This is a genomic window from Bifidobacterium moraviense (assembly GCF_012932365.1).
GTDB classification, from domain to species: domain Bacteria; phylum Actinomycetota; class Actinomycetes; order Actinomycetales; family Bifidobacteriaceae; genus Bifidobacterium; species Bifidobacterium moraviense.
Genome location: NZ_JAAIIH010000001.1, coordinates 459,256 through 516,234, shown reverse-complemented (window position 1 = coordinate 516,234; position 56,979 = coordinate 459,256). Strand labels below are relative to the sequence as shown.

52 protein-coding genes and 6 tRNA genes (2 of these 58 cut by a window edge) are annotated in these 56,979 nt (G+C 68.9%); 47 read left to right on the top strand and 11 right to left on the bottom strand.

Features of this window, described 5'->3' with window-relative positions:
• The 7 genes from G1C96_RS02355 to G1C96_RS02325 all read left to right on the top strand — a co-directional run.
• Positions 1-206: the 3' end of an HD domain-containing protein gene (locus G1C96_RS02355; RefSeq protein ID WP_169275234.1), read on the top strand. The gene continues 304 nt to the left of window position 1, outside the view; 206 of the gene's 510 nt are visible here — the last part of the coding sequence; the start codon falls outside the window, past its left edge; the stop codon is at positions 204-206.
• 50 nt (positions 207-256) lie between these two features.
• Entirely contained in the window at positions 257-1,171 is a 915-nt protein-coding gene (locus G1C96_RS02350) for a putative ABC transporter permease (RefSeq protein ID WP_169275233.1), read from the top strand.
• A 109-nt stretch (positions 1,172-1,280) separates the two neighbouring features.
• A complete protein-coding gene (gene tyrS / locus G1C96_RS02345) occupies positions 1,281-2,603 on the top strand; it encodes a tyrosine--tRNA ligase (RefSeq protein WP_169275015.1) in 1,323 nt (440 codons plus the stop codon).
• 149 nt (positions 2,604-2,752) lie between these two features.
• Positions 2,753-4,771 carry a helicase gene (locus tag G1C96_RS02340; protein WP_169275014.1) on the top strand — a complete coding sequence of 673 codons (2,019 nt, stop codon included), beginning with the start codon at positions 2,753-2,755 and terminating at the stop codon, positions 4,769-4,771.
• A gap of 4 nt (positions 4,772-4,775) precedes the next feature.
• Complete coding sequence (locus tag G1C96_RS02335; protein WP_169275013.1) at positions 4,776-5,843, top strand: HAD-IIA family hydrolase; 1,068 nt, start codon at positions 4,776-4,778, stop codon at positions 5,841-5,843.
• The gene (locus G1C96_RS02330) at positions 5,840-5,983 is read left to right on the top strand and encodes a hypothetical protein (RefSeq protein ID WP_169275012.1); all 144 of its coding nucleotides are present in this window, start codon (positions 5,840-5,842) and stop codon (positions 5,981-5,983) included. The genes G1C96_RS02335 and G1C96_RS02330 overlap by 4 nt, the downstream gene beginning before the upstream one ends.
• On the top strand, positions 5,980-6,732 hold the full coding sequence (locus G1C96_RS02325; RefSeq protein WP_169275011.1) for a TlyA family RNA methyltransferase: 753 nt from the start codon (positions 5,980-5,982) through the stop codon (positions 6,730-6,732). Before G1C96_RS02330 ends, G1C96_RS02325 begins: the two co-directional genes overlap by 4 nt.
• On the opposite strand, the gene G1C96_RS02320 is transcribed toward G1C96_RS02325, so the two are convergent.
• The 3 genes from G1C96_RS02320 to G1C96_RS02310 form a co-directional block, all read right to left on the bottom strand.
• Entirely contained in the window at positions 6,722-7,393 is a 672-nt protein-coding gene (locus G1C96_RS02320; protein ID WP_169275010.1) for a hypothetical protein, read from the bottom strand. The two genes, G1C96_RS02325 and G1C96_RS02320, sit on opposite strands and share 11 nt — an antisense overlap.
• A gap of 103 nt (positions 7,394-7,496) precedes the next feature.
• The gene (locus G1C96_RS02315; RefSeq protein ID WP_169275009.1) at positions 7,497-8,150 is read right to left on the bottom strand and encodes a potassium channel family protein; all 654 of its coding nucleotides are present in this window, start codon (positions 8,148-8,150) and stop codon (positions 7,497-7,499) included.
• 12 nt (positions 8,151-8,162) lie between these two features.
• Positions 8,163-9,599: a potassium transporter TrkG gene (locus tag G1C96_RS02310; RefSeq protein WP_169275232.1), complete on the bottom strand. Its 1,437-nt coding sequence runs from the start codon at positions 9,597-9,599 to the stop codon at positions 8,163-8,165.
• 320 nt (positions 9,600-9,919) lie between these two features.
• Between G1C96_RS02310 and G1C96_RS02305 the strand changes: the two genes are divergently transcribed.
• From G1C96_RS02305 to G1C96_RS02285, 5 genes are all read left to right on the top strand, one after another.
• Complete coding sequence (locus G1C96_RS02305; protein WP_169275008.1) at positions 9,920-10,846, top strand: NAD kinase; 927 nt, start codon at positions 9,920-9,922, stop codon at positions 10,844-10,846.
• Positions 10,846-12,636, top strand: a complete 1,791-nt coding sequence (gene recN, locus G1C96_RS02300; protein WP_169275007.1) for a DNA repair protein RecN — start codon at positions 10,846-10,848, stop codon at positions 12,634-12,636. The genes G1C96_RS02305 and recN overlap by 1 nt, the downstream gene beginning before the upstream one ends.
• Positions 12,637-12,765: 129 nt before the next feature.
• The gene (locus G1C96_RS02295) at positions 12,766-13,398 is read left to right on the top strand and encodes an HAD family hydrolase (protein ID WP_335341911.1); all 633 of its coding nucleotides are present in this window, start codon (positions 12,766-12,768) and stop codon (positions 13,396-13,398) included.
• Positions 13,399-13,899: 501 nt separating this feature from the next.
• Entirely contained in the window at positions 13,900-14,286 is a 387-nt protein-coding gene (locus G1C96_RS02290; protein WP_169275005.1) for a GntR family transcriptional regulator, read from the top strand.
• Positions 14,287-14,419: 133 nt separating this feature from the next.
• Positions 14,420-15,415, top strand: a complete 996-nt coding sequence (locus G1C96_RS02285; protein WP_169275004.1) for a D-isomer specific 2-hydroxyacid dehydrogenase family protein — start codon at positions 14,420-14,422, stop codon at positions 15,413-15,415.
• 15 nt (positions 15,416-15,430) lie between these two features.
• Here G1C96_RS02285 and G1C96_RS02280 read toward each other — a convergent pair whose 3' ends face one another.
• The 3 genes from G1C96_RS02280 to G1C96_RS02270 form a co-directional block, all read right to left on the bottom strand.
• Positions 15,431-16,051 (bottom strand): GNAT family N-acetyltransferase, encoded by a 621-nt coding sequence (locus tag G1C96_RS02280; RefSeq protein WP_240945048.1) that lies wholly within the window; start codon positions 16,049-16,051, stop codon positions 15,431-15,433.
• A gap of 184 nt (positions 16,052-16,235) precedes the next feature.
• Positions 16,236-17,723, bottom strand: coding sequence for a threonine synthase (gene thrC / locus G1C96_RS02275; RefSeq protein WP_169275002.1), 1,488 nt, complete (start codon positions 17,721-17,723; stop codon positions 16,236-16,238).
• 155 nt (positions 17,724-17,878) lie between these two features.
• Positions 17,879-18,754, bottom strand: coding sequence for a formate/nitrite transporter family protein (locus G1C96_RS02270; protein ID WP_205831995.1), 876 nt, complete (start codon positions 18,752-18,754; stop codon positions 17,879-17,881).
• 194 nt (positions 18,755-18,948) lie between these two features.
• On the opposite strand from G1C96_RS02270, the gene G1C96_RS02265 reads away from it, so the two are divergent.
• The 13 genes from G1C96_RS02265 to G1C96_RS02205 all read left to right on the top strand — a co-directional run bounded on the left by G1C96_RS02265 (position 18,949) and on the right by G1C96_RS02205 (position 29,116).
• Positions 18,949-20,253 carry a glutamate-5-semialdehyde dehydrogenase gene (locus G1C96_RS02265; protein ID WP_169275000.1) on the top strand — a complete coding sequence of 435 codons (1,305 nt, stop codon included), beginning with the start codon at positions 18,949-18,951 and terminating at the stop codon, positions 20,251-20,253.
• The gene (locus G1C96_RS02260; RefSeq protein ID WP_169274999.1) at positions 20,250-20,804 is read left to right on the top strand and encodes a phosphoribosylglycinamide synthetase; all 555 of its coding nucleotides are present in this window, start codon (positions 20,250-20,252) and stop codon (positions 20,802-20,804) included. The genes G1C96_RS02265 and G1C96_RS02260 overlap by 4 nt, the downstream gene beginning before the upstream one ends.
• Positions 20,805-20,818: 14 nt before the next feature.
• Positions 20,819-21,487, top strand: a complete 669-nt coding sequence (gene nadD / locus G1C96_RS02255) for a nicotinate-nucleotide adenylyltransferase (protein ID WP_169275231.1) — start codon at positions 20,819-20,821, stop codon at positions 21,485-21,487.
• 84 nt (positions 21,488-21,571) lie between these two features.
• Positions 21,572-22,594 (top strand): ribose-phosphate diphosphokinase, encoded by a 1,023-nt coding sequence (locus G1C96_RS02250; RefSeq protein ID WP_169275230.1) that lies wholly within the window; start codon positions 21,572-21,574, stop codon positions 22,592-22,594.
• Positions 22,595-22,645: 51 nt separating this feature from the next.
• A tRNA-Gln gene (locus G1C96_RS02245) sits at positions 22,646-22,716 on the top strand.
• A gap of 151 nt (positions 22,717-22,867) precedes the next feature.
• Complete coding sequence (glmU, locus tag G1C96_RS02240) at positions 22,868-24,247, top strand: bifunctional UDP-N-acetylglucosamine diphosphorylase/glucosamine-1-phosphate N-acetyltransferase GlmU (RefSeq protein ID WP_169274998.1); 1,380 nt, start codon at positions 22,868-22,870, stop codon at positions 24,245-24,247.
• A 4-nt stretch (positions 24,248-24,251) separates the two neighbouring features.
• Positions 24,252-24,680: a ribosome silencing factor gene (gene rsfS, locus G1C96_RS02235; protein ID WP_169274997.1), complete on the top strand. Its 429-nt coding sequence runs from the start codon at positions 24,252-24,254 to the stop codon at positions 24,678-24,680.
• Positions 24,677-25,423: a histidine phosphatase family protein gene (locus G1C96_RS02230; RefSeq protein WP_240945047.1), complete on the top strand. Its 747-nt coding sequence runs from the start codon at positions 24,677-24,679 to the stop codon at positions 25,421-25,423. Before rsfS ends, G1C96_RS02230 begins: the two co-directional genes overlap by 4 nt.
• 191 nt (positions 25,424-25,614) lie before the next feature.
• A complete protein-coding gene (locus G1C96_RS02225) occupies positions 25,615-26,787 on the top strand; it encodes a hypothetical protein (protein WP_169274996.1) in 1,173 nt (390 codons plus the stop codon).
• A 92-nt stretch (positions 26,788-26,879) separates the two neighbouring features.
• Complete coding sequence (locus tag G1C96_RS02220; protein WP_169274995.1) at positions 26,880-27,587, top strand: nitroreductase family protein; 708 nt, start codon at positions 26,880-26,882, stop codon at positions 27,585-27,587.
• 110 nt (positions 27,588-27,697) lie between these two features.
• Positions 27,698-27,770: transfer RNA gene (locus G1C96_RS02215), tRNA-Ala, on the top strand.
• A 58-nt stretch (positions 27,771-27,828) separates the two neighbouring features.
• A tRNA-Ala gene (locus G1C96_RS02210) sits at positions 27,829-27,901 on the top strand.
• A gap of 411 nt (positions 27,902-28,312) precedes the next feature.
• Entirely contained in the window at positions 28,313-29,116 is an 804-nt protein-coding gene (locus G1C96_RS02205) for a DUF1287 domain-containing protein (protein ID WP_205831994.1), read from the top strand.
• Between the two features lie 15 nt (positions 29,117-29,131).
• Here G1C96_RS02205 and G1C96_RS02200 read toward each other — a convergent pair whose 3' ends face one another.
• Positions 29,132-30,055 (bottom strand): DMT family transporter, encoded by a 924-nt coding sequence (locus G1C96_RS02200; RefSeq protein WP_240945046.1) that lies wholly within the window; start codon positions 30,053-30,055, stop codon positions 29,132-29,134.
• 229 nt (positions 30,056-30,284) lie between these two features.
• On the opposite strand from G1C96_RS02200, the gene G1C96_RS02195 reads away from it, so the two are divergent.
• Positions 30,285-30,689 (top strand): pyridoxamine 5'-phosphate oxidase family protein, encoded by a 405-nt coding sequence (locus G1C96_RS02195; RefSeq protein WP_169274993.1) that lies wholly within the window; start codon positions 30,285-30,287, stop codon positions 30,687-30,689.
• Between the two features lies 1 nt (position 30,690).
• Here G1C96_RS02195 and G1C96_RS02190 read toward each other — a convergent pair whose 3' ends face one another.
• The gene (locus G1C96_RS02190; RefSeq protein WP_169274992.1) at positions 30,691-31,410 is read right to left on the bottom strand and encodes a response regulator transcription factor; all 720 of its coding nucleotides are present in this window, start codon (positions 31,408-31,410) and stop codon (positions 30,691-30,693) included.
• Between the two features lie 110 nt (positions 31,411-31,520).
• Between G1C96_RS02190 and G1C96_RS02185 the strand changes: the two genes are divergently transcribed.
• The gene (locus tag G1C96_RS02185) at positions 31,521-33,113 is read left to right on the top strand and encodes a S10 family peptidase (protein WP_169274991.1); all 1,593 of its coding nucleotides are present in this window, start codon (positions 31,521-31,523) and stop codon (positions 33,111-33,113) included.
• Between the two features lie 61 nt (positions 33,114-33,174).
• Here the strand turns inward: G1C96_RS02185 and G1C96_RS02180 are convergent, their stop codons facing one another.
• Positions 33,175-34,437, bottom strand: a complete 1,263-nt coding sequence (locus tag G1C96_RS02180) for a class I SAM-dependent methyltransferase (RefSeq protein ID WP_205831993.1) — start codon at positions 34,435-34,437, stop codon at positions 33,175-33,177.
• Positions 34,438-34,522: 85 nt separating this feature from the next.
• On the opposite strand from G1C96_RS02180, the gene G1C96_RS02175 reads away from it, so the two are divergent.
• From G1C96_RS02175 to G1C96_RS02085, 19 genes are all read left to right on the top strand, one after another.
• Entirely contained in the window at positions 34,523-35,368 is an 846-nt protein-coding gene (locus tag G1C96_RS02175; protein WP_169274989.1) for a histidine phosphatase family protein, read from the top strand.
• An 84-nt stretch (positions 35,369-35,452) separates the two neighbouring features.
• Positions 35,453-36,403: a magnesium transporter CorA family protein gene (locus G1C96_RS02170; RefSeq protein ID WP_169274988.1), complete on the top strand. Its 951-nt coding sequence runs from the start codon at positions 35,453-35,455 to the stop codon at positions 36,401-36,403.
• A 153-nt stretch (positions 36,404-36,556) separates the two neighbouring features.
• Positions 36,557-37,336, top strand: a complete 780-nt coding sequence (locus tag G1C96_RS02165) for an amino acid ABC transporter ATP-binding protein (RefSeq protein WP_169274987.1) — start codon at positions 36,557-36,559, stop codon at positions 37,334-37,336.
• Between the two features lie 153 nt (positions 37,337-37,489).
• Positions 37,490-38,335, top strand: coding sequence for a glutamate ABC transporter substrate-binding protein (locus G1C96_RS02160; RefSeq protein ID WP_169274986.1), 846 nt, complete (start codon positions 37,490-37,492; stop codon positions 38,333-38,335).
• Between the two features lie 147 nt (positions 38,336-38,482).
• Positions 38,483-39,160 carry an amino acid ABC transporter permease gene (locus G1C96_RS02155; protein WP_169274985.1) on the top strand — a complete coding sequence of 226 codons (678 nt, stop codon included), beginning with the start codon at positions 38,483-38,485 and terminating at the stop codon, positions 39,158-39,160.
• A gap of 15 nt (positions 39,161-39,175) precedes the next feature.
• Positions 39,176-40,237, top strand: coding sequence for an amino acid ABC transporter permease (locus tag G1C96_RS02150; protein WP_169274984.1), 1,062 nt, complete (start codon positions 39,176-39,178; stop codon positions 40,235-40,237).
• 132 nt (positions 40,238-40,369) lie between these two features.
• Entirely contained in the window at positions 40,370-43,336 is a 2,967-nt protein-coding gene (leuS, locus tag G1C96_RS02145; protein ID WP_169274983.1) for a leucine--tRNA ligase, read from the top strand.
• A gap of 301 nt (positions 43,337-43,637) precedes the next feature.
• On the top strand, positions 43,638-44,351 hold the full coding sequence (locus G1C96_RS02140; RefSeq protein ID WP_205831992.1) for a ComEA family DNA-binding protein: 714 nt from the start codon (positions 43,638-43,640) through the stop codon (positions 44,349-44,351).
• 20 nt (positions 44,352-44,371) lie between these two features.
• Positions 44,372-46,093 carry a ComEC/Rec2 family competence protein gene (locus G1C96_RS02135; protein WP_169274981.1) on the top strand — a complete coding sequence of 574 codons (1,722 nt, stop codon included), beginning with the start codon at positions 44,372-44,374 and terminating at the stop codon, positions 46,091-46,093.
• Positions 46,094-46,102: 9 nt separating this feature from the next.
• Entirely contained in the window at positions 46,103-47,080 is a 978-nt protein-coding gene (gene holA / locus G1C96_RS02130; RefSeq protein ID WP_169274980.1) for a DNA polymerase III subunit delta, read from the top strand.
• The gene (tsaE, locus tag G1C96_RS02125) at positions 47,077-47,724 is read left to right on the top strand and encodes a tRNA (adenosine(37)-N6)-threonylcarbamoyltransferase complex ATPase subunit type 1 TsaE (RefSeq protein ID WP_169274979.1); all 648 of its coding nucleotides are present in this window, start codon (positions 47,077-47,079) and stop codon (positions 47,722-47,724) included. Before holA ends, tsaE begins: the two co-directional genes overlap by 4 nt.
• Positions 47,721-48,527, top strand: a complete 807-nt coding sequence (tsaB, locus tag G1C96_RS02120; protein WP_169274978.1) for a tRNA (adenosine(37)-N6)-threonylcarbamoyltransferase complex dimerization subunit type 1 TsaB — start codon at positions 47,721-47,723, stop codon at positions 48,525-48,527. The genes tsaE and tsaB overlap by 4 nt, the downstream gene beginning before the upstream one ends.
• Positions 48,527-49,063, top strand: coding sequence for a ribosomal protein S18-alanine N-acetyltransferase (gene rimI, locus G1C96_RS02115; protein WP_169274977.1), 537 nt, complete (start codon positions 48,527-48,529; stop codon positions 49,061-49,063). The genes tsaB and rimI overlap by 1 nt, the downstream gene beginning before the upstream one ends.
• Before the next feature lie 17 nt (positions 49,064-49,080).
• Entirely contained in the window at positions 49,081-50,124 is a 1,044-nt protein-coding gene (tsaD, locus tag G1C96_RS02110) for a tRNA (adenosine(37)-N6)-threonylcarbamoyltransferase complex transferase subunit TsaD (RefSeq protein ID WP_169274976.1), read from the top strand.
• Positions 50,125-50,232: 108 nt separating this feature from the next.
• A tRNA-Asn gene (locus tag G1C96_RS02105) sits at positions 50,233-50,305 on the top strand.
• Between the two features lie 49 nt (positions 50,306-50,354).
• Positions 50,355-50,427 (top strand) — tRNA-Asn (locus G1C96_RS02100).
• A gap of 49 nt (positions 50,428-50,476) precedes the next feature.
• Positions 50,477-50,549 (top strand) — tRNA-Asn (locus tag G1C96_RS02095).
• Between the two features lie 360 nt (positions 50,550-50,909).
• A complete protein-coding gene (locus G1C96_RS02090) occupies positions 50,910-51,449 on the top strand; it encodes a peptidoglycan DD-metalloendopeptidase family protein (RefSeq protein WP_169274975.1) in 540 nt (179 codons plus the stop codon).
• A 76-nt stretch (positions 51,450-51,525) separates the two neighbouring features.
• Positions 51,526-53,337: an AMP-dependent synthetase/ligase gene (locus G1C96_RS02085; protein WP_169274974.1), complete on the top strand. Its 1,812-nt coding sequence runs from the start codon at positions 51,526-51,528 to the stop codon at positions 53,335-53,337.
• 63 nt (positions 53,338-53,400) lie between these two features.
• Here the strand turns inward: G1C96_RS02085 and G1C96_RS02080 are convergent, their stop codons facing one another.
• On the bottom strand, positions 53,401-55,038 hold the full coding sequence (locus tag G1C96_RS02080) for a substrate-binding domain-containing protein (RefSeq protein WP_335341904.1): 1,638 nt from the start codon (positions 55,036-55,038) through the stop codon (positions 53,401-53,403).
• A 214-nt stretch (positions 55,039-55,252) separates the two neighbouring features.
• On the bottom strand, positions 55,253-56,482 hold the full coding sequence (locus G1C96_RS02075; RefSeq protein WP_169274973.1) for an NADP-dependent isocitrate dehydrogenase: 1,230 nt from the start codon (positions 56,480-56,482) through the stop codon (positions 55,253-55,255).
• Between the two features lie 187 nt (positions 56,483-56,669).
• Here G1C96_RS02075 and G1C96_RS02070 point away from each other — a divergent pair, with 187 nt between their 5' ends.
• Positions 56,670-56,979: the beginning of a GuaB3 family IMP dehydrogenase-related protein gene (locus tag G1C96_RS02070; protein WP_169274972.1), read on the top strand. It continues 815 nt past the right edge of the window; 310 of the gene's 1,125 nt are visible here — the first part of the coding sequence; its start codon is at positions 56,670-56,672; the stop codon falls past the right edge of the window.

Here is a 56,979-nt window from a genome sequence, read left to right as displayed (position 1 = left end):
ACGGACGCACGGCGCTGCGCAACGCCATGCGAGACTTCACGCTCGACCGCATCGAACGCGACAGCATCGCGCACCACATGTTCCCGCTCACGCCCGTCCCGCCGCGCTACGTGGAGGGCTATCTCATCACCGCGGCGGACAAGATCAGCGCCACGCGCGAGACGCTGTCCATGTCGCGGTTCGACCGTCCGGAGCTGACGCGATGACGGTCGCGGTCATCACGCCCGAGACGCTGCATGCGCTCGGGGATCTGGGCATGACGCCGCTGACGGTGCTCGAGTACCTGTTCCTGTGGACGCTGGCCTACAGCTTCGTCGGCTGGGTCTACGAGTCGATCGTCGTCTCCATCCAGGAGCGCCGGCCCGTCAACCGCGGATTCCTCAACGGCCCCATCTGCCCGATCTACGGCGTGGGCGCGGTGGGCGCCGCGGTGATCCTCGAGCCGCTGCGCAACCCGGTGCTGCTGTTCCTCGTGGGCGCGCTGTGCGCCACGGTGCTTGAATACCTCACGTCGTGGGCGATGGAGAAGCTCTTCGACGCCCGCTGGTGGGACTATTCGCAGTACCGGTTCAACATCAACGGCCGCGTGTGCCTGCTGGGCGCCGTGATCTTCGGTACGTTCAGCGTCGTCATCGTCCACTGGGTGCAGCCGCTCGTCTGGCGTCTGACGGTCGCGGTGCCGCTGCCCGCCGTACACGCGGCCGCCGCGGTGTGCGCCGTCCTGCTGTGCACGGACATCGCGGTGACGCTTTCCGGCATGAGCGGGTTCATGGCGCGCGTCGAGCGCTTCGGACGCATGGCCGGGCGCTACGGCGATGCGGCGCGCGCCGCGGTTGGCGGATACGCTGCGCGCGCCGGCGAGTCGTTCGGCGCCGGGCGCGAGGCCGTGGGCAGCGCGATGGAGGGCGCGTTCCGCACGATCTCCCGCGGACCGCAGTCCTCGCTGGAGCGTCTGCGCGACGCCGCGAACCAGATCTTCACCCGCCAGCAGCGGCGCATGTTCTCCGCGTTCCCCGAATTCACGTCGCTCGACCACCGCGACGTCATCGCCCAGCTGCACGAGGCGTTCGCCGGGGCGCGCCGCGACGGTGACGGAGCGATCGACGAGGAGACCGGAGGGGAGGCCCGCAGCGACGGCCCGCATCGCGACGCGGGGGAGCGCCGAGCGTGACCGGCGGCGCAGCGCCGATCCCCGGTGTCGCCCTCTGCTGAGAGACTGTATAGGCTTATTCACGGCGCATCGGCGCCATATACCACTCGATAGGGAGCAGCGACCAGTTATGGCTCACGTCACCGATTTCAAGGAAGCGGGTTTCGACACCCTGCTTGACGAACTGGAATGGCGCGGGTTGATTGCCCAGTCCACGGACCGCGATCGACTCGCCTCGGCTTTGAACGGCGAGCCCATCACCTATTACTGCGGATTCGATCCGACCGCCGCGTCCCTGCACATCGGCAACCTCGTCCAGCTCATCAACATGCGCCACCTGCAGCTGGCCGGGCATCACCCCATCGCGCTGGTGGGCGGCGCCACCGGCCTCATCGGCGACCCGCGCCAGTCGGGCGAGCGCACGCTGAACCCCAAGGACGTCGTGGCCGGATGGGCCGAGCGCCTCAAGGCGCAGATCGGCGGCATTCTGGACACCGAGGGCGCCAACCCGGTGCGCTTCGTCTCCAACTACGACTGGACCGCGCAGATGTCCGTCATCGACTTCCTGCGCGACGTGGGCAAGAACTTCCGCCTCGGCACCATGCTCGCCAAGGACACGGTGGCGCGCCGCCTCAACTCCGAGGAGGGCATCTCGTTCACCGAGTTCAGCTACCAGGTGCTGCAGGGCAACGACTTCCTGCACCTGTTCGACGAGTACGGCTGCACGCTGGAGCTCGGCGGCTCCGACCAGTGGGGCAACCTCACCTCCGGCCTGGACCTCATCCACAAGGTGCGCGCGGTGGACGTCAACGTGTTCACCAGCCCGATCATCACCGACGCGCAGGGCAAGAAGTTCGGCAAGTCCGAAGGCAACGCCGTGTGGATCGACGGCACGATGCTCAGCCCCTACAAGTTCTACCAGTTCTGGCTCAACCGCCCCGACGCCGAGATGGAAAGCCTGCTCAAGGTGTTCACGTTCCTGCCCAAGGACGAGATCGAGCGCCTCATCGAGGAGTCGAAGACCAATCCGGGCGCTCGCGAGGCACAGCGCACGCTGGCCTGGGAGGTCACCAGCTTCGTGCACGGCGAGGCGGCCACGCAGGCGGCGATCGACGCGTCTGCCGCGCTGTTCGGCCGCGGCGGCAGCCTTGCGGACATCGACGAGACGACGCTCGAATCCGTGCTGGACGGCTTCAAGGTCGTGAACGCGCAGGGCGATCACGTGTTCCCGGCGGCGAACCCCGGCGATCGCGTCATCGATGCGGCACAGGCGGCCGGCCTGTTCAAGAGCGCGTCCGAGGCGCGTCGCGCGATCAAGTCCGGCGGCGTCTATCTCAACAACGAGCGCGTGGAGGACGAGGAGGCCGTGCTCGGCGACGGCGACTTCCTCGGAGGACGCTTCGCGCTCATCCGCCGCGGCAAGAAGGCGCTCGGCGCGGTCGAGCACCGCTGACGAACCGCCGCGCGGCGGCGATTCATCCCTCATGCATTCACAGATCGGGACGCACCCGTACACGGGCGGCGTCCCGACGGACGTCAACCAAGCGAAACCACAGGACACGGTAGGCAGGACGCCCCGTGCAGCAGACAAAGGAACGATACATGGCAGAAGGCAACGGACATTCCGGCAAGTCGTTCGGCTCCCGCGGGGGCCGTGGCGGTCAGGGAGGCTACCGCGGACGCGGCGGCAACGGCGGCTACCGCGGCAACGGCGGCGGTTCGCGCGGCGGATTCCGTCGCGACGGCGAGCGTCAGGGCGGCTTCCGCAAGGGCGGCGACCGCGACGGATCCAAGCCGCGCTTCCACCGCGACGGCGACTTCGACCGCGACCGCAGGCCGCGCGAGGACGGCGAGCAGGGACAGGGCGGCTACCGCAAGGGCGGTGACCGTCCGTTCCGCAAGGGCGGTCAGGGCGGATTCCGTCGCGACGGCGAACACCGCGGCGGATTCCGCGGCAACGGCGGTTCGCGCGGAGGGTTCCGCCGCGACGATCATCGTGACGACCGCCGCAACTGGCGCGACCGCTCCGACGGTGACCAGCGTCCGCAGAACGCCGGCGAAGGCACCGGTGAGGGCGGCGAGCGCCGTGACTTCCACCGTGGCAACGGCGGCTTCAACCGCGGCGGCCAGGGTGGTTTCCGTCGTGGCAACGGCGGCTACCGCAAGGGCGGCAACCCGCGCTACGGCCGTGGCGACGACGACCGTCGCGGCGGCTTCCGCCATGACGGCGAGAACGCCGGCGAGCGCAGGGACGGCTTCCGCAAGGATCGTGACTTCCGCCGTGACGGCGAGGACCGCGGCGAGCGCCGCGACTTCCATCGCGAGGAGCGCGGGGACCGCAAGGACTTCCGCCGCGACGGCAAGCCCCGCTTCGACCGCGACGACCGCAGCCGCGGTCGCTACGACGAGCACGGCGAGTTCCACGAGAACCGTCGCGGAGGCGCCCACTGGGACAAGGCGCGCCGCAACTCGGACGGCACCATGTCGTTCCCGTCGCAGAACCCCTACACCGATCCCCGCCCCGGCGAGCCGAAGATGCCCAAGGGCATGGAGTGGTCCATGCTCTCCAAGGACGAGAAGGAGCGTCTGCGCGGCCTGAGCAAGGAGCACGCGGAGAACATCGGCCTGCACATGCTGGCCGCCTACTCGCTTGAGGAATCCGATCCGGCTCTGGCGCTCCAGCACGCCAAGTGGGTGGCCCGCCAGGCGTCGCGCATCGACATGGCGCGCGAGACGCTCGCCTTCATCGCGTACCGTCAGGGCGACTACAAGCTGGCCGCGCGCGAGTTCCGCACCGCGTACCGCATGAACGGCTTCCTGGACTACCTGCCGTTCATCGCCGACTGCGAGCGCGGCATGGGCAATCCGAAGAAGGCCGTGGAGATCGCCACGGGCGACGAGGCGAAGCAGCTGGTCGGCGAATCCAAGGTGGAGATGTTTCTGGTGTACGCCGGCGCCCTGGGCGATCTGGGCAACTGGGACAAGGCCGCGCAGATCGCCGGCACCGTCGCCCGTTCCAAGGGGCTGCCCGGCGAGTACCGCATGCGCGCCGTGCAGGCCGAGCAGTACTTCCTCGAGCAGGCCGGCAAGCAGGACGAGGCCGCCAGGCTCGACACGCTGCTCGACCGTCTGGAGGAGCAGTACGCCGACGACGACTCCGACGAGAACGAGGACGTGGTGATCGACTACGACCTCAAGGACTTCAGCGATGATCAGCTCGATATGCTCGGCATCAGCGAGGACGAGGCGCAGTACGCGCCCGAGGTCGAGGGTGAGGACGAGAACGGCCGCGGCGACGCGGATGCCGAGGAGACCGACGCCGAATCCGAATCCTCCGACGCCGAGGATGCCGGCGCCGACTCCGCGGAGGATCAGGCCGACCGCGAGGCCGACGAGGCGCGGACCGCCGTCGAGGTCGCCAAGGATCTCGAGGACGGGAACGATGCCGAGACCGCGTCCGACGACGACGAGGAGCGTGTCCCCGCCGAGCTGACCGAGGACGGTGCTGCGAACGATGCCGATCCTGCGGCTCCCGATGCGGACGACGCGGCTGATGCCGATGCCGACGCCGAGACCGCGGACGGCGACGCCGAGTCCGACGCCGCCCCGGAAGGCGAGTGATCCGATGACGCGATTCCTCAAGGGGATCCCGGAGTCTCCGGCCGCCGCCTACCAGCTGGCGCTGCTGGACCTCGACGGCGTGGTGTACCGCGGCAAGAATCCGGTGCCCCATGCCGCCGAGGCCATCCACCGCGCCGAGCGCACGGGGATGACGATCGAGTACACGACGAACAACTCCTCGCGCTTCCAGCACGTGGTGGCCGACCAGCTGCGCGGCTTCGGACTGGACGTGGAGGACTGGCAGGTCATCACTTCGTCGGTGGTGGCCGCCCGCATGGTCGCACGGCACGTGCCGCAGGGCTCCCGCGTGCTCACCATCGGCGCCCCGCATCTGGTGGAGGAGGTCCGCCGCAACGGGCTGACGCCGGTGACGAACGTGGACGACGACCCGCACGCCGTCATTCAGGGCTGGTATCCGGACATGCCGTGGACCGAACTGGCGCAGGCCGCCTACGCGGTGGAGCGCGGGGCCGCGTACTTCGTGACCAACCGCGACCTGAGCATCCCGCGCGAGCAGGGCATCGCCCCCGGCTGCGGATCGCTCGTCAACGCGGTCATCGCCGCCACGGGCGTGCAGCCGGTCGGCTCGGCCGGCAAGCCCGAGTCCGCCATGTACGACGAGGCACGCATGCTCAACGCGGGGGAGGGGCGCGATCTGGTGCCCAAGGAGGCGTCCATCGCCATCGGCGACCGTCTCGACACCGACATCGAGGCGGGCAACCGCGGCGGCTACGATTCGATGGTCGTGCTCACCGGCGTCGCGGACCCCGTCCAGCTCATGCTGGCCGAGCCCCATCTGCGCCCCACCGCCATCGCGCGCAACCTCACCGGACTGAACGTGGCGCACCCGCAGCCGGCCCGCGAGGCGGACGGCGTCTGGACGTGCGGCACGGCACGGGCCCGACTCGAGACCGACGGCACGATCGCGGTCAACGACGAGACCAGCCTCGACGCGCTGCGCGCCGCGTGCTGTCTGGCATGGCAGACGGCGGACGACGGCACGACGCTCACTGAGGACGACCTGCCGCGCTTCATCATCGATCCGGCCGAACCGGACGCGGACGCGCGATGAGCATCCCGACGGACGACGAGCCGATCGAGATGCGCCGCCCCGAACTGGCGCGTCTCGACGACGCGGACGACGAGACGCGCCTGCGGATCCTGACGACGACGCTCGAGACGATGCGCCGCGAACTGGACGGCATCGCATGAGCGGCGGCCACGGAGGAGACCGTCTCGACGCGCGTCTGGTGGCGCAGGGGCTCGTGGACACCCGCACCAAGGCGCAGCGCCTCATCCGCGAGGGCCGCGTGCTGGTGGACGGCACGCCCGTCACCAAGCCGTCCGCCACGCCCGCCCCGGACGCCGTGCTCGGCGTCGACAAGGGCGACGACTACGTATCGCGCGGCGCGTACAAGCTGGTCGGCGCGCTGGACGCCTTCGGGCCGCTCGGACTGCCCGATCCCCGCGGCCGGCGATGCCTCGACATCGGGGCATCCACCGGCGGATTCACCGACGTGCTGCTGCGGCGCGGCGCCGGACACGTCGTCGCGCTCGACGTGGGACACGACCAGCTGGACGCGCGCATCCGGCGCGATCCGCGCGTCACGGACATGAGCGGCGTCAACATCAGGGACGTCGAGCCCGACGATCTGCCGTACGCGCCCGACTACGTCGTCTCCGACGTGTCGTTCATCTCCCTGACCTACGTGATGGCGCCGATCGCGCGGCTCGCCGCGCCGGGCGCGCAGATCGTCCTGCTGGTCAAGCCGCAGTTCGAGGTGGGACGCGCGAAGCTCGGCAGACACGGCATCGTGGAGCGCGAATCCTACCGTCTGGAGGCGCTCGACGCGGTCGTCGCCAGCGCGCGCGACCACGGACTGACCGTGCGCGCGCACGCGCCGTCGCCCATCACCGGCACCCACGGCAACGTCGAATATCTGCTGTGGCTCACTCGCTGAGTGTCACGCGGTCGCAGCCTCCGGACACGTGACGCGCGGTCGCGCCGCGGTCCATCGACAGCGTGGTCAGGCAGCGCACGTCCTGCACGTCGCTCGCGCCGCGCAGATCCACGGTGTTCGCCACCACGCTCCGGCAGGAGAGATCCTTGGCGTCCAGGGAACGGCAGCGGATGGTGTCGGCGGTGCTGCGACGGTCGTACTGCCTGAAGCAGCCCCATCGCAGCATCAGCGTCTCGAACGGGCGGATGCGCACGTCGCCGGACGCGCACAGGTCGTGGGCCTCCAGCACGCCGTACACGCTGATGTGCTCCGCGGACATCGGCGCCGCGCTCACCAGACTGCCGCTGACGTCCAGATCGGTCAGCACCTTGATGCGCTCCCGCGCCTTCAGATCGCCGACGAACTCCAGTCTGCGCGTCCTGATCCCGCCGCCGGCCTCGATGCTGCCGTTGCCGCTGAGCAGCTCCACGTCGATCGAATCGGTCGCCAGCAGTTCGCCGTCCATCCGCAGCACGCCGCCGCGCAGACGGTGCGCGGACATCCTGCCGCGCATCAGCATCACGTCGAAGACGACGCCGTCATCCACCCTCGTGTCGCCCACGACGTCGAGGCATTCGTAATGGCCCGGCCGTATGTGGCCGTCGGCCAACGTCAGATTCATGATGAGTCCTCCCCTTCTCTTCTCTCGCGGCCCATTGTATGGGGCCGCGGTTACGGTCCGATGACCGCGGGAACGGAGGAGGGGAGGGAAGGGGAAACGTCGCCTAGTCCCTGATGAAGCGATCGATCTGGTCCTGCAGGCCCAGCACGATGAGCTCGTCGCCGCGGTGCATCACCGTGTCCTCGTCGCCGTGGCGGAAGTCGAGGCCCGGCGTGATCGCGCCCACGATCGTGATGCCGTAGCGTTCGCGCACGTGCGCCTGCCCCACGGTCTTGTTGGCCATCGAGGCGGGCGTGTGGATCTTCACCACGGTGTACGGTCCCTCGATCTCGATGTAGTCGAGGTATTCGCCGGCCACGAGATGCCCCACGCGCTTGCCGGCGTCCGCCTCCGCGCTGATGATGTGCCGCGCTCCCATGCGCTGCAGGATGCGCGTATGCTCCTTGGAGACCGACTTGGCCCAGATGTCCGTGACGCCCGCGTCGAGCAGGTTGCCGATGGTGAGCACCGAGGCCTCGATGCCGTCGCCGATGGCCACCACGGCCTTGGTGAAGTCCTGCGCGCCGATCTGGTCGACGGCGAGCACGTCGGTCATGTCCGCCTCGACGACGTTGAACACGTTGGACCACCGGGCCACGAGCACGGGATTCCTGTCCACGGCGAGCACGTCCTGCCCCAGATCGTTGAGCGTCTGGGCCACCGCGCTGCCGAACCGTCCCAGTCCCACCACCAGGACGCTGTTGCCTGCTGACGCCATGCCGTTCCTTTCCTAGCCCACCACGATGCTTTCCTCGGGGTAGCGTACCACTGAGGCAGGCCGCGGCTTGGAGATCGAATACGCGATCGTCATGGGGCCCAGACGTCCCACGATCATGAGGAACGCGAGCACGTAGAGCGAGGCCGGCTGCTGCACGCTCGCCACGCCCACGGAGTAGCCGCCGAGGCTGAACGCGGAGCTCGCCTCGAAGATCGCGTCGCCGAAATCGCAGCCGGTGATGATGATCAGCGCGATGGCAGCGAAGTACACGAGCGTCAGGCAGGTGACCGCGATGCTCACGGCCATGAGCCGCACCTGACGGGGGATGCGGCGGTGGAACACCGTGATGTCGCGGCGGTTCGCGAACGCCGCGCGGCAGATGAGCAGCAGCACCGCGAACGTGGTGACGCGGATGCCTCCGCCGGTGGAGGAGCTGCCGGTGCCGATGAACATCATGCCGCTCATGAACACCTTGGTCTGCTCGCTCACCATCGGCACCCACGAGATGTCGAATCCGGCGGAGCGCGGCATCACGGCGGCGGAGATCGCCTTGCTGAACTTCGAGGAGTCGGTGGACCCGGGCGGGAACAGCACCGGGTTGTTCCACTCGTTGGCGATGAACCAGCTGAACGAGAGCAGCACGAGCAGGAAGGTGGTGAGCAGCGTGAGCTTGGTGTGCAGGCTCCAGCGCCGGGGCGAACGGCGGTGGACCGTGGTCCGGAAGACGTTGAGGATCACCGGGAAGCCGATGGTGCCGATGAACGCGCTTACGAGGATGGGCAGGCCCACGTTCCAGTCGCTGACGTGGAAGCCGGTGGCGTCCGGCGTGAAGCCGGTGTTGTTGTACGCCGAGACCGCGTAGAACAGCGACTGCCACACGGTCCACCAGAAGGCCCCGCCGTTGTTGCGGTACAGGCCGGGGAACAGGGAGACGAAGGTGACGGTCTCGATGACGAACGTGCTGGTGAGTACCACGGCGATGATGCCCCTGACCTCGCTGAGCTTGGTGGCGCCCAGCTCGGTGGCGGTGAGCAGACGCTGGGAGACCTTGAGACGGCGGCTGACGCCCAGCGTGATCATGGAGGCGAACGTCATGACGCCCAGGCCGCCCAGCTGCACGGCGATCAGGATGATCGCCTGGCCGAACATCGTCCAGTGCAGCGCCGTGTTGACCACGGGGATGCCGCACGTGGACAGCGCCGAGACGGCGGTGAAGAACGCGATGTGCGGCGAGGTGACGCCGTATCCGCGCGAGGACGCGGGCAGGAGCAGCAGGAGCATGACGACGATGATCAGCGTCATGAAGTAGCACACCGAGAGCCGTCCCGGATGCGAGAGCAAACGGTCGGTGAGCGAACGGTAGTCGATGCGGCGGCGCGGGACCGCATCGGAGGGGATGCCCTGGTGCAGGGTGTGCTTGACCCAGTCCGGCGCCTCGTATTCGTCCATGCGGTTGGCCGAGGCGAGCTGCTCGTTCGAGAGCGTCGTGACGAGGTCGGAGGTGTCGGCCCGCCGCGTCCATCCCATCGCGGCCGGCGCGTAGCCCCCGGTGCCGCGCGCCGTGCGTCGACGGCGACGGGGCATGAAGATGCGTCGCATTCGTTTCGGTTTCACAATGCCTCCGATCATACGCCGCCCCATGGCTTATGGTCCGTGGACGCGGTCCGCGCCGCTCCCGCGGTCCGTGTGGCCGCCCTCCGCGCGCCCCCACGCGTGCTGGATGCGGACAGCCGCTAGGATTGGGGAGTAATCGTACGAAAGGAATCCTCATGAGCATTCGCCACGCCGTGGTGGTCACCCATCAGCGTCTGCGTTCCAGCGGCACGGCAGTCGCCGAGGTGGTCGGCCAGCTGCGCCGCATGGGATTCGAGGTGTCGATCGTGGACAACCTCGAGGCTCCGGAGTTCGGCTCCGTCACGCCGGTGGTGAACCGGGACACGGAGATCGTGGTGGTGCTCGGCGGCGATGGGACCATCCTGCGCGCGGCCGAGCTCGTGCACTGCACCGAGGTGCCGATCGTCGGCATCAACATGGGGCACGTGGGGTTCCTCGCCGAGTTCGAGAGCTTCCAGCTGTCCGAGGCCATCCGGCGCATCGCGGAGCACGACTATTCGATCGACGAGCGCATGATCGCCCACGTGGACGTGCATCTGCCCGGCGCGGACGAGCCGCTGCGCGACTGGGCGCTCAACGACATCACGGTGGAGCGCGCCGACCGCGGCAAGATGGTGGAGCTCGCCATCCGGGTGGACGGCGTGGACATGAGCTCGTTCGGATGCGACGGCGTGATCGTCTCCACGCCCACGGGCTCCACGGCGTACGCGTTCTCCGCGGGAGGGCCGATCATCTGGCCCAACGTGCAGGCGTTGCAGCTCGTGCCGCTGGCCGCGCACGCCCTGTTCGCGCGCCCGCTGGTGATCGGCGCGGGCTCGACGTTCAGCCTGGAGGTGCTCGGCAACTCGATGTCCGAGGGATGGATCTGCTGCGACGGGCGCCGCCAGCGCGTGCTGCCCCAGGGCACGCGCATCGACGTGAGGCAGTCGCGCGACACGCTGCTGCTGGCCCGGCTCTCCGGGGTGCCGTTCACCAGACGTCTGGTCTCCAAGTTCGATCTGCCCGTGGTGGGATGGCGCGAGCAGGCCCAGCATGCGCAGGACGCGCACGGCGGGGAATCGGGCGGGCGGGACGCGCGCTGATGCTCGAGGAACTGGAGATCCGCAACCTCGGCCCGATCCGTCACGCGCTGCTCGACTTCGCGCCCATCCGCCACGCCCTGCTGGACTTCGCGCCGGGCATGACGGCGATCACCGGCGAGACCGGCGCCGGCAAGTCCATGCTACTCAACGCGATCCGGCTTATCTCCGGCGCCTCCGCGGACGCCGGGCGCATCAGCGCCGGCGCGGACGAGACGCGTGCGCAGGGCGTGTTCGCGGTGCCGGAGGGATCGCGCGCCGCGGCCATCGCCGACGACGCCGGCGCGCCCGAGCAGGACGGCGAGCTGTTCCTCACGCGCTCCGTGCCCGCCAAGGGCCGTTCGCGCGCCATGCTCAACGGGCACAGCGTGCCGCGCGGCGTGCTCGCGCACGTCAGCGGGGAACTGGTCACGATCCACGGGCAGGCCGACCAGCTGCGCATCGCCTCCGCGTCGCGCCAGCGCGAGTTCCTGGATGCCTATGCCGGGGACCGTGCCGCGCTGGACGCCTACCATGCCGCATGGCAGGCACTCAGGGACATGGACGACAAGCTCGCCCGGCTGCAGGGGCAGGAGGCGCAGGCCCGCCAGCGCGCCGACTACCTCAAGGACGCGATCGCGCGCATCGACCGCGTGGATCCGCAGGTCGGAGAGGACGCCGATCTCAAGTCCAAGCGCGACCGCATCGAGAACGCGGCCGCGATCGCGCAGGGCGTGGGCGGTGCCGTGGCGGCGCTCGACTCCGCGCAGATGGGCTACGACGATGACGGCGGCGCGGGCGTGACCCAGCTCATCGACCGGGCCGTGCAGTCGCTGCGCGGCATCCACGTGGGCGGCGTGTTCGACGAATCCGCGGACCGTCTGGAGGCGATCGGCGGGGAAATCGCCGACGTGGTGCTCGCCCTGACCCGTCAGGTGGACGACGGCGAGGAGGGCGCCGATCTCGACGCGATCAACGAGCGCATCCACGACCTCGACGAGCTGACGCGCCGCTGGGGGCCGGAGCTGGACGACGTGATCGCATGGCGCCGGCAGGCCGGGCTCGAGCTGGAGGATCTGGACGCCTCGCCGGAGAAGATCGACGAGCTGCGCCGACGCCGCGAACAGCTGGCGCAGGATGCCGTGGACGCGGCCGTGGTGCTGCACGCCGCGCGCGTCAAGGCAGCGCAGGAGCTCAGCCGCACGGTGAGCGGCGAGCTTGCCGAGCTGGCGATGTCCGGCGCAGGGCTGGACATCGCCGTCACGCAGCGCTTCGACGACGCCGGCAGCGTCGAGGATGCCGCGGCAGCGCTGGAGGCGCACGGCGGCGACGACATCGCCTTCCTGTTCACGCCGTTCCCCGGCTCCCCGCAGCTGCCGATGGGCAAGAGCGCGTCCGGCGGCGAGCTGAGCCGCCTCATGCTGGCGATGGAGCTCGCCTCGGCCGAACGGCACCGCGACGACGACGCGCTGCCGGGAGACTCGGACGGCCGAACCGGCATGACGTTCATCTTCGACGAGGTGGACGCCGGCGTGGGCGGCAAGGCGGCCGTCGAACTGGGCAGACGTCTCGCGCAGCTGGCGCGCACGTCGCAGGTCATCGTCGTCACGCACCTCGCGCAGGTGGCCTCGTGGGCGGACGCGCAGTTCGTGGTGAGCAAGGCCGCGTCCGACGGCGAGGGCGTGTCCACGGCGGTGACGCGAGCCGACGACGAGGACCGCGTGCGCGAGATCGCGCGCATGCTCTCCGGCAGCGAATCCGAGACCTCGCTCGACCATGCGCGCGAGCTGCTCGCGCAGTCCAGCCTCGACTGACCCGCATCCGCCGTGCGATCGGAACAGACCGCACCGACCCGAACGAAAGGATCCATCGTGACCGACTTCGCGAACGATTCCGCAGATGATTCCACGGCCGATGCCGCCGCCAACGCCGGCAGGGCCGCCATCTTCGACCTCGACGGCACACTGCTCGACTCCATGGGCGTGTGGGACCAGATCGACGTCGACTCCCTCGCCAAGCGCGGCATCGACGTGCCGGACGACTACGTGCTCAAGGTCGGCTCCATGCAGTTCCGGCAGATCGCCGAATACACGATCGCGCGCTTCGACCTCACGGACACGCCCGAGCAGCTCATGGCCGAGTGGGACGACATGGCCCGCGAGGCGTACGGCACCATGGTCGAGGCCAAGCCGCACGCGCGCGAGTATCTGGAGCATCTCAGGGCCACCGGCGCCAGGCTCGCCGTGGCGACCTCGCTGCCGCCCTCGCTCAGGGAGCCGGCCATGAAGCACGTGGGCATCTTCGACCTGTTCGACGCGATCGTGAGCGTGGACGACGCCAACGACGTGGGCAAGGACCGGCCGGACGTCTACCTGCTCGCCGCGTCGCGTCTGGGCGTGCGGCCGGAGGACTGCACGGTGTTCGAGGACATCCTGATCGGCATCCGCTCCGCCAAGTCCGTGGGGATGCGCGTGTGGGCCATGCACGACGATTCGTCCGACTGCGACTGGGCCGAGATCTGCGACGAGGCCGACGGCGTGCTTTTCGACTTCGCCGAGGCCCCGCGCACGCTGTAGTTCTCCCGGTCTTTCCGCCGTTCCGGGCGTCCGCGTGGCTCTGTTTGCCATCCCGAGCGAAGCGTGGTCTTGCTTGTGGTCATCCTGAGCGAAGCGCAGCGGAGTCGAAGGATCCTTGACACCATGCAGTGCGTTCAAAGATCCTTCGACTCCGGCTGCGCCTCCGCTCAGGATGACGGGGAGGGGCGCCGCTCAGGACGCTCAGGACGATCAGGGAGACGGGGAGGGGCGCCGCTCAGGATGACTGGGAGGGGCGTCGCTCAGGACGACAGGGAAGGGGGCGGCGCCGCTCAGGACGATCAGGACGACGAGGAAGAGACGGCGTCATCCTTCAGGATGACGGGGGAGCGGGACGGCATCGCCAGGAATGACGGGGCGGCAACTGTTATGTCCATGACTTGCACAGCTACCATCGGATATCATACTGTTATATATGACAGCAAAACGGTACCGCCTCGGCCGCCGCCATGTCGCATGGCGGCGCATCGGAAAGGAGCCGCGGTGAAACTGACCGTCTCATCGACGTCCGGACAGCCGATCTACGGGCAGATCAAGCGCCAGATCCGCGAGGCCGTCCTCGCCGGCGAACTCAAGCCGGGACAGGCCCTGCCGTCCCTGCGCAGGCTCGCCAAGGAGCTGCGCATCTCCGTGCTCACCGTCACCCGCGCGTACGGCGAACTGGCCGACGAGGGCGTCGTCGAGAACGTGCAGGGCAAGGGCACCTTCGTGGCCGAGCACGGAGACGAACGTCTGCGTCGTCAGCTGATCGCGCGCGTCGACGCCTCGCTCGACAGGGCCTGCGCCGACGCCAGTGCCGCGGGCATCCCCCTGCTCGATCTGCTCTCCATGCTCGAGGCCCGATACGACGCGTACCAGCAGCGCCCGTAGCTCCCGCGCTGGCGCAGGTTGGAACGAATGGAACCGGTCGATCGGGAATGGGCAGGCCGTGCGTCCGGGCGGAGCATGGGTAAGACAGGAGCACGGGTGAGACAGGAGCACGGGGGAGCATAGGATGGACGGCATGAAGATCGCTGCTTTTGACGTAAGGGAAGACGAGCGCGCCGACTTCGCCGCGGCCTCCGAACGCACGGGCGCGGCGGTGGAGCTGCACGCCGAGCCGCTGACCGCCGCCAACGCGGAACTCGCGCGAGGGGCCGCCGGCGTGAGCGTGCTGGGCCACAGCCAGCTCGACGCGAACCTGCTGGAGACGCTGCACGGCATGGGCGTGGACGTGGCCGCCACGCGCACCATCGGCGTGAACCACATCGACATGGACGCGGCCAGGCGGCTCGGCATGGCCATCCTCAACGCCGACTACGCGCCCAACGGCGTGGCCGAATACACCGTCATGTTCATGCTGCTCGTGTTGCGCAACTACAAGCCGGCCCTGTGGCGCGGCCAGGTGTACGACTTCTCCCTCGAAGGACTGCAGGGCCGCGAGATGCGCAACCTCACCATCGGCGTGATGGGCACCGGGCGCATCGGCCGCACGGTCATCCGGATCCTCACCGGCTTCGGCTGCCGCATCCTCGCGTACGATCCGTACCCGAACCCCGAGGTCGCCAAGACGGCCGAATACGTCGACATCGACACGCTGTACGCCGAATCCGACCTCATCACCCTGCACATGCCGCTCATCACCGAAGGCCCGCACGCCAACGTGCACATCATCAACCGCGACACCATCGCGCGCATGAAGGACGGCGTGGTGCTCATCAACTGCGCCCGCGGCGAGCTCATGGACCTCGAGGCCCTGATCGACAACATCGAGGCCAAGAAGATCGGCGGGCTCGGCCTCGACACCGTGGAGACCGAGGAGGAGCTCATCCACCGCGACCGCCGCACCGACATCCTCACCAACCGCGGCATCGCCTACCTGCGCCAGTTCCCCAACGTGGTGATGACCCAGCACATGGCGTTCTACACGGATGCGGCCGTCACGTCCATGGTCGACCACTCCGTCGAAGGCATCAAGGCCGTGACCGAGACGGGGGAGTACCGCACGCGCCTCGTGTGACGGCCTCGACGCGCGTTACAGCACGGCCACGTGCTCGGCGGCGCGCGACACCTCGAAGCGCTGGAGCTCCAGCGCTTCGCCGCGCTCGCGGTCCTGCTCCTCCTGACTGATGCGCGCGGTCAGCGCCGCCGTGGGCGCCGAGTAGATCACCTCGTCGTAGCGACGCCCGTCGCGCTCCACCACGTCGTTGCGGCGGCCTGTCTCCGCGAAGCCGAGCGACTCGCACATGTGGCGGGCCCTGAGGTTGAACGCCCACACCTTGACGGTGACGGTCACGGCCCCGAGCTGGGACGCGGCCAGCTGGATCGCGAGCCTCAGCGCGGCGCTGCCGTAGCCGTGGTCCTGGAAGTACGGTCCGATGAGCACGCCGAGCACGGCGCTGCGGTCGGGATCCGTGCAGCCGGAAGCGCTGACGTGACCGATGACGAGGCCTCGCGGGCCGATCACGGTGCGGCCGAACTGGTGCTCGTCGTCCCTGTCGCTGCGTTCGTGCAGCAGCCGTTCCGCCTCGTCGTCGGGCAGGATGTCCGTGGAGGCGCGGAAGCCGTCGGCGACGGCGTAGTCGTTGAGCCAGGTCTTCAGGGTCGGATAGTCATCGGGTTCGGTGACCCGCAGCGTTACGGTGTTCTCGGACATGTCGAATCCCTTTCGTTCGTCGTTTTTCATTGTAGGAACCGACGTTACGGCCGTGTGATGCGGTGCGGATGACGTGTCGGGAAACGGGACGTGAACGTTCGGGCGCATACGCGTTCGCCCCGCGGGGAGGGACCCTGCGGGGCGAACGGAAGCGGTAGGGGCGGGCGGAACGGACGCCCGCGCGTCACAGCGCCTGTGCGGCGCGGTCGACGAACGCCTCCATGCCGTCGATGTCCACGACGTCATGGAAGCGCACGGGCGCGCTTTCCAGCCCGCGCAGCGCAGCCGGAGCCTTGGTGCCGGTCTGCGCGGCCAGCTCGTCCATGCAGGCGAAGTCGGTGCCGGACGCGTCGAAGCCGAGCGCCTCGTTGACCACGCGCGGGAACTTGTAGGGGCTCGCGGTGGACAGCAGCACGCGCGGCGTGAGCGGATCGGCGGGGATCTGCCGCATCACGAAGTAGCCGCACGCGGTGTGCGGGTCGATGACGTAGCGGTTGCGCTTCCAGCAGTCAGCGATCGCCTCGCGCACCTGATCCTCGTCGGCCCAGCCGCAGCCGAACACGCGACGGATCTTGGCGAGCATCTCCTCGGGGATCTCGTAGCAGCCGTAGTTCTTCAGGTCGTTCATGAGCATGGCGATCAGGCGCGTGTCCTTCTCGGCGAAGTAGTACAGCATGCGCTCCAGGTTCGACGAGATCAGGATGTCCATCGACGGGCTGATCGTCTGGAAGAACGGACGGTTGCGGTTGTACGAGCCGGTCGTCAGGAAGTCGAACAGCACGTTGTTCCTGTCCGAGGCGACGATGAGATGCTTGACGGGCAGGCCCAGCAGCTTCGCGTAGTAGCCGGCGAGCACGTCGCCGAAGTTGCCGGTGGGCACCACGAACTCCACCTCGTCGCCGGTGTTGATGATCTGCTGCTGCAGCAGCTGCGCGTACGCGGAGAAGTAGTAGACGACCTGTGGCACGAGGCGGCCCACGTTGATGGAGTTGGCGGACGAGAGCGTCACATGCGAGTCGGAGGCGAGCTTCGCGGCGAAGTCGCGGTCGCCGAAGATGCGCTTGACGGCGGACTGCGCGTCGTCGAAGTTGCCCTTCACGGCGGCCACCTGCACGTTGGCGCCGGTCTGCGTGGTCATCTGCAGCTGCTGGACCTCGCTGACCTTGCCCTCCGGGTAGAACACGGTGATGCCGGTGCCCGGCGCGTCGGCGAATCCGGCCAGCGCGGCCTTGCCGGTATCGCCGGAGGTGGCGGTGAGGATCATGATCCGCTCGTCCGTCTCGCCCCCGGCCGGTGTGGTGCGCGCCATGAAGCGCGGCAGGATCTGCAGGGCCACGTCCTTGAACGCGGAGGTCGGGCCGTTGAACAGCTCGAGCACGAAGTCGTCGCCCAGCGGCTTGAGCGGCGTGATGGCCGGATCGGCCCACTGGTCGCCGTACGCCTCGGCGATGCAGGCCTTCAGCTCGTCGGCGGAGTAGTCCGGCAGCAGCGCGGACAGGACGTCGAGGGCGATCTCCTGATAGCTCTTGGAGGCGATGTTGGCCAGATCGACGTGGGTCTCGCCCAGCGAGTCGGAGACGAACAGGCCGCCGTCGTCGGCGATGCCCTTGCGGATGGCCTGCTTCGCGGTGAGGGAGTCGGTGGTGCTGCGCGTGCTGTGGAAAGTCGTCACGGATGCGTCCTTTGGTCTGGGAATCTGCCGTCGGAACCGAAATGAGACCGGCCCTTCAACAATAATGGGTCCGGCCTACGAAAGGCCGGACCCATTCCATAATGTGCGGCATGTCGCGCAGCTGCCTCGCGCGGCTGCGACGCGCGACGGCCGGATCAGTCGGCGTCCGCCGACCTGCCGAAGATGCCGCGGTCGGCGTGATGCCCCTGCACGAACCAGTAGGCGAGCCCCACGAAGATCGCGCCGCCCACGATGTTGCCCAGCGTGGCCGCGGACAGGTTGTACAGGATGCCCGGCACGCCCACCACGGACGGGTCGGCGCCGGAGGACGGCAGCGCGTAGCCGGACAGCCTGGCCACGAAGCCCATCGGCAGGAAGAACATGTTCGCCACGCAGTGCTCGAAGCCGCAGGCCACGAACGCGCTGATCGGCAGCAGGATGCCCACCACCTTGTCCGCCACGGAGCGGGCCGCGAAGCCGATGCGCACCGCCAGGCACACGAAGATGTTGCACAGGATGCCGCGGAAGAACAGCGTCCACCAGCCGGGCGCGATCTTGGCGGCGGCCACCGCGATGGCGGTGGTGCCGGCGGCGCCGGAGTTGAGGTCGAGGATGCCCGCCATGGAGACCAGGAACACGGCGATCAGCGCGCCGGCGAGGTTGCCCAGCCACACCACGAGCCAGTTGACGAGCATCTCGCCGAACCCGATGCGATGCTCGGCCACGCCGGAGACCATGAGCGAGTTGCCGGTGAACAGCTCGGATCCGCAGCACAGCACCAGCACCAGGCCCAGGCAGAACGCGAGGCCTCCGAGCAGCTTGGCCGCGGCGAACGACAGCGTAGAATCGGACGTCACCACGATGAAGAACAGGGCGCCGAACCCGATGAACGCGCCGGCGAACATGGCGGAGACCACCAGCCGCAGCAGCGGGGTGCGCACCTTCTTCTCCGCCGCGGCGTCCACGGCCTCCTCGACCTGCGCCGGGGTGAGCGCGTTCACTGATGGCTGCTGGGCGGTGTGCTGTGTCACGATCGTTCCTTCTCTACTGCGTCGTATCGGTTGTCGTTGCGAGGCGTCTGCGCGCCCGCACCCGTCGCGGCACGGCGACGGGCCATCAGACACTCTAGCGCCCCGCGCCGGGGAACGGACCGCGTTGCCATCGATTTGCACGGGTGCGGCTATCATCGAGTCAAGTTGTTTCATTTCCCGGTAAGGGGGCGGCCATGAGTCAGACGAGCGACGCGCTCGATCCCGAGACGTTCCGGGCGGTGTGCGGCCGCGCCGACGCCGCGTCGGCGGCGCAGACGGCGCTGGCGCAGGCCGACGGGCAGACCAAGAACGCCCTGCTGCTGGCCCTGGCCGACGCCCTGACCGCGCGGGCCGGCGAGATCGAACGCGCCAACGCGCTCGACATGGAGGAGGCCGAGGCGTCCGGCATGGACCGGGGCAAGCTCGACCGCCTGCGCTTCGACGCGGGGCGCATCGAGGCCACCGCGCGGGGCGTGCGCGACGTGGCCGCGCTGCCCGACCCCGTGGGCGAGATGGTGCGCGGGCGCAACATGCCCAACGGCATGCGCCTCAACCAGGTGCGCGTGCCCATCGGCGTGATCGGCATGATCTACGAGGCGCGTCCCAACGTCACCGTCGACGTGGCCGCGCTGTGCCTCAAGTCCGGCAACGCCGTGCTGCTGCGCGGCGGGCACGCCGCCGAGCGGACCAACGCCGCGACGCTGCGGATCGTGGGCGAGACGCTGGCCGCGCGGGGCTTCGACCCGGCGCTCGTGGCCTCCGTGGACGAGTTCGGGCGCGACGGCGCCACGGCGATGATGGAGGCGCGCGGGCACATCGACCTGCTGGTGCCGCGCGGCGGCGCCGGCCTCATCCAGGCCGTGGTGCGCAACTCCAAGGTGCCGGTCATCGAGACGGGCGCCGGCAACGTGCACATCTACGTGGACCGCACCGCGGACCTCGCCAAGGTCGTGCCGATCGTCGTCAACGCCAAGACGCAGCGCGTGGGCGTGTGCAACGCGGCGGAGAAGCTGCTGGTGCACCGTGACGTGGCGGCCGCGTTCCTGCCGGTCGTCGCCGAGGCGCTGTACGCGAAGGGCGTCACGCTGCGCGCCGACGAGGAGGCGTACGCGATCCTCGGCCCGGTGCCCGTCGGCGAGGGGGCGCTGGAGCATGCCGACGCCGACGACTGGGACACCGAGTATCTGGCGCTCAGGATGGGCGTGAAGCTCGTGGGGTCGCTCGACGAGGCCATCGGCCACATCAACGCCCACTCCACCGGGCACACCGAGGCGATCCTCGCCGAGGACTACTCCGCCATCGAGGAGTTCACCCGGCGCATCGACTCGGCGGTGGTGATGGTGAACGCCTCGACGCGCTTCACCGACGGCGGCATGTTCGGGCTGGGCGCGGAGCTCGGCATCTCCACGCAGAAGATGCACGCGCGCGGGCCCATGGGGCTCGAGGAGCTGACGACGACCAAGTGGATCGGATACGGAACAGGACAGGTGCGCGCATGAACGACGACGTGATGAAGGTGCTGGACGTGGACACGAGCGACCCGAAGCTGGGGCTGAGGATCGCCGCCGAACGGCTGAGCATGGTGCGCTACGTGTTCCTGGTGCAGATCGAGGACGGCATCGCCTCCGCCGCGCAGCGCGCCTCGCTGGAGTACGCGGACGCCGTGCTCATCGGCTGGCCGGAGCCCGACGCGGAGGACGTCGTGGAGCTCGACGCCGACCAGCTCAGAGCCCTGCGCGAGCACATGACGCTCATGGAGCAGTACGTCGGCAAGTTCCGCACCATGGAACGCGAAGGCGACGTGGACGGCATGACCGACACGCTCATCCGCATCACCGAGCGCGTGGCCGAGGTGCGCCGCGCCTTCCAGCCGGACTTCCCGCTGCCCACGTTCGCCGAGATCCGGCGCGTGGTGCAGGACGAGTGGGACGAGGAGATGAACCAGATCGACCCGCAGGACCAGAGCCCCACCGCCGAGCAGATCGAGGAGCAGACCAGGCTCGCCGAGGAGGCGGACGGCGAGGGCGCGGACCGGGAGAAGGCCGAGTGAGCGCCGAACGCCGCATGTCCGACCTGTCGGCGCTGTCGCTCGACGAGGCCGGCGGCCGCCAGTCGGCGCGCGGCAACCGCCATGCGACGCCGCGCGTGGGCATCATGGGCGGCACGTTCGATCCCATCCACAACGGGCATCTGGTGGCCGCCTCCGAGGTGGCGTGGGTGTACGACCTCGACGAGGTGATCTTCGTGCCCACCGGACGTCCCGTCTTCAAGCTGGACAAGCACGTCACCAACGCCGAGGACCGCTACCTGATGACGGTCATCGCCACCGCGTCGAACCCGAAGTTCACGGTCTCGCGCGTGGACATCGACCGCCCCGGCGTGACGTACACCATCGACACGCTGCGCGACATCCGGGCCCTCAGGCCCGACGCCGAGCTGTTCTTCATCACCGGCGCGGACGCCGTGGCGGAGATCATGCGGTGGAAGGACGCGGAGAGCATGTGGGACCTCGCGCGCTTCGTGGCCGTCACGCGCCCGGGCTACTCCTCGAGCCTCAAGGGGCTCAAGGTGGACGACCTGCCCAGGGGACGCGTGGACATGCTCGAGATCCCCGCGCTGGCCATCTCGTCCACGGACGTGCGCCGCCGCAGCCAGAAGGGCGAGCCGGTGTGGTACCTCGTGCCGGACGGCGTGGTGCAGTACATCGGCAAGCACGGCCTGTACCGCCGCTGAGCGCGACACCGCGCGGACGCACCCGTCTTCCGCGGCCGTTACACTGGTGCAACGTCAATCGTTGTGAGACCGACGTTGGGAGACATCTTGGGCGCGATCCTCGAAGGAAAACCTGATAAGAACCTCATCCTGGTGACGGGCCGATCACACCCCAAGCTGGCGCGCGACGTGGCCGACCAGCTCGGCATCGACGTGCTGGAGACCACCGCCTACGACTTCGCCAACGGCGAGATGTACGTGCGATACACGGAGTCCGTGCGCGGCGCCGACGTGTTCGTCATGCAGACCCACTCCACGCCGGTGAACAAGGCCATCATGGAGCAGATCATCATGATCGACGCGCTCAAGCGCGCGTCCGCCCGCTCCATCACCGCCGTGTGCCCGCTGCTGGGCTACTCCCGCCAGGACAAGAAGCATCAGGGCCGCGAGCCCATCTCCTGCCGTCTGGTCTTCGATCTGCTGGCCACCGCCGGCGCGGACCGCATCATGTCCGTGGACCTGCACGCCGCGCAGTCTCAGGGCTTCTTCGACGGCCCGGTCGACCATCTCATCGCCATGCCGGTGCTCGTGGACTACATCCGCGACCGCTTCCAGGGCCAGCTCGACAACGTCACCGTCGTCTCCCCGGACGCCGGCCGCATCCGCGTGGCCGAGCAGTGGGCGCAGCGTCTCGGCGGCGGCCCGCTCGCCTTCGTGCACAAGACGCGCGACATCACCCGTCCCAACCAGGCCGTGGCCAACCGCGTGGTGGGCGACGTGACCGGCAAGGACTGCGTGCTCGTGGACGACCTCATCGACACGGCCGGCACCATCGCCGGCGCGTGCCAGGTGCTTGCGAACGCCGGCGCCAGGTCGGTGACCGTGGTCGCCACGCACGGCGTGTTCTCCGGCCCCGCGGTGGACCGCCTCAAGGCGTGCGGCGCCCGCGAGATCGTGGTGACCGACACGGTCCCGATCCCGGAGGAGAAGCGCTGGGACGGCCTGACCGTGCTGTCCATCGCGCCGCTGCTGGCCAGCGCCATCCGCGCGGTGTTCGACGACGGCTCGGTGGCCGAGCTGTTCGACACCTACCCGGAGCACCACGGCCAGGGCTTCCTGTTCGCCTGACGCCGGGACGTATGGCATAATGAGCACTTGGCGGGTTCGCCGCCCGCCCATTCCCCCATGGTGTAATGGCAGCACACGGGTCTTTGGAACCCTTTGTCTTGGTTCGAGTCCAGGTGGGGGAGCCTGTCGATGCAGGGGCCGTTCCGCTTCGAGCGTTCGAGGCGGAACGGCCCCTCGTCGTATCGGCGGCGCCGCAACGGCGTCGCCGCATCGCGGGGCTGCGGCCCGTTCGGGGGCGCGTTCCCGCACACAACCGGAAAGGATTCTTGCCTCATGGAGCTTTCAGCCGCCATCGTTCTGGCCGCGGGTGAGGGGACCCGCATGCGTTCGTCCACGCCCAAGGTGCTGCACGCCTTCGCCGGAAGGACCTTCCTCAACCGCGTCATGGATTCCGTGTCCGCGCTCGGCCCGAAGGCGCTGGCCGTGGTGGTGCGCTACCAGGGGGAGCGCGTCGCCGAGGCCGCCCGCTCGTATGATCCGGACGTGACCATCGTCGAACAGGACGAGATCCCCGGCACCGGACGCGCCGTGCAGTGCGCGATGGCGTCGCTCGACGACTCCCTGCAGGGCGCCGTGCTCATCGCCGCCTCCGACATGCCGCTGCTCGACGCCGCCACGCTGCGCGCCCTGCTCGACTTCCACGAGACCAACCGCAACGGCGCCACCGTGCTCACCGCAACGCTGGACGATCCCACCGGCTACGGCCGCATCATCCGCGGCCAGGACGGCTCCGTGCTGCGCATCGTCGAGCAGAAGGACGCCAATGGCAGCGAGCTCGCCGTGCGCGAGGTGAACACGTCCGTGTACGTGTTCGACGCCGCCGTGCTGCGCCGCGCCATCGCCGGACTCGACGCGAACAACGCGCAGGGCGAGTTCTACCTCACCGACGCGCTGGAGACCGCGCGCGAACTGGGACTGAAGGTCGGCGCGTTCGCCGCCCCCGACGCGCTGAGCGTGGAGGGCGTCAACGACCGCGTGCAGCTGGCCGCGCTCGCCAAGGCGCACAACCGCCGCGTGTGCGAGCGCTGGATGCGCGAGGGCGTGACGATCCTCGACCCGGACACCACGTGGATCGAGGACGACGTGGAGCTGGCCCGCGACGTGACCGTGCTGCCCGGCTCGTTCCTGCAGGGCCGTACGACGGTGGGCGAGGGAGCCGTGGTGGGTCCGTACACCACGCTCATCGACGCGACGATCGACGCGGAGGCGACGGTGGAGCGCTCCCGCATCCAGGGCACGCACATCGGCGAGCGCGCGAACATCGGCCCGTGGACGTACCTGCGTCCCGGCAACGACCTCGGCCCGGACACCAAGGCCGGCGCGTTCGTGGAGATGAAGAAGGCGCACATCGAGGAGGGCACCAAGGTGCCGCACCTGAGCTACGTGGGTGACGCGCACCTGGGATCCCACACCAACATCGGCGGCGGCACCATCACCGCCAACTACGACGGCGTGCACAAGAACCACACCGAGATCGGCTCCAACGTGCATGTGGGAGCGGGCAACCTGTTCGTGGCCCCCGTCACCGTGGGCGACGGCGTGACGACGGGCGCGGGCAGCGTGATCCGCCATGCCGTGCCGGACGACGCGATGGTCTACTCCGAGAACACGCAGCACGTGGTCGAGGGCTGGAAGCCCGCCTGGGAGCGCTGATCCGATGGCCGCACACGCAGATTCCATCGCGGACGTCCGCATCGCCGCCCTCGCAGCCGACAGGATGAAGGCCACGGACATCGTCGCGTTCGACGTGTCCCAGGCGCTCGGCATCACCGACGTCTTCCTCATCGCCTCCGCCTCCAACGAGCGTCTGGTGCTCGCCGTGGCCGAGGAGATCGAGAAGCGGCTCTTCGTGGAGCGGCACCTCGAGCCGCGCACGCGCGAGGGCCTGACCGAGGCGCAGTGGGTGCTGCTCGACTACGGCGACTTCGTGGTGCACGTGATGCACGACGACGCGCGCGAGTTCTACGGGCTCGACCGCCTGTGGAAGGACTGCCCGGCGATCGACCTCGGACTGCCGGAGGATCCGTCCGCCGCGCCGAACGCCGGCGAAACCGCCGAGGTCGCTGAGACAAGGAGCGAACGATGACGTCCATGGGCGATCTGTACGGCGACACCGCGCATGCGCATCCCCGCCATGTCTCCACGGTGATCCTGGTCCGTCACGGCCGCACCTCCTACAATCTGGCCGGCCGCTTCCAGGGGCAGGTCGACATTCCGCTCGACGAGACCGGCCTGTGGCAGGTCGCGCGCACCGGCGAGGCGCTGCGCAGCCTGTACGTGGACCGTCGTCCCGGCACGACGCCGCTGGTCGTGTGCTCCGATCTGACGCGCGCCGCGCAGACGGCGCACGCGTTCGCCGACCCGCTCGGTCTCGAGGTGCATCCCGACGAGCGCGTGCGCGAACGCAGCTTCGGCGACTGGGAGGGCATGCAGGTCGACGATCTGAGGACCCGCTATCCGGAGGACTACCGCGACTATGCCAGCTGGCAGGGCGGGGAGCTGCGCCACGGTGCCGAGCCGCGTCCCGAGGTGGGGCGTCGCGGCGTGGAGGCGCTCAACGAATGGGCGTATTCTGCGGACAACGGCACCACGCTGTTCGTGTTCTCCCACGGCGCGTGGATCTCGCAGGTGGTGTACACGCTCACCGGCGCCCCGCAGGTGCCCGGCGCGAACCCGAACTACTGCGGCGTGGTCTCCATGCGCAACGCCCACTGGGCCCGGCTCACGCTGTCCGACGGCGCGGACGGGCGCGAGCACTGGCGCGTGGTGGACTACAACCACGGTCCCGCGCAGGCGGACACCCCCGAATGGGAGCATCCCGCGCTCTGAATCCTCCGTCGCTTCCCCGGCGCGGCGCATTGTGAGCTTCCCGTGAATTCACGGTTCGTCCCGACGGACGCATGGTAATGTGCAGTCGGCAAACCATCAAGTTCGTTCGCAATCGGTCCGCGCACATGCGTTTGGCGCGGGGGAGGTCGTTGGTGAAAGGGTTCTTCCGCAATATCTCATGGGTTCCGATCGTGGCCGGCGCCCTGGCGGCGGTCACGTCGTTCCTGCTGTCGGCACGGATCGGTCTGGCGGGTTCGGTGATCGGCGTGGCGGTCAGCTCGATCGTCACCGCCATCTCCTCGCAGATCTACCAGAACGTGCTGCGTGACTCCACGAAGAGGATCCAGCAGACCGTGATCGGCGGCGGATCCGACGACTCTGGTTCCGGAGAGGCATCCGAAACCGACGGGGATTCGGCGTCGGAGGGTGTCCGCGGCGAGGGGACCCGGACGGAAGACGCGGCCGGGGCCGACGGCGGATCCGTCCCCTCGGACGCTGCCGCAGCGTCCGGGGCGTCCGGGGAATCCGGAAAGCCCGCTGCGGCGGACGCCGAGGGGAAGTCCCGCGGTCCGCGCGTCGTCGAATCGTCCACCGCGGCCGAGCTGAACGGCCGGCGCGTGGCCATCGGCTCCGGCTCCCGCCACCTCACGTCCCGCGCCGCGCAGTCGCGCGCGGCGGACAGGCGCCGCCGCACCGCCATCATCATCACCATCGCCAGCGCCCTGCTGGCGGTCGCCGCATCGTCCGCGGTGATCATGCTCGTGACCAACGGCCACGGCACCGACTCGGTGGTGCGCGACTGGGTCGCCCCCACCTCCGTGCAGACCACGACTCCGTCGCAGCGTGACGACGCCGACGCCAGGCCGTCGCACACCGCCGACGAGGACGCCACCGCGGAACCTTCCGCCAGCGCCTCCGCCTCCGCGGGCTCCACCGCCGGCACCGCGGACTCCGACGCCACCTCCGGCGCCGCGAACGGCGCCGACACGTCCGGCACCGGCTCGGGCTCCGGCACGTCGTCCGGCTCCGGCCAGTCCACGTCCGGCGCCGATTCCGGAAACTCGTCCGGCAGCGGCACCGGTTCGGATTCCGGCACGTCCGGCAGCGGCACCGGTTCCGGCACGTCGTCCGGCTCCGGCGACGGCTCGAACTCCGGCACGTCCGGAACCACGCAGAACGGCGGTTCCTCGAACTCCGGTTCCGGCACGTCCGGCTCCTCGAACGGCGGTTCGGGTTCCGGCACGTCTGGCGGCGGCTCCGGTTCGAACTCGAACTCGGACTCCGGCTCCGGTTCCGGCACGTCCGGCAACACCGGCGCCGCGGGCAGCGCCGACGACGTGAGCGTCCTGTCCGACGTCCTGTGATCCGACGCCCGGCGACGCATCGGACGCCCGTCCGTTCTAGGATGGCCTATGGCCAGCAGTCAGGGCCACAGTCAAGGCAACAAGGAGAAGGCATGAACCTCATCGAGGCGATGTCGGCACGCCACGCCGTGCGCGACTACGGCGACCGTCCGATCGACCAGACGACGCTCGACACGCTGAAGGCGTCCGTCGCGCGGCTCAACGAGGCGCACGACCTTGACATCCAGCTCGTCCACGACGACGGCGATGCGTTCGGCGAATGCCCCACGCACTACGGACGCTTCAAGGGCGTGCGCCACTGCATCGCCCTCATCGGCAGGGACGGCCCCGAATTGGACGAGAAGGCCGGCTACTGCGGCGAGCGGCTCGCGCTCGAGGCCGTCTCGCTCGGGCTCGACACCGGATGGGCCGTGCTGCACGAGTCGCGCGAGCACGCCGGCGCGTGGCACATGGACGACGACGAGCGCATGCCCGCCGTCATCGCCATCGGATACGGCAACCGTCCCGGCCGTCCGCACCGCAGCAAGCCGGTGGAGGAGCTGGGCGCCGTGGAGGGGGGAACCGTCGACGCGGCCCCCGCATGGTTCGTGCGCGGGCTCGAAGCCGTCCAGCTGGCGCCGAGCGCGCTGGGCAAGCAGCCGGTGCGCTTCACGCTGCTGGCGGACGGACGCACGGTGAGGGCCGAGGCGCTGGAAGGCGTGCAGGCCGAGATCTGCCTCGGCGTGGCCAGGCTGCACTTCGAGCTGGGGGCCCGCGGCGACGGCGAGGACGGGACCGGGGACGTCTTCACGTGGGCGTGATCCCCGCACCGGACAGGCGTGGCCCGACGTCCCGCAGGGGCGCGACACGCAGAGAGCTTGCATCATCGGCGAATCGGGGTATTATCTATCGAGTTGCTTGAAGCAAGCACGGGGCTATGGCGCAGCTGGTAGCGCATCTCCATGGCATGGAGAGGGTCAGGGGTTCGAATCCCCTTAGCTCCACGGAAGTCGCGGGACGCGTTCGCGTTCGTCGCGGCGACCAAGTCAACAAGTCAAGCACGGGGCTATGGCGCAGCTGGTAGCGCATCTCCATGGCATGGAGAGGGTCAGGGGTTCGAATCCCCTTAGCTCCACAATCACAGGCCGGTTCGCAAGAGCCGGCCTTCATTGTTTTTCCCGTGCCTTCGAATCCGGGGTCACAAGATTTCGCAGGGCTCATCTTGTGACCCGAAACCCGAACGGAATCGCACATCAGCATTGCCGGGAATCGGCTTCATTCCGCCGTTGTTCATGTGCGGATGAACAACGGCCCGCCGCACAAGATGAAGCTGCGAAAATCTTGTGCGACGGGTCTAGCCCCCGGTTCGCGCGGAGACGGGAAGTGCCTGCGGTGGACATGTCGTGGACATCGCATCCCCGCCGTCCGCGGCGCCGGGTCTCCTGCCATCATGGATCACAGGAACGGCTTCGGGCGATTGGGGATCATCATGAGGCATCGGAACGCGACGGCCATGCATGAGACGGACACGGATGCGCGTCCGGGCATGCGTGAGCCCTCCCTGCGTGCGCGCCGCCGTCGCCGCGCGATCGCCGTCGCCGTCGCGGTCGCGCTGATCGCCTCGCTCGTCGGCGCGGGCGCCCTGGTCGCGCGCGCATGGATCGCCGGCCTCGGCTCGACGCTGGACGGCATCGCGGGCATCACATCCGTGGCGGGCCGCGTCGGCTCGTCCGCCACGCCGTGGACCACCGATCCGCCGAACTTCACGCGCGTCGCCAGTCCCGTGGACTACAACGGCAACGGCGTCGACGACTACACGGACATCCTCGACGGCGCGCGCCGGGACGCCGAGGCGCTGCCCGCCTACGACGACGGCTACTATGCGGGCGGATATCCGCCGGCGGACCGCGGCGCATGCACGGATCTCGTGTGGCGCGCGTTCGCCGCGGCCGGCTACGACCTCAAGGCCATGGTGGACGCGGACGTGACCGCAAACCCGAAGGCGTACGCGTCCGTGGCGCCCCGGCCGGACCCGAACATCGACTTCCGGCGCACCGGCGTGCTGGGCATGTTCCTCTCGCGCTACGGGCAGACGCTGACCGACGATCCCGCAGACTACGCACAATGGCAGCCGGGCGACATCGTCGTCTTCGAGACCGTGCGGCACATCGCCGTCGTCTCCGATCGGCACAGCGCGTCCACCGGCACGGCCTATCTGCTGCACAACATGGGCGACGACCACCGCGAGAACGACTATCTGGACCAGCCCGGGCGCATGCAGGTGACCGGGCACTACCGCTTCGACGCGTCCAAGGTGCCGTCGAGCGTGCTCAGGGCCTGGAAGGGATGATCCGAAAGGACACCGTCAGTCCCTGCGACGCCTGCCGAGAATCGACAGCAGCACGGCCGCGAAGATGAGCGAGAAGCCGACGATCGAGTTCCACGTGATGCGCTCGCCCCAGAACACGGCGGAGAACCCCACGGCGAACAGGCTCTCGGTGCACATGATGATCGACGCCTGCGACGGCGGCACGTGCGCGAGGCCGATGTTCTGCATGATCTGCGCGGTCATCGTGGCGCCGAGGAACAGGTAGAGGAACGCGACCACGACGCCCGGCTCCAGCCACCCGGCGTCCGGCATCGGTTCGGTGAGCAGCGCCCCCGCCACGAACAGCACGCCCGCCACAAGGAACTGCACCCACGTCACCGCGATGGGATGGAAGCGTTTCGCGTAGACGCCGAGGAACGTGAGGTTGAACGCGAAGATCACCGACGTGCCGATCGTCAGCCAGTCGCCCACGGCAAGCGAGAGCGAACCGCCGTTCTTCAGGGACACGAACCCCACGCCGGCCAGACAGATCACGGCGGCCACCAGATTGACCATCCCCGGCCTGGTGCGCGTCACCAGCCACGAGGCGAACGGCGTGAGCACGCAGTAGGCGGCCGTCAGGAACGCGCTGCGGCCCGGGTCGATGGTCTGCAGGCCGATGGTCTGCGTGACCATCGTGCCCCAGTACGTCACGCCGGACACCAGCGCCGGGACGATGATGGCGGGCCTGAGCGCCGGCAGGATGCTGCGGTGGAACAGCAGCAGCATGCACGCGCACGCGCCGAGGACGCGGATGCCCATCAGCCACTGCGGGGGGATCGCGGCGATGGCGAACTTGGCCACCAGATAGCTGCCGCCCCACAGCGCGGCGCATCCGAGCAGCATGAGACGGGCCAGATTCGGCGGGAAGGTGCGCGACCATTCGCTGCGCAACTGCTGGAACCGGGAACGGACCGCCATCTGCTGTGCTCCTTTTCGGATCGATCTCGTGGTGTGCCGGGCTTCGGCGTCGAACGCCCGTCAACACGATAGCCCCGGCCGCCCCGGCGCGCACGGTCCGGCGCGGCGCGTCCGCCGGAGCGGGGTGACGTTGCTCACACCGCGTGACGCGCCCGGCGAAACCCGGTGCGTTCGGCGCGGGCGTTCGCTAGTGTTGGGCACGGAACATTTCGTCACGAAAGGACATGCCATGGCAGTCATCACCCCCGAGATCAAGGAATTCATCGCCAACAACCTGGGCTTCGTCGCCACCGTCTCCAAGGACGGCGAGCTCGACCTCGGCCCGAAGATGAGCCTGTTCGTGCTCGACGACTCGCACATCGCCTACCACGAGCGCACCGCCGGCCAGACCTACGAGAACCTGAAGAACGGCTCCCCGCTGGTCGTCGCGTTCGCCAACCTCGCCGAGAAGAAGGGCTACCGCTTCCGCGGTAACGTCGTGCTGCACGTGGACGACGAGATCCACGCCGCCCAGGTGAAGGTCGCCGAGGAGAAGGGCACCAAGAGGCCGGCCGTCATCCCCGTGCTCGAGGTCACCGAGATCCAGGACCTCGCCTCCGGCGCCAACGCCGGCAAGACCATCGTCAAGGACTGAGTCACCAGATCCTGTACCTGTCGCCGCGCTGGGTGAGCATGAACCCGGCGCGGCGCAGTTTTTTCTCCAGCGAATACAGCGCGTGGCCCATGATCTCGCGCTGGTCGAAGAACCCGTCGGCCTGCACGGCGCGGACGATCTCGTCGAAGTCCATGAACCGCCCGTTCGCTTGCGCCAGCACCTCGAGCGCCTCGTACTCGCGCGGCGACAGCGCCAGCGGCACGTCCGTGTTGCCGTAGAACGCCTGCCGGCGATGCGTGTCGATGCGCAGATCGCCGCGGATGATCAGCCCGGAGCGTTCGGCGCCGCCCCGTTCGGCCGCTCCGAGGCGTGCCAGGAACTCGGCGTCGGAGCACGGCATCGTCAGCACGTCGTCGCATTCCGGGGCGTTCGCGTCCGCGCCGGCATCGTCCGTCGCGCCGTCGCCGGCCGTTCCGCTGCCGGCCGTTCCATTGCCGCCCGCACGGTCCCGGTACGACCGCAGCGCGAGGACCCGCATGCCCCGGCCCCGCAGACGCCGCACCGCCTCGATTGCGGCGGGATCCAGCGCCATGGCGTCGTCCAGCACCGCCAGCCCCACGTCGCCGCCGTGCAGCGCATCCCGCAGCTCGTGCGCATCCATCGCCGCATCGGCCTCGTAGCCGGCATCCCGCGCGGCGTCGCGCAACGCCGCCGCCAACGCCGCATCTCCCGTCGCCACCAGCACCCGCATCCCACGCACCTCCCGATTCCCCTCCATCCTAAGCCACGGCAGCGGCCCTCGCGCGTATAGTGAAGCCGAAACCGGCCCGCGCAAGGCGGGACCGTCGGACGCGAGGAAAGGAATCGGACATGAGCGACCAGCAGCGGGACAGGGACGAGGCCACGGGCGCGGCCACGAACGCCGGGGGAGCGGAGACGAAGGACGCGGGGACGGGACTGCCCCGTCCCGTCTCGCACACCACGCGCCACGCCATCGTGCTCGACGGGCGCACCTGGACCTACGACGTCACCGTGGGCACCATGACCATCGACACGGCCAAGGTCAGGCCCGCCGCCAGCATCTTCTCGGTCGCCTACCAGGTCGTGGACGAGGACGGCGAGCCGGATCGCGCCCGTCCCGTCACCTTCATCTTCAACGGCGGCCCCGGCTCGTCCACCACGTTCCTGCTCATGGGATCCGTAGCACCCAAGCGCATCGTCGTGCCGGACGCCGCCCCGGTGCCGGGCGCGCCCTACGAGCTGGCCGACAACATGCACACGCTGCTGCCGACGTCCGACCTCGTGTTCATTGATGCCGCCGGCGCCGGATTCTCGCAGATCGCCGACAAGGCCAAGCCGGAGCTGTGGAGCGTGGACGGCGACGTGAAGGGATTCTCGGCGTTCATCCGCCGCTGGCTCAGCGCCAACCATCGCTGGAACAGCCCCAAGTACGTGCTCGGCGAGTCGTACGGCACCACCCGCGGCGCCGCGCTCGCCTACCGGCTCCAGCAGGACGGCGTCGCCCTCAACGGCCTCGTCCTCATCTCCAACATCCTCGACTACGCGTTCACGCTCGACACGTCCGACCAGTTCTACGTCGGCTATTTCCCCACGTACGCGTCCGTCGCGCAGTACCACGGCCGCGCCGGCGCCGGCATGAGCCCCGAGGAACACCGTGCGCGGGCCCGCGCGTTCGCCAACGGTCCGCTGCGCCTGGCGCTCGCCATGGGCGCGTCGCTCGACGAGGGGACCAAGCACGACGTCGCACGACGCTACGCCGAGCTGACCGGCCTGGACGCGCAGTACGTGTTCGACTCCGACCTGCGCGTGACGGACATGCGGTTCCGCAAGCAGCTGCTGCGCGGCGACGAGAAGATCGTGGGCCGCTACGACGGCCGCGTGGCCGGCTACGACCTCGACCGGATGAGCGACGAGGAGACGTTCGTCGTGGACGACGCGTTCCTCGATCCGGCGTACTCGTCGCTCGCCAACGCGTACCTGCGCGACGATCTCGGCTGGGACGGCGAGGAGGAGCGCCGTGGCTTCGCGGACTTCGACTGGAGCGCCACCGAGCCGGGCAAGGGCTGGACGTGGTGGCACACGCAGCCCGAGATGACCAAGTCCAGCTGGGGCCGGCAGATCCCGTTCCCCAACGTCGTGCCCGATCTCGCGGCCGCCATCGCCCATTCGCACACGCTCAAGGTGCTCGTGGGCAACGGCGTGTACGACCTGTGCACGCCGTTCTTCCAGACCGAGTACGACATCGACCATCTGGGGCTGCCCGCGGCGCTGCGCGGCAACGTCGCGTTCACGTACTATCCGGCGGGCCACATGCTCTACAGCTCGGAGCGGAGCCTCGCGAAGTTCGCCGGCGATCTCGCCCGCTTCTACGCGGCCGACGCGGCGGGCCTCGCCGAGATCGACGAGCGGCCGAAGCCCGAGCAGCCGAACATCGCGCTGTGAGACGGACCGCTCGGTGCGCCCTGCGATGCCTTGAGCCCGGTCGCCGCGCTGCCGGGCCCGCCTACGCCCTGCGCGTCACGTACAGCAGGTGTTCGCCGCGCGCCGACGTCGTGGCGAACAGGTAGGCGTCGCCGCCGTCGCGCAGCCCGAGCCTGCGGCGCAGCTGCGCGACGGACAGCGGGAAGTTGCGCACGGCGACGTTCGCCTGCGCAAGCCCCGCGAGCGCCGCCCTGAGCTCGCGCTTGTTCATGGTGGACACGGCCTCGACGGCGAACGCGCGTCCGGGGAACCCCTCGGCGCGCTCGCCGCGGCCGAGGAACAGATGGCTGTTGGGCGCGATCTGGTCGACGGGCCAGCGCCGGGAGAGCAGGCCGAAGCAGCCGGCCTTCATCACCGCAGCGTTCGGCTCGTACAGCCACAGGGGCGCGTCGCCGGCGTTTGCGTCGGCTTGCGCGTTCGCGTCGGTTCGCTCGGCTGCCTCGCCTCGCATGTCGCTGTGCACGCCGTGCACGAAGTCGATGTGCTGGCCGTCGTTGACGGCGAACACGCGCGGCGCGTCCGTCCGCTCGCGCGCGAGCACCAGCAGCAGGTCCTTGCACTCGTTGCCGGTGGCCACGATGTGCACTTCGCGCACGGCGCCGCGGAACTCCTCCACGGCGCGGCGCCAGTCCAGCATGGGGGAGAGCTTGACCATGACGATCGGCGCGACGGCCAGCAGCCGGTCCTTCAGGGCGAGCACGTCCGGCGTGCAGTCGGCGATCGCGTAGGTGCGCGCGCCGTGCGCGTCGCGCCGGGCCGGATCGACGAACGCCATCGAGACCGAATCCGCGGCGAGCGAATCCAGGTATCCCACCGAGTCGCCGTGCACGATCTCCACGTGGTCCAGTCCCAGCGCCGCCATGTTGTGTTCGGCCAGTTCGCACAGGTCCTCCTGCCGCTCCACGTAGGTCGCCCGGTCGAAGACGCGCGCCATGTAGGAGAAGTCCACGCCGAACCCGCCGGTCAGATCGACGAGCGACGTGTCCGCGCCGGCGGTTCCCGCCGCCGTCCGCTCCGTCAGCAGGCGCGCGGCCAGATCCGTCTTGTACCGCGCGGTGAACTGCGACGAGCACTGCTCCATCGCCAGATGCGGCGGGTAGACGATGCCGTCGCACGCCGCCCACTGCGGCAGCTTGGTCCGTGCCTTCCGCCGGCCGGCGATCTGGTCGAGCGCGAACGGCACGTCAACGTCGCCGTCGCGCGGCGCATGCAGGGCGAGGTCGCGCACGTCGTCGTCCGCGTGTGCGACCACGAAGGCTCGGGTGTCGTCGGTGATGGTGAGCATGCCGCCCATTGTATGCGGACGGGCCCTCGGCCCGGGCCGATATGATGGCGGGGACGACGGACCGCAACCGACGAAAGGGGACGCGATGATCGACGAGATCGTCATGCTGCGCCACGGGCGCACGCGCTACAACCTCGAGCACCGTCTGCAGGGGCAGGTGGACGTGCCGCTCGACATCGTGGGCCAGTGGCAGGCGGACATGAGCGGCATGGAGCTCGCCCGCTGCTACTACTGGGCCAAGGCGAGCGCCATGGCGGCCGATCCCGGGCTCGTGCCGAAGGCCGGCGAGGGGCAGCGCGTGGTCTTCCAGCCCGAGGCCCGCGAATACGCGGAGGCCCCCGCCTCGCGCCGGTGCATGGTCGTGGTGTCCAGCGACCTGTTCCGCGCGCGGCAGACCGCCCATGCGTTCGCCGATCTGGTGCATGCGCCGGTGCTCACGGACGAGCGGTTGCGCGAGCGCGGGTTCGGGCGCTGGGAGGGCATGACCCGCGACGAGATCAGGGCGATGGATGCCGAGGCGTACGACTCGTGGAAGCATCACACGGGCGGCGAGCTCGCCTACGGCGTGGAGGCGCGCGAGCGCGTGGGGGAGCGCGGCGCCGCCGCCGTGCGCGACTGGCTCGCCGATCCGCGCTTCGTCGACCGTCCCGCGACGCTCGTGCTGGTGAGCCACGGATCGTGGATCGTCGCCACGATCGGCACGCTGCTCGCCGCGGACCCGGACGGCGCGACCATCCTCGGCGCGATGCGCAACGCGTTCTGGTGCCGGCTCTCGGTGCACCGCACCCTCAACGGCGCGCCGTGCGAACCCCGCCTGGAGCTCGAGGAGTTCAACGTCGGGCCCGCGATCGCCGATTCGTGCGACTGGGGCAACGGCCCGGACTATCTGCGGTCCGAGGATATGGGCGTCTGGCGGCCGGTGTCGCGCTAGGAGAGGCGGGCCGCCGGCGTGTCGCCGGCGGGGGACTATGCTGTGTGAGGTTGCGTTCGGCGAGTTCGGAAGGCGGTGAGAGCCATGTTGCGGATCTTCAGCACCATCAACGGCCAGGTGGAGCAGATCGAGAAACCCGAGAACGGGTCGTGGCTCAGCCTCTCCGAGCCGACCGACGTGGAGCTCGCCACCGTGGCCTCGCAGACCGGCATCGATCTGGCCGACCTGCGCGCCCCGCTGGATGACGAGGAGCGGTCGCGCGTGGACGTCGAGGACGACTACACGATGATCATCGTGGACATCCCGACGGTCGAGGAGCGCGGCGGACGCGACTGGTACGAGACCATCCCGTTGTCGATCATCGTCACGCAGGACCTCATCATCACCGTCTGCATGCAGGACACGCCGGTGCTGCACCCGTTCATGGAGGGCACGATCCGCGGGTTCAACACGTTCATGAAGTCCCGCTTCATCCTGCAGATCCTGTACCGCAACGCCACGATGTACCTGCGCTACCTGCGCATCATCGACCGCGAGAGCGACAAGCTGGAGCTCAAGCTGCGCCATTCGATGCAGAACCGCGAGATCCTCATGCTGCTGGAGCTGAGCAAGACGTTGGTCTACTTCGCCACGTCCCTGAAGTCGAACGAGATCGTGCTGGAGAAGCTGGGCACGCTCTCGCGCATCAAGCAGTACCCGGAGGACGCGGACCTGCTGGCGGACGTCATCACCGAGAACAAGCAGGCCATCGAGATGGCCAACATCTACAGCGGCGTTCTCGCGAACATGACCGACGCGTTCGCGTCGATCGTGTCGAACAACCTGAACAACGTGATGCGCATCTTCACGATCATCTCGATCACGCTGTCGATCCCCACGCTGATCTTCTCGATGTACGGCATGAACTTCCAGGAGGGCATGCTGGGCATGCCGCTGACGGGCAGCCCGTGGGGCTTCCTGCTCATCATCCTCATCTCCATCGGCCTGTCTGTGGGCGTCACGTGGTTCCTCACCCGCTCGCGCATGTTCAAGTGACCGGCGAGTGACCGTCCCCTCGAGGCGCGAAAGAGGTGTCCGCATCGTGGACGATGTTTCGGACGTTCGCTGACGTTTACAAACGAGTGTTAGCGTAACCCTCCAGTAGCGGGCGATACCGGCCCGCACCTGGGAAGAAAGGGGCGCCACGCCATGACCGAGACCACCGAGGCCGTCGAGACCGCAGCGGCCGACGACAAGCCGCTGGTCGAGCTGAGCCATGTGGAGAAGCACTTCGGCGAACTGCACGTGCTCAAGGACATCAACCTCAAGGTGAAGAGGGGCGAGGTGCTCGTCATCATCGGCCCCTCCGGCTCCGGCAAGTCCACGCTGTGCCGCACCATCAACCGCCTCGAGACCATCGACTCGGGCGACATCCGCATCGACGGACGTCCGCTGCCGCAGGAGGGCAAGGAGCTCACCAAGCTCCGCGCCGAGGTGGGCATGGTGTTCCAGTCCTTCAACCTGTTCGCCCACAAGACGATCCTCGACAACGTCACGCTCGCCCCGCGCAAGGTGCGCAAGACCCCCAAGGCGCAGGCCGAGAAGGAGGCCATGGAGCTCCTCGCCCGTGTGGGCGTCGACTCCCAGGCGTCCAAGCTGCCGGCGCAGCTGTCCGGCGGCCAGCAGCAGCGCGTCGCCATCGCGCGCTCCCTGGCCATGCACCCCAAGGTGATGCTCTTCGACGAGCCGACCTCCGCGCTGGACCCGGAGATGATCAACGAGGTGCTCGACGTCATGGTCGACCTCGCCAAGGAGGACATGACGATGATCGTGGTCACGCACGAGATGGGCTTCGCCCGTCAGGTGGCCGACCGCGTGGTGTTCATGGCCGACGGCGAGATCCTCGAACAGGGCACGCCGGACGAGTTCTTCTCGCACCCCAAGACCGAGCGCGCCAGGGACTTCCTGAGCAAGATCCTCGAGCACTGAGCCGAGGTCGCGGCGCCCCGCGCATCGCCGTTCGCGCGATGTGGAAACGCCGCGTAAATTCCACGTGAACGGGCGTCGTCGGACGAAATACGGCGTCCCTACCATCGAGAGCGGTTCCATACATACGGACCGGAAACAAGAGAGGAAACCATCATGAAGCACATCGTCAAGAAGGCGCTGGCCGCCGTCGCCGCCGTCGCCTGTCTGGGTTCCGTGGCCGCCTGCGGCTCGTCCAACGACGCCGCCAAGTCCGACGGTCCGAAGATCACGATCGGCATCAAGTTCGACCAGCCCGGCCTCGGCTTCAAGAAGGGCAACGACTACACCGGCTTCGACGTGGACGTGGCCAAGTACGTGGCCAAGGACCTCGGCTACTCCGAGGACCAGATCGTGTGGAAGGAGGCCCCCTCCAAGCAGCGCGAGACGCTGATCCAGAACGGCGACGTGGACCTCATCTTCGCCACCTACACGATCAACGACAAGCGCAAGGAGGTCGTCGACTTCGCCGGACCGTACTTCGTGGCCGGCCAGGACCTGCTGGTGCGCAACTCCGACGCCGGCAGCATCACCGGCCCCGAGTCCCTCAACGGCAAGAAGCTGTGCTCCGTCACCGGCTCCACCTCCGCCCAGAACGTCAAGGACAAGTTCGCCAGCGAGGTCCAGCTCATGGAGCAGACCGGCTACGCCGAGTGCGTGACGGCACTGATCTCCGGCACCGTGGACGCCGTGACCACCGACGACATCATCCTCGCCGGCCTCGCCGCCGCCAAGGGCAACGGCCAGCTCAAGGTCGTGGGCAAGACGTTCTCCGAGGAGCCCTACGGCGTGGGCCTGAAGAAGGGCGACACCGAGCTCAAGAGCAAGGTCAACGCCTCCATCAAGAAGATGATCGAGGACGGCTCCTGGCAGAAGGCCCTCGACGCCAACACGCAGGGCACCGGCTACACGCCGGACGCCAAGCTCAACGACAAGGCCACGCTGGAGTCCCAGCTGTCCTGACGCCACGGCCCGCGCCGCGGGCCTCCGACCGCGTGTTCCGGGCGGGGAGGGAACGGTCCCTCCCCGCCCGGAACCGCGTCGGACACGGATACGCATATCGAGACGGGCACGCAAGAGTGCCGAGAACAACAAGAGAAATGAGGTGTGATGTCGGGATTCGCCGATCTGTTCGGCCAGTATGACATCCTGGCCGCGTTCCTGGTCAACATCGAGCTGACCCTGTGGAGCGCGTTGATTTCGTTGGTCCTGGGCGTGATTCTGGTCACCATGCGAATCTCGCCGATCGCGTCCCTGCGCGGATTCGCCGCGGGATGGGTGGAGTTCTTCAAGAACATGCCGCTGACCATCATCATGGTGTTCATGGTTCTGGGCGTCTTCGGACAGCTCAAGTTCCAGTTCTCCGACAACTTCGACACGAACTTCTTCTGGCTGGCCGTGACCGGCCTTTCGGTCTACACGTCGGCGTTCGTGTGCGAGTCGCTGCGAAGCGGCATCAACACCGTGCCGCTCGGCCAGGCCGAGGCCGCCCGGTCGCTGGGTCTGGGCTTCCTGCAGTCCGCGTCGATCATCATCCTGCCGCAGGCCTTCCGCGGCGCCGTCGCGCCGCTGGGCAACACGCTCATCGCCCTGCTCAAGAACTCCACCGTCGCCGCGGCCGCATCCGTGGCCACCGAGACCTCCAGCCTCATGAGCACCATGATCGAGTACAACGCGAACCTCATCGTGACGATCTTCCTGATCTTCGCCCTGGGCTACGTGATCATGATCATCCCGATCGGCCTGCTCACCACGTACCTGTCCAACAAGCTCGCGGTCCGCCGCTAGAAAGGAGAGCGCATCATGGCCAACAGCACCTCCGCATCCGTGCTCTTCGACGAGCCCGGCCCCAAGGGCCGCCGCAAGATCCTCGTCGCCAACGTCATCGGCACCCTCCTGCTCCTCGGCCTGCTCGCCGCGGTGCTCTACCGTCTCGCCAACCCGCCGCAGGGCCAGAACCAGCTGAGCTGGGAGCTGTGGGAGCCCGCGGTCAACGGCGAGGCGTGGGCGGACTTCTACCTGCCCGGCCTGTTCAAGACGCTCGAGGCGTCCGTCATCGCCATCGTCGGCGCCGTGGTGTTCGGCATCGTGTTCGGCATCGGCCGACTGCTCAACTTCTGGCCCGTCAAGCTCGTCTCGTCCGTGATCGTGGAGTTCTGCCGCGCCGTGCCGGTGCTGCTGTTCATGATCTTCCTGTGGCGTGGCTTCTCGTTCATGGGCATGAGCGACGACGCGTCCTTCTGGGCCGTGGTGTGGGGCCTGATCCTCTACAACGGCTCCGTGGTGGCCGAGCTCGTGCGCTCCGGCGTGGGCAACCTGCCCAAGGGCCAGCACGAGGCCGCCGTGGCGCTGGGCATGGGCCCGGTGCGCGCCCTGATGAGCGTCGAGGTGCCGCAGGCCCTCATCGCCATGCTGCCTGCGCTGATCACCCAGCTCGTGGTGGTCCTCAAGGACACGGCGCTCGGCTCGATCATCATGTACACCGATCTGCTGCAGGAGTCCCGCCGTCTGGGATCCATGTACTTCAACATGCTGCAGGCGCTCGTGGTGGCCGGCGTGATCTACTTCATCCTCAGCTACCTGCTCTCCAAGCTCTCGGAGACGCTGCCCGCTCGCATGCAGCGCCGCACGATGGGCATCGCCAAGGCCCCGGTGCAAGCCCCGATCGCCATCATGGACCCCACCAACGTGCCGGCGCAGGAGCGCGCGCAGGAGCGCGAGCGTCCGCAGGGCGGCGTCGAGCCGCTCTACCCGGACCACTACCACGGCTCCAACGCGGTGACCGAGGACTGGAGGACCTCGCACCTCGAGCACGGCCACGATCCCAAGCATCCGGACATGAAGCCGAAGCTGTTCAGGAAGTAGCCGGCGGCGCCCCGCGCGCCTCCTCCCTACGCATCCGGCCCCCGACCGCACGCGAACCCGCGCACGGCGGGGGCTTTCGTTATGTGATACGTCACACGGGCGTGTCCAAGCGCGACACAATAATCGTGGCTTATGAGTGACAACGAGAATCACAACGAATCCGCCGTGCCCGAGGAGCCCGCGTTCCGCTACAACGCCGCCCTCGCGCAGGACATCGAAACCAAGTGGCAGAAGATCTGGGACGACGAGGGCACGTTCTGGGCCGCCAACGTCCACGGCGACCTCAAGGACGGCAAGGGCCGCAACGCCGAGGGGCGCCCCGCCTACTTCGCCATGGACATGTTCCCGTACCCGTCCGGCAAGGGCCTGCACGTGGGCCATCCGCTCGGCTATCTCGCCACCGACGTGGTCTCCCGCTACCACCGCATGAAGGGCGAGAACGTGCTGCACGCCATGGGCTACGACGCGTTCGGCCTGCCCGCCGAGCAGTACGCCGTGCAGACCGGCCAGCATCCGCGCATCACCACCGAGGCGAACATCGCCAACATGTCCCGCCAGCTGCACCGCATGGGCCTGAGCTTCGACAACCGCCGCACGTTCGCCACCATCGACCCCGGCTACGTGCGCTGGACGCAGTGGATCTTCTCGCGCATCTACGACTCCTGGTACGACGACGAGGCCACCAACCGCGACGGCGGCAAGGGCTGCGCCCGCCCGATCGCCACGCTGGTCGAGCAGTTCGAGTCCGGCAGGCGCGCCATCCCCGGCCACGAGGGCCGGGCGTGGGGCGACCTGACCGCCGCCGAGCAGGCCGACGTGCTCAACGACTTCCGCATCGCCTACATCTCCAAGTCCCCGGTGAACTGGTGCCCGGGACTCGGCACCGTGCTCGCCAACGAGGAGGTCACCGCCGAAGGCAAGTCCGAGCGTGGCAACTTCCCGGTGTTCCAGCGCGAGCTCAAGCAGTGGTCCATGCGCATCACCGCGTACGGCCACCGCCTCATCCACGACCTCGACGGCATCGACTGGCCGGAGAAGGTCAAGCTCATGCAGCGCAACTGGATCGGCGAGTCCCACGGCGCGTCCGTGCACTTCGCGGTGGAGACCCCGAACGGCGAGCGCGACATGGAGATCTACACCACGCGTCCGGACACGCTCTTCGGCACCACGTTCGCCGTCGTCTCCCCGGAGCACCACCTGCTCGAGGACGTGCCCGCCGAGTGGCCGGCCGGCATCCCCGAATCGTGGAAGGGCGGCTATGCGACGCCCGTCGAAGGCGTGAAGGCGTACCGTCTGGCCGCCGAGGCGAAGACCGCGAAGGACCGCGTGGACGAGGGCGGCGAGAAGACCGGCCTGTTCACCGGCTTGTACGCCGTCAACCCGATCACCGGCGCGAAGCTGCCGCTGTTCACCGCCGACTACGTGCTCATGGACTACGGCACCGGCGCCATCATGGCCGTGCCGGGCGGCGACCAGCGCGACTACGACTTCGCCGCGAAGTTCGGCCTGCCGGTCATCTACACCGTCCAGCCGCTGCCCGAATCCGGCGACGATCTGGCGAACTACGAAGGCAAGGCGCCGTTCGTCTCGCACGACGGCATCGTCATCAACTCGTCCCTCGAGGCCACGAAGGCCAAGGGCGACGCGCTGAGCCTCGACGGCCTGCGCGTGGACGAGGCCATCGAGAAGGTCAACGCGTGGCTCGAATCCGCCGGCGTGGGCAAGGGCACCGTGAGCTACCGCCTGCGCGACTGGCTGTTCAGCCGCCAGCGCTACTGGGGCGAGCCGTTCCCGATCGTCTACGGCGAGGACGGCACGCCGCACCTGCTGCCCGACTCCATGCTGCCGATCAACCTGCCCGACGTGCCCGACTACGAGCCGCGCACGTTCGATCCGATGGACGCGGAGTCCAACCCCGAGGCGCCGCTGAGCCGCAACGAGGACTGGGTGAAGGTCACGCTCGATCTGGGCGACGGCGAGAAGACCTACTACCGCGACACGAACACGATGCCGAACTGGGCCGGCTCCTGCTGGTACTACATGCGCTACATCGACCCCACCGACACGAAGCACATGGTCGAGTCCGACGAGTTCGACTACTGGATGGGCCCGAACCACAACAAGTACTCGGGCGCCGAGGGCGGCGTGGACCTGTACGTGGGCGGCGTGGAGCACGCGGTGCTGCACCTGCTGTACTCGCGCTTCTGGCACAAGGTGCTCTACGATCTGGGCTACGTGGACTCCGCCGAGCCGTTCCACAAGCTGTTCAACCAGGGCATGATCCAGGCGTACGCCTACACCGACGACCGCGGCCAGTACGTGCCGGCCGACGAGGTCGAGGAGGGCCCGGCCGGCCCGGACGGCGAGCCGACGTTCACGTGGCACGGCGAGCACGCCAACCGCGAGTTCGGCAAGATGGGCAAGAGCCTGAAGAACATCGTCACCCCGGACTACATGTACGAGAACTACGGCGCCGACACGTTCCGCCTGTACGAGATGAGCATGGGCCCGCTGGCCGAGTCCCGTCCGTGGAACACGCGCAACGTGGTGGGCGGCATGCGCTTCCTGCAGCGCCTGTGGCGCAACGTGATCGACGAGACCACCGGCGAGGCGCACGTGACCGACGACGCGCTGGACGCCAAGACGCTCAAGCTCCTCAACAACACGATCGCCGACGTGACCGTGGAGATGGAGGGCATGCGCCCGAACACCGCCATCGCCAAGCTCATCGTGCTCAACAACCACCTGACCTCCCTCAAGGCCGTGCCTCGCGCCGCCGTCGAGCCGCTGATCCTCATGCTCGCGCCGATCGCCCCGCACATCTGCGAGGAGATGTGGCAGCGCCTCGGCCATAGCGAGTCGCTCACCTACGAGCCGTGGCCGGTTGCCGACGAGCGCTACGTGGGCCAGGACACGGTGACCGCCGTGGTGCAGATCAAGGGCAAGGTGCGCGCCAAGCTGGAGGTCTCGCCGGACATCGACCCGGCCGAGCTGGAGAAGCTGGCGCTCGAGGCCGTGGCGTCCCGTCTGGGAGGCAAGGAGCCGCGCAAGGTGATCGTCAAGGCACCGAAGATCGTCTCCATCGTGCCCGCGGAGTGACCGTTCCGCGGCTACGCTCTCGGCGAACCCCGTCCGCGTCATGCGGGCGGGGTTCGCCGCGTTTCCGGGCCCCGCGCACGTTCGACCACGGTCCCGCGCCGATTCGTTCCGCGCGTCGCCGGCGGCCCATAGTGGACGGATGAACGATGACGATGGATTCGGCGGAGACTGGGCGCGTCTGCTCGCCGTGACGGATGGGGGAACGACGCTCCGGCGGACGGTTCCGGCGCCCGCGTCCGCGCCGCCTCCGCCGCCTTCGTTCGCCCTTCCTCCGGACACGGAGGAGACGGCGGCCCCGCCGATGCCGTCCATGCTCGGCCGGCTTTCCGGCGTGGGATCGCATGACGGCGAGGAGCGCGCCATCCCCTTCGCGACCGCGGGACCGCGCCGCGACGCGGGGCCCGACGCGGATCCGGACGAAGGGCGCGGCAGGGCGGGCTCCGGACGGGCGGGAGACGGCCGTGCCCGGAGTTCGCCGCTGCGATCCGCCCCCAGACTGCGCCTGAACGCGGTGCATGCCGTCGTCATCGTGCTGCTGCTCGTCACGGCGCTGTCCGCCTCGCTGACCATGCTGCTGCAGCAGTCCGTGGCCATGTCGTCGATGGAACGCGAACGGGTCGCGGCGATGGGAGACAGCGCGGGGGATCCGGCCGGGACGGCGCGGACCTCGCCGGACGTCGATTCCCCGGTGCCGTCCGCGGACGCGCCGGAACCCGCCGGCGGGGCCGCCGCCACGGTCACGGTCACGGCGACGCCGCAGCCGGACGGCGCCGCGGGCGGCGGAACGTCCCCCGGTCCGGCGACGGCGACGCCGGACGACGGCAGGATCGACATCAACACGGCAAGCGCCGACGAACTCGACGGCGTGACCGGCATCGGCCCCGCCATCGCCCGGCGCATCGTGGACCACCGGGAGCGGCACGGACGGTTCTCGAGCGTCGACGACCTGCTGGACGTGCCGGGCATCGGGGCCAAGACGCTGGCGAAGATGCGCGACGAGCTGGTGGCGCGATGAGACGGGAACGGGGAACGCGAATGCGCCAGCTGCGGGGGCTTCGGGCCCGGTACGGCGAACGGGAGCGCGGGAGCCGCGACTGGCGTCTGCTGCCCGTGGCCGCGTGCGTATGGGGCGTCACGCTGGCGTGCCCGTCGGATCCGCTCTCCGTCCTCGGCGGCTCGTCCGCCGGACGGCCCGTCGCCATCGCCGCCTGCGCCGTCGCGTGCCTGTGCGCGCTCGCCGCCGCGGGAGCACGTCGTCTGCCGCACGCGGCGGCGCTTGCCACGGCCGTGCTGGCCGCGGCGCTGTCTGTGCAGATGCACGCGACGGTCGCCGCGCACGACATCGCGGCATGGTCGCTCGGACAGGGAACGTCGTCGGTCGTCGCCGTCGTGCGCATCCGGACCCCGGCCGTCACCTCCGACCGACGTGATGCCGACTGCCGCACCGAAGCGAGACTGGAGACGCTGTTGTCGCGCGGCGTCATGGCGTCGTCGCGCGCCGAGACGCGCGTCTACGCCGAAGGGACGGCCTGCGCGCTGCATCAGGGCGCCGCGTATCTGGTGCGCGGCACGCTTGAGACGCCGCGGTTCGGCACGGCGCGCTCGTGGCTCACGCTCGACGTCGGTTCGCCTCCGGTCGAGATCGCCGCCGCAGCGCCGCCGCGACGCGTCGTGCACGCCATGCAGGCGGCGTTCATCCACGTCACGCAGCGTCTGGACGATCAGGGACAGGTGCTCGTCCCCGGACTGACGCTCGGCATCCTCGGCAGCGGCGTGGCCGACCCCTCCATGCGCGACGATGCGGTCGAACCGGTGGACGGGACGTATGCCGCGCAGGTCGAGGAATGGTTCCGCACGGCCGGCATCATGCACCTCATGGCCGTCTCCGGCGGGCACTTCGCCGTGATCGGCACGCTGATCAGACGGCTGTGCGCGCTGCTGCGGCTGCCGCGTCCCGTCGCGGCCGCCTGCACCGCATCCGGATACGCCGCGCTCGCCGCGGCGATGATGCCCACGGATTCGGTGATGCGCGCCATGGTCATGGGATCCGTGGGCGCGTGTGCGTTTCTCGTCGGCCGACGCGGCCAGGGGATGAGCATGCTGTGCGTCACGGTCACGGCGGCGCTGATCGTGGACCCGGCGCTGGCGCGCAGCCTGGGGTTCGCGCTGTCGTGCGCGGCGGTGCTGGGCATCCTGTGGTGGGCGCGGCCGCTCGGCGAGAGCCTGGGCGCGCATCTGCCCGCCGCCGTCGCGGAGCCGCTCGCCACCACCCTTGCCGCGCAGGCGCTGACCCTGCCGCTGCAGATCCTGCTGGAACCCGAGCTGCCGCTGCTCTCGCCGGTCGCGAACCTGCTGACCGCGCCCGTGGTGACCGCCTCCACGCTGGCCGGGCTCGGTTCGCTCGTCGTCTGCGCGTGGGCGCCGTGGCTGGGCCATCCGCTCGCGTGGCTCGCAGGATGCGGCACGGCGGTCATGGAACGGATCGCCGCATGGTGCGCCGACGCGCCCGTCACTGCGCTGCCGTGGTTCGAAGGTCCCGCGGCCGCGGTCGGTCTGCTGGCCGCGGAACTGGGCGCGGTCCTCCTCTGTCGTCTCACGGCGCGGGCGCTGCGCGGGATCCGGGAACGATGCCGCGGAGCCGCGGAGCCGGCGACAGGGGACCCCACGTTCGGTACGCCGTACCGTCCCACGCTCCTCCTTCGGACGCGCACGTGGCTGGACGAGGGACGGCGGCTGTTGTCCAGCACGGAGGCTTGATTGGTCACTATGGCACGATCAGCAGGCAGCAGGCCCCCGTTCCGCATAGTGTTCGGCGGGGACTCGTATCTCAACGAACGGCAGGTGCGCGACCTGTGCCACGAGGCGGAGCGCGCCCGGCCGGACGCCGAGACCATCGAACTGGACGCCGCCTCCTGCGACCCCTACGCGTTCGACAAGGCCGTGAGCCCGTCGCTGCTGGCCGACACCGCCATCGTGCGCGTCAACAACCTCGCCTCCGCCGACGAGAGACTCGGCGACGCCATGGTCGCCTACGCCCGGCAGTGCGCCGCCGACCCCGCCGGCTCCAGCATCGTCATCTGCCAGCACGAAGGCGGCAACAAGGGCAAGCGGCTCGTCGACCAGCTCGTCCGGGCCGGAGCGGTTCGCGAGGAGGTCGCCGACCTCCGAAAGCCCGAGGCCAAGCTCAACTTCGTCTACCAGTGCTTCGAACGAGACGGGCGACGCGTGGACCCGCTGGCCGCCCAACAGCTCGTCAGCGTGCTAGGGGAGAAGACCGGCGAACTCGCGGCCATGTGCCACCAGCTCGCCTTCGACTTCGACGACGACCCCATGCCCATCGAACGCGTGAACCAGTATCTGACGGCCAACCCCCAGGTCACCGGATTCATGGTCGCCGACCGCGCCGTGGAGGGCAGGACCGCCGAGGCGATCATCGCCATGCGCTCCGCCGTCGAACAGGGCACGGACCCGATCGCGCTCATCGGCGCGCTCGCCATGAAGCTCAGGGCGCTCGCCAAGGCGTCCGCCGTGCGCTCCGGCGTGATCTCCAAGGCGGAGGCGAACATGAACCCGTGGGTGCTGCGCAACGCCGAACGCCAGCTCGGCGGCTGGACGTCGCAGGGCATGGGACGCTGCATCCGCACGCTCGCATGGGCGGACGAACAGAGCAAGACGAACGGAGGAGACCCGGTGTACGCGCTGGAGCGCGCCATCGAACTCATCGCGCAGAAAGGACGCCAATGAACACGGCAGCCAACGGGCAGGCCACACCGGACAAAGACGGGGACGTCGTCATCGACGTGCCCACCGACGACGACATGCGCGCATTGGGCGCGCGCGTCGCCGGACTGCTGCGTGGCGGCGACGTGCTGCTGCTGTCCGGCCCGCTCGGCGCCGGCAAGACCACGTTCGCGCAGGGCATCGGCACGGGCCTCGCCATCGCGGAGCCGATCGTCTCGCCCACGTTCACCATCGCGCGCGAGCTGAACGGCCGCTTCGCCGACGGCACGCCCGCGCACCTCGTGCACGTGGACGCCTACCGGCTGGGCGGCAGCGGTTATGCGCCCGGGCAGGACGCGGCCGACGCGCTGCTCGACGAGCTCGAATCGCTCGGCCTCGACGAGGAGCTCGAGGATCCGCAGGACGACACGGTCGTGCTCATGGAATGGGGAGAGCAGATGGCGTCCGCGCTCATCGACGACCGGCTGGAGATCCACATCGACAGGCCGGCATCCGGCGTGGCCGACGCGGACGGCGACCCCACGAGCGCGGGGACTAGAATCGTGACCCTGGTGCCCGTCAGGGGCGCATGGGCGTCGCGCATCGCGGCGCTGCGCGGCGAGGGACCGCGGAACGACGGACGGCAAACGAAGAAGGAGCAGGCATGACGGCAGCGCTGGTCATCGATACCTCGTACGGGTCCACCGTGGGCGTCGTGGGGCACGAGCCCATCGTGGAGACCGATTCGCGCACGCACGTCGAGAAGCTGCAGGTCAACATCGCGCGCGCCATCGCCGAGGCGGGGCTCGAACCGCGCGACATCGGCCACATCGTCGTGGGCGTGGGCCCGGCGCCGTTCACCGGACTCAGGGCCGGCATCGTCACCGCCAAGGCTCTCGCCTTCGCCACCGGAGCGGAGCTGACCGGGCAGGACGTCCTGGCGCCGCAGGCGCGGTGGAACGCGATCCGCCGCAGCGCGATCGCCGAGGAATCGGCATCCGACGCGGCATCCGAGATCGCGCTCACGCTCGCCGTGAACGACGCGCGCCGCCGCCAGCTGTACTTCGCGCTGTACGGTGCCCCCGCGGCGTTCGACACGCTCATCGCCATGGACATCGACTATCCCGCGTCGATCGCGCAGCGCGTCAACGCAGCCGTGGCGCAGGTGCACGCCGCGCATCCCGGCGCCGCGGTCACGGTGGACGTGGTCGGTCACGGCGCGCGGCGCTACGCGGACGCATGGCAGGATCTGGATGCGCTCGGCGACGTCGTGGACGAATCCGTGCTCGACCAAGGCGAGGCCGGCCTCAAGCTGTTCTACGCGCAGGCCGCGCTGCGCCATCGCGCCGCGCACGAGGCGGGCGAAGCTCCCGCACCGGTGGAGCCCCTGTACCTGCGCCGCCCCGACGCCGAAGTGCCCGCGCCGCTCAAGCACGTGCTCGGCCACGACGGCGCCGAAAGGAAGGACTGATGCTGCTCGCGCTGGACGATCTCGACCGCGAGACCGCCGTCGCCGCCGTGCGCGCGCTGGAGACCGAGCTGTTCGGCTGCCACGCGTGGAGCGAGCGGGCGATCCGCGACGAGCTCGCCGCGCCCGCCCGCACGTACCTGTTCGACGTACCGGACGCGGTCGGCGGGCAGGGCCGCGCCATTGCGGCGTCGGACGTGCGCGGCTTCGCCGGCTACTGGTACGACGGCGACGACGCGGAGATCATGGACGTCGGCGTGGGCAAGGCGCATCAGCGCCAGGGCATCGCGCTGGGGCTCATGCGCGCGATGATCGACCGCGCCCGGCTCGAAGGCGCACGGCGCATGCTGCTGGAGGTGGCCGTGGACAACGAGCCGGCCATCGCTCTGTACGAACGGCTGGGATTCGAACGCATCGGGCTGCGCCGACGCTACTACCAGCCCGAAGGCATCGACGCGCACGTGATGGCGCTCGAACTGGCGCCGCATCCCGTGGGATTCGCCGTGCCGCAGCGCGCGAACGACGAGCAAACGAACTGACGAAAGGAGCTTCGCAAATGAGCGAACCCGTGGTCCTTGGCATCGAATCGACCTGCGACGAGACCGCCGCCGCCATCGTGCGCGGCCGCACGCTGCTGTCTAACGTCGTCGCCTCCTCCATGGAGGAGCATGCGCGCTACGGCGGCGTGATCCCCGAGATCGCGTCGCGCGCCCACGCCGAAGCGTTCGTGCCGTGCGTCTCCAAGGCGCTCGCGGACGCGAACATGACCCTCAGGGACGTGGACGCGATCGCCGTGTCCGCGGGCCCCGGCCTCGCCGGCTGCCTCGCCGTGGGCGTCTCGGGCGCGAAGGCGCTCGCCTGGGCGGCGAACAAGCCGATCTACGGCATCAACCACGTGATCGGGCACATCGCGGTCACGCAGCTGCAGTTCGGCCCGTTCCCTCCGGACACGCTCGCGCTCATCGTCTCCGGCGGCCACACGTCGCTGCTGCACGTCGAGGACGTGGCGCGGCACATCGACGTGGTGGGCACCACGCTGGACGACGCGGCGGGGGAGTGCTTCGACAAGGTGGCGCGCCTGCTGGGCTTCCCGTACCCGGGAGGCCCGCACATCGACCGTCACGCGCAGCACGGCGATCCGCACGCCATCAAGGTGCCGCAGGGCCTGACGCAGGGTCAGGCGGGCGCGAAGCATCCGTACGACTTCAGCTTCTCGGGCGTCAAGACCGCCGTGGCGCGCTGGGTGGAAGGCCAGCAGGCCGCCGGCCGCGAGATTCCCGTGGACGACGTGTGCGCGTCGCTGGCGGACTCCGTGGCGACGGTGCTGGCCAAGAAGGCGATGCGCGGCTGCGAGCAGTACGGCTCGAAGACGCTCATCGTGGGCGGCGGGTTCTCCGCCAACTCGCAGCTGCGCGCCAAGCTCCTGGAATTCGGCGAGCGGCACGGCGTGGAGGTGCGCATCCCGCAGATCAAGCTGTGCACCGACAACGGCGCCATGGTGGCGATGCTGGGCGTCAATCTCGTGGAGGCGGGCATCGTGCCCAGCGCGCCCGACTTCGGCATCGACTCCGCCATGCCGTTGACGACGATCAGCGTGTGAGCGGCATGTGAGCTTGGCGCGACATGCCGACATGCGTGTGATTTGCATTCCGGAGGAATTGCTGTAAACTCTACTGCTTGTGTGCGGAAACGATTCCGCATGTGCCATTCCTGCGTAGCTCAGTTGGCAGAGCATCCGACTGTTAATCGGACGGTCGCTGGTTCAAGCCCAGCCGCAGGAGCTTCACCCGATCGGGTCGGCAACGGTTCGGACGGTTGATAACTGAATATTCCTGCGTAGCTCAGTTGGCAGAGCATCCGACTGTTAATCGGACGGTCGCTGGTTCAAGCCCAGCCGCAGGAGCTTCACCCGGTCGGGTCGGCAACGGTTCGGACGGTTGATAATTGAATATTCCTGCGTAGCTCAGTTGGCAGAGCATCCGACTGTTAATCGGACGGTCGCTGGTTCAAGCCCAGCCGCAGGAGCTCTCCGGAAGCCTCGGGTTCGCCCGGGGCTTTCTTGTTTTTATGGTCGACGCCGATGTCGGCTCCTCACCATCTCCCCGGCGCAAGACCGTGAACCGAACTATCCACGGTTCGTCTCATGGTTCGTCTCGATGAACGCCCCCGGACCGTCGCGACACGCCGACGTCTCCCATTCGTACACATGGTTGCCACGGCTGGACGCGGCGGTGTGCGGCGCGCCATGCTGGAAGCGGGAGATGACGAGGATATCGGGAACGGACGGATACGGGGGAGAACATGTCCCAGGATGACGAACGACTGCGGCGCAGACGCCGGTGGAGGCGCCGACGGAACCAGGACGATCGGGAGCGGATCGGAACCATGTGGCGCGCGATGCTGTGCCTCGGATCCGCGCTGTGCCTGCTGCTCGCCGTGGCGCGCGCGCCGTACGCGCTGGCCACGGGCGACGCGGCGGCGGACGAGGGGTGCCGGGCGGCGCTGTCATGGCCCGTCGGAGACGGGAACGTCGCGCCGACGATCGTGCGCGGCTTCGACGCGCCCGAACAGCCGTGGCTCGCCGGGCATCGCGGCGTGGATCTCGCGACGGCGCCGGGGGAGACGCTCAACGCGCCGGCGGACGGCGTGATCTCGTTCGCCGGGCTGGTGGCGGGCAAGCAGGTGGTGAGCATACGTCACGGGCCGCGGCTCACCACGTTCGAACCGGCCGTGGGCACGCTGGCCGTGGGTGCCTCGGTGACGCGCGGGCAGCCGTTCGCCGTGGTGGGCGAATCCGGCGACCACTGCGACGGTTCGTGCCTGCACTGGGGCGTGCGCGAAGGCGAACGGGACTACCGCGACCCGGCTGCCCTCGCCGGCACGCACCGCATCCGGCTCAGACCGGTCCGCGAACCGCCTGAGTGAACACCGCGGCCATGGGATGTCGGTAGAATCCTTGGATGGAGAGACGGCATCGTGCCGGATGACCACGAGGAGGAACATGCGCAGGGAATACACGCGCCCGCAGCCGGAGCCGATCGATGACGACAGGAACATCTTCTCAATCCTCGAGGAGCGCGCCACGCGTGCGCCCGGGGATTCGCTGGTCGAATACAAGGATGCGGACGGCACGTGGCGGTCCTTCAGCGCGGCGGAGTTCCGCGATCTGGTGATCGAACTCGCCAAGGGGCTCATCGCCAAGGGCATCAGGCCCGGAGACGCCGTGTCCGTGGTCTCCAAGACCCGCTGGGAGTGGACGGCGCTCGACCTGGCGATCATGTCCATCGGCGCGCTCACCGTGCCCGTGTACGAGACCAACTCCGCGGCGCAGGTGCGCATGATCTTCAACGACTCGAACGTCAGGATGGCGTTCGCCGAGAACGACATGCAGCGCGACAAGATCGAGTCCGTGCGCGACCAGGTCACCGATCTCGGCGACGTGTACGTGATCGAGCTCGGCGCGCTCGACGCGCTGAGGACCTTCGGCAAGTCCGTGTCCGATCAGGAGTTCCGCGACCGCGAGCGTGCGGTACGCGGCTCCGATCTCGCCACCATCGTGTACACGTCCGGCTCCACCGGCACGCCCAAGGGCATCGAGCTGACCCACGGCAGCTTCGTGTTCATCACGTACTCCGGCGTCCGTTCAATGCCGGACATCGCGATGAAGCCGAACCGTCGCCTGCTGCTGTTCCTGCCGCTGGCGCACGTGTTCGCGCGCTACATGCAGTTCTTCTGCTTCGCGGGCAACGTCACGCTCGGCCTGTCCAGCAACCTGAAGACCATCCTCGCGGACTTCGGCGCGTTCAGACCCACGTTCGTGCTCGCCGTGCCGCGCATCTTCGAGAAGATCTACAACGCGGCCTCCCAGAAGGCGGGCAAGGGGCTCAAGGGCCGTCTGTTCGCCGACGCCGCGGCCACCGCGCGCGCCTGGTCCAGGGCGCAGCAGGCGGGCGAGGGCATTCCCGCGGGACTGGCGTTCAGGCACTGGCTGTACGGCAGGCTCGTGTACTCCACCATCATGGGCGTGTTCGGCGGCCATGTGGAGTACGCGGTGTCCGGCGGCGCCCCGCTGGACTCCTCCATCGCGCACTTCTTCAACGGCGTGGGGCTTCCGCTGCTCGAGGGCTACGGCATGACCGAGACGTGCGCGCCGGCCACGGTCAACCCCACGTCCGGCTACCGCATCGGCACGATCGGCCTGCCGATGCAGGGTGTCACCGTGGGCGTGGACGACGACGGCGAGCTGTGCATCAAGGGGCCGAGCGTGTGCGCCGGATACCACAACCATCCCGAGATCACCACCAGCCAGATCGTCGACGGGTGGCTGCACACCGGCGATCTGGGCGACGTGGACGAGGACGGCTTCGTCACCATCACCGGCCGCAAGAAGGATCTCATCATCACCGCCGGCGGCAAGAACGTCTCGCCGGCCGAGCTCGAGGTGTCCGTCATGACGTCCCCGGTGGTCAACCAGTGCGTGGTCATCGGCGACCGTCGTCCGTTCGTCGCCGCGCTCGTGGCGCTCGATCTGGCGGATACCAACGCATGGCTCAGGTCGCAGGGCGCGCACGAGGTCGCCGATCTCAGGGAGGCGGCCGCCAATCCGATCGTGCGCGCCGAGGTGGAGCGCGCCGTGGACGCGGCGAACGATCAGGTGTCGCGCGCCGAGTCGATCCGCAAGTTCGAGATCCTCTCCGACGACCTCAACGAGAGCAACGGCATGGTCACGCCGAGCCTCAAGGCGCGTCGCGAGGCCATCACCGAGCGGTACCGGGGCCTGATCGACGACGTGATCTACGCCGGCAAACGCTGAGCCGGGCATGCGCATCGGCGCGGTGCGATACGGCGCCGTGCCGCACCGATGCGCCGCACCGCGTCACAGTCCCGCGTCGGCGGCGGTTACGTAGCCGGTGTCGATGAGCATGCTCTTGAGGTTCGATGCGGACACGGCCAGCTGGTCCTTCGCAATGGTGGGGACCTTGCCGTCCGCGTAGTCCGATTCGGCGACGCCGTCCAGCCGCGTGACGTCGCCGCCGGCGTTCATCGTCATGACGGCCTCGGCCAGTGCCGACGCGGTGTCCTTGCGGTTGCCGAGCGCCGTCATCCACTGCTTGCCGTTGACGATCTGCGGGATCGTGTCCACGTAGGCGCCGTAGCCGGTGACGATCGGCCACGAGACGTCGTCCGACGTCCCCTGGATGAACGGCAGGTGCAGCCCTTCGGAGTCGTCGGGACTTTCGGTGGGGGCCACGCGCGGGTCGGGCACCTTGCCGCGCTGCACGTCCACCTTGCCGGTGAGGCTGCCCACGATGCCGGAGATGGTGATCTCGGGGTTGATGTCCGCGGACGATCCGGTGTACCCCAGATCGTCCAGCGCGGAGACCACCTTCGCGGCGACCGCGTCGTTCATCGCGAGCACGCCATCGATGCGTGGATGCGAGCCGCCGTCCTTCATGCCCAGACGCTGGATGATCTCGTCCCTGCCGCCGTCGGTCCTGGAAGGGTCGAAGACCACCGCGCGCCAGTCGTCCGCGGTGCTCGCGGAGGAGAGGTACCGCGACGGGCTCACCGCGCGGCCGTCGGCGAAGTACGGGCCGAGCACGTCCCAGATGCCGCGGAACGCCTCGGAGACGAAGGCGGCGTCCACCGCCGACCCGTCCTTGCGCGTGGCGACGAAGGGGATCATCACCTCGATGTACTTCGGATTGTCCTTGCTGGTGGTGTCTAGTTCGAGCTTGCGCACCAGCTGTTCGGCCTGGATGCGGCCGATGAGCTCCGCCGTGCCGAACTGCACGAACAGGTCGGGCGTGAACCCCTGGACGTGTCCGGAGACCAGCACCACGTGCATGCCGGAGTCCTTGGCGAGCCTGAGCGCGGAGACGAGCCGTTCGCCGGCCTCGCGCGTCGCGTCGTCGGAGGACGCGGACGCAGTCGCGGATGCGGATGCCGACGCGGACGCCGTCGCCCCGTCGGAACCGGACGTCGCGTCGTCCCATGTGAGGTCCTGCCTGACGTAGTCGCCGTACTGGCGCGTCACGGCATCGGGATTCGTCACCGGGGCCACCACGAGCGTCGTGGAGGCGACGTCGCCGGCTGCTCCGGCGGCGGGGGAGGACGATGCCGAGGATTCGCTGAGCCTGCCCACCACGTAGTCCTGCACCGCCTGGCTCTGCGCCGCCAGATCGGACGAGGCGGTGACCTTCACCGCGGAGGAGTCGTAGGGGACGCCCGCCTGCGCGGCGCGGTCCTTGAGGGACTGCTGGATGTCCTTCGTCAGCGCGGCCCACTTGTTGAGCGGGGTGTTCTGGCTGAGTGTGATGCCGTCCGACGGCGTGAAGAGCGCGACCGATCCCACGGACGCCGCGGTACCAGTGGCATCCGTGCCGACCGGAGACGCGGTGACCGTGGGCGGCACGGACGCGCAGGCGCCCAGCGCCATCGACATCGCCGCGGCGGCAAGGATCGCGGTCGCACGTGTTCCCCGACGTCGTAGCGTCGCTGCTGCCGATTTCACGGATCGCACCTCGTTCGTTCAGTCAAAGCCGTCTGCGTACGCTTCAACCTTACTACCGCCCGGCCCTGCCGCCGCATCCCCGCGCGGACGGACCGAGATGCGCGAACGGCCGGGATCCTCTGCCCCGAAGGTTCGGATCCCGGCCGTCATCGTGCGGCGCCGATGCGATGGCTCGCCGAAGCGCGGCTCCGCCGTTTCGGCTGTCTGGCTTCGGCTACTTGGCCTGCTCGGCGAGTGCCTTGGCGAGGTTCTCGTCCAGCGCGTTCATGAAGCCCTCCGTGTCGAGCCACGGCTGATCGGGACCCACGAGCATGGCGAGATCCTTGGTCATCTGTCCGCCTTCGACGGTCGAGACGATCGTCTTCTCCAGCGTCTCGGCGAAGCGGCGCACCTCGGGCGTGCCGTCGAGGTCGGCGCGGTGCTTGAGGCCGCCGGTCCACGCGAAGATGGACGCGATCGGGTTGGTGGACGTCTTCTCGCCCTTCTGCCAGCGGCGGTAGTGGCGGGTCACGGTGCCGTGGGCGGCCTCGGCTTCGACGGTCTGGCCGTCCGGGGTCATGAGCACGGAGGTCATCAGGCCCAGCGAGCCGAAGCCCTGCGCGACGGAATCGGACTGCACGTCGCCGTCGTAGTTCTTGCAGGCCCAGATGTAGCCGCCGTGCCACTTGAGGGAGCTGGCGACCATGTCGTCGATCAGGCGGTGCTCGTAGGTCAGGCCCTCCGCCTCGAAGCGGTCCTTGTACTCGGTCTCGAACACCTCGGCGAAGATGTCCTTGAACTGGCCGTCGTACGCCTTGAGGATCGTGTTCTTCGTCGACAGGTACACGGGGTAGTGACGCATCAGGCCGTAGTTGAAGCAGGCGCGCGCGAAGCCGCGGATCGAGTCGTTGACGTTGTACTGCACCTGCGCCACGCCGCCGTCCTCGCCGTAGTCGTAGACCACGTGCTGGATCGGCTCGGAGCCGTCGGACGGGGTGAACGTGACGGTGAGGCGTCCGGCTCCCGGGACCTTGAAGTCGGTGGCCTTGTACTGGTCACCGAAGGCGTGGCGGGCCACGACGATCGGCTTGGTCCAGCCGGGTACCAGACGCGGGATGTTCGAGATCACGATCGGCTCGCGGAAGATGGTGCCGCCCAGGATGTTGCGGATCGTGCCGTTGGGGGACTTCCACATCTTCTTGAGGCCGAACTCCTTGACGCGCGCCTCGTCCGGGGTGATGGTGGCGCACTTGACGCCCACGTGGTACTTCTGGATCGCCCTGGCGGAGTCGACGGTGACCTGGTCGTCGGTGGCGTCGCGGTTCTCGATGCCCAGATCGTAGTAGTCGAGGTTGATGTCGAGATACGGCAGGATGAGCTTGTCCTTGATGTCCTTCCAGATGACGCGGGTCATCTCGTCGCCGTCGAGCTCGACGACCGTTCCTTCGACCTTGATCTTGCCCATGAGTCCTCCTGTGCGGTTTGAGGGGCGAATCCGCCTCCCAGCATTACCAGAAAGAATGTTTCGACTGATGACATCGCTCACCTCCCGGAGCCCCGCGGACGCCGTCCCGCGGCCGTCCTCGGGGGGAGGCTCCGCACTGCGGGATGCCGTTTCGCGTTCGTCGCAAGGCGGCATTAGCCTAGAGGCCATGTCTCAGGAAATTGAAATCGGCTTGGGCAAGAAGGCCCGCATCGGCTATTCGCTGGACGACGTCGCGATCGTCCCGTCCCGCAGGACCCGCGACCCGCAGGACGTGTCCACCTCGTGGCAGGTGGACGCCTACGAGTTCGACGTCCCGGTGATCTCGGCCCCGATGGATTCGGTGACCAGCCCCGCCACCGCGATCGAGATGGGACGTCTCGGCGCGCTCGGCGTGCTCGATCTGGAGGGTCTGTGGACCCGGTACGAGGACCCGCAGCCGCTGCTGGACGAGATCGCCGAGCTCGACGCGGACCATG

Coding starts and splice junctions, on each gene's coding strand:
- G1C96_RS02350 (WP_169275233.1), top strand. CDS start 257: ATGACGCCGCTGACGGTGCTCGAGTACCTGTTCCTGTGGACGCTGGCC.
- tyrS (WP_169275015.1), top strand. CDS start 1,281: ATGGCTCACGTCACCGATTTCAAGGAAGCGGGTTTCGACACCCTGCTT.
- G1C96_RS02340 (WP_169275014.1), top strand. CDS start 2,753: ATGGCAGAAGGCAACGGACATTCCGGCAAGTCGTTCGGCTCCCGCGGG.
- G1C96_RS02335 (WP_169275013.1), top strand. CDS start 4,776: ATGACGCGATTCCTCAAGGGGATCCCGGAGTCTCCGGCCGCCGCCTAC.
- G1C96_RS02330 (WP_169275012.1), top strand. CDS start 5,840: ATGAGCATCCCGACGGACGACGAGCCGATCGAGATGCGCCGCCCCGAA.
- G1C96_RS02325 (WP_169275011.1), top strand. CDS start 5,980: ATGAGCGGCGGCCACGGAGGAGACCGTCTCGACGCGCGTCTGGTGGCG.
- G1C96_RS02320 (WP_169275010.1), bottom strand. CDS start 7,393: ATGAATCTGACGTTGGCCGACGGCCACATACGGCCGGGCCATTACGAA.
- G1C96_RS02315 (WP_169275009.1), bottom strand. CDS start 8,150: ATGGCGTCAGCAGGCAACAGCGTCCTGGTGGTGGGACTGGGACGGTTC.
- G1C96_RS02310 (WP_169275232.1), bottom strand. CDS start 9,599: ATGGACGAATACGAGGCGCCGGACTGGGTCAAGCACACCCTGCACCAG.
- G1C96_RS02305 (WP_169275008.1), top strand. CDS start 9,920: ATGAGCATTCGCCACGCCGTGGTGGTCACCCATCAGCGTCTGCGTTCC.
- recN (WP_169275007.1), top strand. CDS start 10,846: ATGCTCGAGGAACTGGAGATCCGCAACCTCGGCCCGATCCGTCACGCG.
- G1C96_RS02285 (WP_169275004.1), top strand. CDS start 14,420: ATGAAGATCGCTGCTTTTGACGTAAGGGAAGACGAGCGCGCCGACTTC.
- G1C96_RS02280 (WP_240945048.1), bottom strand. CDS start 16,051: ATGTCCGAGAACACCGTAACGCTGCGGGTCACCGAACCCGATGACTAT.
- G1C96_RS02265 (WP_169275000.1), top strand. CDS start 18,949: ATGAGTCAGACGAGCGACGCGCTCGATCCCGAGACGTTCCGGGCGGTG.
- G1C96_RS02260 (WP_169274999.1), top strand. CDS start 20,250: ATGAACGACGACGTGATGAAGGTGCTGGACGTGGACACGAGCGACCCG.
- nadD (WP_169275231.1), top strand. CDS start 20,819: ATGTCCGACCTGTCGGCGCTGTCGCTCGACGAGGCCGGCGGCCGCCAG.
- glmU (WP_169274998.1), top strand. CDS start 22,868: ATGGAGCTTTCAGCCGCCATCGTTCTGGCCGCGGGTGAGGGGACCCGC.
- rsfS (WP_169274997.1), top strand. CDS start 24,252: ATGGCCGCACACGCAGATTCCATCGCGGACGTCCGCATCGCCGCCCTC.
- G1C96_RS02230 (WP_240945047.1), top strand. CDS start 24,677: ATGACGTCCATGGGCGATCTGTACGGCGACACCGCGCATGCGCATCCC.
- G1C96_RS02220 (WP_169274995.1), top strand. CDS start 26,880: ATGAACCTCATCGAGGCGATGTCGGCACGCCACGCCGTGCGCGACTAC.
- G1C96_RS02205 (WP_205831994.1), top strand. CDS start 28,313: ATGCGTGAGCCCTCCCTGCGTGCGCGCCGCCGTCGCCGCGCGATCGCC.
- G1C96_RS02200 (WP_240945046.1), bottom strand. CDS start 30,055: ATGGCGGTCCGTTCCCGGTTCCAGCAGTTGCGCAGCGAATGGTCGCGC.
- G1C96_RS02195 (WP_169274993.1), top strand. CDS start 30,285: ATGGCAGTCATCACCCCCGAGATCAAGGAATTCATCGCCAACAACCTG.
- G1C96_RS02185 (WP_169274991.1), top strand. CDS start 31,521: ATGAGCGACCAGCAGCGGGACAGGGACGAGGCCACGGGCGCGGCCACG.
- G1C96_RS02180 (WP_205831993.1), bottom strand. CDS start 34,437: ATGCTCACCATCACCGACGACACCCGAGCCTTCGTGGTCGCACACGCG.
- G1C96_RS02175 (WP_169274989.1), top strand. CDS start 34,523: ATGATCGACGAGATCGTCATGCTGCGCCACGGGCGCACGCGCTACAAC.
- G1C96_RS02170 (WP_169274988.1), top strand. CDS start 35,453: ATGTTGCGGATCTTCAGCACCATCAACGGCCAGGTGGAGCAGATCGAG.
- G1C96_RS02165 (WP_169274987.1), top strand. CDS start 36,557: ATGACCGAGACCACCGAGGCCGTCGAGACCGCAGCGGCCGACGACAAG.
- G1C96_RS02160 (WP_169274986.1), top strand. CDS start 37,490: ATGAAGCACATCGTCAAGAAGGCGCTGGCCGCCGTCGCCGCCGTCGCC.
- G1C96_RS02155 (WP_169274985.1), top strand. CDS start 38,483: ATGTCGGGATTCGCCGATCTGTTCGGCCAGTATGACATCCTGGCCGCG.
- G1C96_RS02150 (WP_169274984.1), top strand. CDS start 39,176: ATGGCCAACAGCACCTCCGCATCCGTGCTCTTCGACGAGCCCGGCCCC.
- leuS (WP_169274983.1), top strand. CDS start 40,370: ATGAGTGACAACGAGAATCACAACGAATCCGCCGTGCCCGAGGAGCCC.
- G1C96_RS02140 (WP_205831992.1), top strand. CDS start 43,638: ATGCCGTCCATGCTCGGCCGGCTTTCCGGCGTGGGATCGCATGACGGC.
- G1C96_RS02135 (WP_169274981.1), top strand. CDS start 44,372: ATGCGCCAGCTGCGGGGGCTTCGGGCCCGGTACGGCGAACGGGAGCGC.
- holA (WP_169274980.1), top strand. CDS start 46,103: ATGGCACGATCAGCAGGCAGCAGGCCCCCGTTCCGCATAGTGTTCGGC.
- tsaE (WP_169274979.1), top strand. CDS start 47,077: ATGAACACGGCAGCCAACGGGCAGGCCACACCGGACAAAGACGGGGAC.
- tsaB (WP_169274978.1), top strand. CDS start 47,721: ATGACGGCAGCGCTGGTCATCGATACCTCGTACGGGTCCACCGTGGGC.
- rimI (WP_169274977.1), top strand. CDS start 48,527: ATGCTGCTCGCGCTGGACGATCTCGACCGCGAGACCGCCGTCGCCGCC.
- tsaD (WP_169274976.1), top strand. CDS start 49,081: ATGAGCGAACCCGTGGTCCTTGGCATCGAATCGACCTGCGACGAGACC.
- G1C96_RS02090 (WP_169274975.1), top strand. CDS start 50,910: ATGTGGCGCGCGATGCTGTGCCTCGGATCCGCGCTGTGCCTGCTGCTC.
- G1C96_RS02085 (WP_169274974.1), top strand. CDS start 51,526: ATGCGCAGGGAATACACGCGCCCGCAGCCGGAGCCGATCGATGACGAC.
- G1C96_RS02075 (WP_169274973.1), bottom strand. CDS start 56,482: ATGGGCAAGATCAAGGTCGAAGGAACGGTCGTCGAGCTCGACGGCGAC.